Annotated in this window: 47 protein-coding genes and 1 pseudogene; 21 read left to right on the top strand and 27 right to left on the bottom strand. The window is 71.6% G+C overall.

Annotated elements, in window-relative coordinates:
- The first annotated feature begins 412 nt into the window (after positions 1–412).
- The gene (locus A6F73_RS31250; RefSeq protein WP_063351746.1) at positions 413–607 is read left to right on the top strand and encodes a hypothetical protein; all 195 of its coding nucleotides are present in this window, start codon (positions 413–415) and stop codon (positions 605–607) included.
- On the top strand, positions 604–798 hold the full coding sequence (locus A6F73_RS31245; RefSeq protein WP_063351745.1) for a hypothetical protein: 195 nt from the start codon (positions 604–606) through the stop codon (positions 796–798). Before A6F73_RS31250 ends, A6F73_RS31245 begins: the two co-directional genes overlap by 4 nt.
- On the opposite strand, the gene A6F73_RS31240 is transcribed toward A6F73_RS31245, so the two are convergent.
- The 3 genes from A6F73_RS31240 to A6F73_RS31230 all read right to left on the bottom strand — a co-directional run bounded on the left by A6F73_RS31240 (position 792) and on the right by A6F73_RS31230 (position 2,156).
- Positions 792–1,028 (bottom strand): hypothetical protein, encoded by a 237-nt coding sequence (locus A6F73_RS31240; protein WP_063351744.1) that lies wholly within the window; start codon positions 1,026–1,028, stop codon positions 792–794. The two genes, A6F73_RS31245 and A6F73_RS31240, sit on opposite strands and share 7 nt — an antisense overlap.
- A 314-nt stretch (positions 1,029–1,342) precedes the next feature.
- Positions 1,343–1,600: a hypothetical protein gene (locus A6F73_RS31235; protein ID WP_063351743.1), complete on the bottom strand. Its 258-nt coding sequence runs from the start codon at positions 1,598–1,600 to the stop codon at positions 1,343–1,345.
- An 82-nt stretch (positions 1,601–1,682) separates the two neighbouring features.
- Complete coding sequence (locus A6F73_RS31230) at positions 1,683–2,156, bottom strand: hypothetical protein (RefSeq protein ID WP_159398609.1); 474 nt, start codon at positions 2,154–2,156, stop codon at positions 1,683–1,685.
- Between the two features lie 337 nt (positions 2,157–2,493).
- Between A6F73_RS31230 and A6F73_RS31225 the strand changes: the two genes are divergently transcribed.
- Positions 2,494–2,748, top strand: coding sequence for a hypothetical protein (locus tag A6F73_RS31225; protein WP_159398608.1), 255 nt, complete (start codon positions 2,494–2,496; stop codon positions 2,746–2,748).
- A gap of 286 nt (positions 2,749–3,034) precedes the next feature.
- Here A6F73_RS31225 and A6F73_RS31220 read toward each other — a convergent pair whose 3' ends face one another.
- A complete protein-coding gene (locus tag A6F73_RS31220) occupies positions 3,035–3,544 on the bottom strand; it encodes a hypothetical protein (RefSeq protein WP_063351740.1) in 510 nt (169 codons plus the stop codon).
- A gap of 634 nt (positions 3,545–4,178) precedes the next feature.
- Positions 4,179–5,609, bottom strand: a complete 1,431-nt coding sequence (locus tag A6F73_RS31215) for an alkaline phosphatase family protein (RefSeq protein WP_063351739.1) — start codon at positions 5,607–5,609, stop codon at positions 4,179–4,181.
- A 507-nt stretch (positions 5,610–6,116) separates the two neighbouring features.
- Between A6F73_RS31215 and A6F73_RS31210 the strand changes: the two genes are divergently transcribed.
- Positions 6,117–6,557, top strand: a complete 441-nt coding sequence (locus A6F73_RS31210) for a hypothetical protein (protein WP_063351738.1) — start codon at positions 6,117–6,119, stop codon at positions 6,555–6,557.
- A gap of 412 nt (positions 6,558–6,969) precedes the next feature.
- Positions 6,970–8,481, top strand: coding sequence for an HNH endonuclease (locus A6F73_RS39705; RefSeq protein ID WP_244293767.1), 1,512 nt, complete (start codon positions 6,970–6,972; stop codon positions 8,479–8,481).
- A 370-nt stretch (positions 8,482–8,851) separates the two neighbouring features.
- Here the strand turns inward: A6F73_RS39705 and A6F73_RS31195 are convergent, their stop codons facing one another.
- The 7 genes from A6F73_RS31195 to A6F73_RS41745 form a co-directional block, all read right to left on the bottom strand.
- Positions 8,852–9,322, bottom strand: a complete 471-nt coding sequence (locus A6F73_RS31195; RefSeq protein WP_063351736.1) for a hypothetical protein — start codon at positions 9,320–9,322, stop codon at positions 8,852–8,854.
- A 150-nt stretch (positions 9,323–9,472) separates the two neighbouring features.
- The gene (locus tag A6F73_RS31190; RefSeq protein ID WP_244293765.1) at positions 9,473–16,042 is read right to left on the bottom strand and encodes an RHS repeat-associated core domain-containing protein; all 6,570 of its coding nucleotides are present in this window, start codon (positions 16,040–16,042) and stop codon (positions 9,473–9,475) included.
- A 310-nt stretch (positions 16,043–16,352) separates the two neighbouring features.
- A complete protein-coding gene (locus tag A6F73_RS31185; protein ID WP_063351734.1) occupies positions 16,353–16,883 on the bottom strand; it encodes an RICIN domain-containing protein in 531 nt (176 codons plus the stop codon).
- A gap of 20 nt (positions 16,884–16,903) precedes the next feature.
- Positions 16,904–17,284, bottom strand: coding sequence for a hypothetical protein (locus A6F73_RS31180; RefSeq protein WP_063351733.1), 381 nt, complete (start codon positions 17,282–17,284; stop codon positions 16,904–16,906).
- 127 nt (positions 17,285–17,411) lie between these two features.
- Positions 17,412–17,876 (bottom strand): DUF2690 domain-containing protein, encoded by a 465-nt coding sequence (locus A6F73_RS41755; protein WP_063351732.1) that lies wholly within the window; start codon positions 17,874–17,876, stop codon positions 17,412–17,414.
- 354 nt (positions 17,877–18,230) lie between these two features.
- Positions 18,231–18,383, bottom strand: coding sequence for a hypothetical protein (locus A6F73_RS41750; protein WP_159398607.1), 153 nt, complete (start codon positions 18,381–18,383; stop codon positions 18,231–18,233).
- A complete protein-coding gene (locus A6F73_RS41745; protein WP_159398606.1) occupies positions 18,380–20,584 on the bottom strand; it encodes a hypothetical protein in 2,205 nt (734 codons plus the stop codon). The genes A6F73_RS41750 and A6F73_RS41745 overlap by 4 nt, the downstream gene beginning before the upstream one ends.
- A gap of 249 nt (positions 20,585–20,833) precedes the next feature.
- Here A6F73_RS41745 and A6F73_RS41740 point away from each other — a divergent pair, with 249 nt between their 5' ends.
- The 9 genes from A6F73_RS41740 to A6F73_RS31130 all read left to right on the top strand — a co-directional run bounded on the left by A6F73_RS41740 (position 20,834) and on the right by A6F73_RS31130 (position 35,146).
- Complete coding sequence (locus A6F73_RS41740; protein ID WP_159398605.1) at positions 20,834–21,079, top strand: hypothetical protein; 246 nt, start codon at positions 20,834–20,836, stop codon at positions 21,077–21,079.
- A 176-nt stretch (positions 21,080–21,255) separates the two neighbouring features.
- Positions 21,256–24,894, top strand: coding sequence for a hypothetical protein (locus tag A6F73_RS31165; RefSeq protein WP_063351730.1), 3,639 nt, complete (start codon positions 21,256–21,258; stop codon positions 24,892–24,894).
- Between the two features lie 3 nt (positions 24,895–24,897).
- Positions 24,898–28,719, top strand: coding sequence for a hypothetical protein (locus A6F73_RS31160; RefSeq protein ID WP_063351729.1), 3,822 nt, complete (start codon positions 24,898–24,900; stop codon positions 28,717–28,719).
- A 37-nt stretch (positions 28,720–28,756) separates the two neighbouring features.
- Positions 28,757–29,731, top strand: a complete 975-nt coding sequence (locus tag A6F73_RS31155) for a hypothetical protein (protein WP_063351728.1) — start codon at positions 28,757–28,759, stop codon at positions 29,729–29,731.
- 7 nt (positions 29,732–29,738) lie between these two features.
- Positions 29,739–30,515: a hypothetical protein gene (locus tag A6F73_RS31150; protein ID WP_063351727.1), complete on the top strand. Its 777-nt coding sequence runs from the start codon at positions 29,739–29,741 to the stop codon at positions 30,513–30,515.
- Positions 30,512–31,426 (top strand): ATP-grasp domain-containing protein, encoded by a 915-nt coding sequence (locus A6F73_RS31145; RefSeq protein ID WP_063351726.1) that lies wholly within the window; start codon positions 30,512–30,514, stop codon positions 31,424–31,426. The genes A6F73_RS31150 and A6F73_RS31145 overlap by 4 nt, the downstream gene beginning before the upstream one ends.
- A 16-nt stretch (positions 31,427–31,442) precedes the next feature.
- Positions 31,443–32,945, top strand: coding sequence for a hypothetical protein (locus tag A6F73_RS31140; protein ID WP_063351725.1), 1,503 nt, complete (start codon positions 31,443–31,445; stop codon positions 32,943–32,945).
- 760 nt (positions 32,946–33,705) lie between these two features.
- On the top strand, positions 33,706–34,131 hold the full coding sequence (locus tag A6F73_RS31135) for a hypothetical protein (RefSeq protein ID WP_063351724.1): 426 nt from the start codon (positions 33,706–33,708) through the stop codon (positions 34,129–34,131).
- Positions 34,132–34,327: 196 nt separating this feature from the next.
- Positions 34,328–35,146 carry an SAM-dependent methyltransferase gene (locus A6F73_RS31130; protein ID WP_063351723.1) on the top strand — a complete coding sequence of 273 codons (819 nt, stop codon included), beginning with the start codon at positions 34,328–34,330 and terminating at the stop codon, positions 35,144–35,146.
- Here the strand turns inward: A6F73_RS31130 and A6F73_RS31125 are convergent.
- The 9 genes from A6F73_RS31125 to A6F73_RS31085 form a co-directional block, all read right to left on the bottom strand.
- The gene (locus A6F73_RS31125) at positions 35,143–36,240 is read right to left on the bottom strand and encodes a helix-turn-helix transcriptional regulator (protein ID WP_063351722.1); all 1,098 of its coding nucleotides are present in this window, start codon (positions 36,238–36,240) and stop codon (positions 35,143–35,145) included. The genes A6F73_RS31130 and A6F73_RS31125 overlap by 4 nt on opposite strands.
- Positions 36,241–36,379: 139 nt before the next feature.
- On the bottom strand, positions 36,380–36,619 hold the full coding sequence (locus A6F73_RS31120) for a DUF397 domain-containing protein (RefSeq protein ID WP_063351721.1): 240 nt from the start codon (positions 36,617–36,619) through the stop codon (positions 36,380–36,382).
- Positions 36,620–36,850: 231 nt separating this feature from the next.
- Positions 36,851–37,651, bottom strand: a complete 801-nt coding sequence (locus A6F73_RS31115) for a PIG-L family deacetylase (protein WP_079136594.1) — start codon at positions 37,649–37,651, stop codon at positions 36,851–36,853.
- Between the two features lie 406 nt (positions 37,652–38,057).
- On the bottom strand, positions 38,058–40,103 hold the full coding sequence (locus tag A6F73_RS31110; protein WP_244293763.1) for an ABC transporter ATP-binding protein: 2,046 nt from the start codon (positions 40,101–40,103) through the stop codon (positions 38,058–38,060).
- Positions 40,104–40,143: 40 nt separating this feature from the next.
- Positions 40,144–40,656 carry an NUDIX hydrolase gene (locus tag A6F73_RS31105; RefSeq protein ID WP_159398604.1) on the bottom strand — a complete coding sequence of 171 codons (513 nt, stop codon included), beginning with the start codon at positions 40,654–40,656 and terminating at the stop codon, positions 40,144–40,146.
- Positions 40,657–40,658: 2 nt separating this feature from the next.
- Entirely contained in the window at positions 40,659–41,171 is a 513-nt protein-coding gene (locus A6F73_RS31100) for an HIT family protein (RefSeq protein ID WP_244293761.1), read from the bottom strand.
- Entirely contained in the window at positions 41,168–41,644 is a 477-nt protein-coding gene (locus A6F73_RS31095; protein ID WP_063351719.1) for a GNAT family N-acetyltransferase, read from the bottom strand. Before A6F73_RS31095 ends, A6F73_RS31100 begins: the two co-directional genes overlap by 4 nt.
- A gap of 171 nt (positions 41,645–41,815) precedes the next feature.
- On the bottom strand, positions 41,816–42,298 hold the full coding sequence (locus A6F73_RS31090) for an NUDIX domain-containing protein (protein ID WP_063351718.1): 483 nt from the start codon (positions 42,296–42,298) through the stop codon (positions 41,816–41,818).
- A gap of 157 nt (positions 42,299–42,455) precedes the next feature.
- Complete coding sequence (locus A6F73_RS31085) at positions 42,456–43,829, bottom strand: NUDIX domain-containing protein (RefSeq protein WP_063351717.1); 1,374 nt, start codon at positions 43,827–43,829, stop codon at positions 42,456–42,458.
- Between the two features lie 687 nt (positions 43,830–44,516).
- Here A6F73_RS31085 and A6F73_RS31080 point away from each other — a divergent pair.
- Complete coding sequence (locus A6F73_RS31080) at positions 44,517–45,101, top strand: DinB family protein (RefSeq protein WP_079136591.1); 585 nt, start codon at positions 44,517–44,519, stop codon at positions 45,099–45,101.
- Between the two features lie 182 nt (positions 45,102–45,283).
- Here the strand turns inward: A6F73_RS31080 and A6F73_RS31075 are convergent, their stop codons facing one another.
- Positions 45,284–45,856 (bottom strand): 3'-5' exonuclease, encoded by a 573-nt coding sequence (locus tag A6F73_RS31075; protein WP_063351715.1) that lies wholly within the window; start codon positions 45,854–45,856, stop codon positions 45,284–45,286.
- Positions 45,857–46,588: 732 nt separating this feature from the next.
- Between A6F73_RS31075 and A6F73_RS31065 the strand changes: the two genes are divergently transcribed.
- Together A6F73_RS31065 and A6F73_RS31060 are read left to right on the top strand one after the other, a co-directional pair.
- Positions 46,589–47,164: a hypothetical protein gene (locus A6F73_RS31065; protein WP_063351713.1), complete on the top strand. Its 576-nt coding sequence runs from the start codon at positions 46,589–46,591 to the stop codon at positions 47,162–47,164.
- Positions 47,161–50,115 carry a M48 family metalloprotease gene (locus A6F73_RS31060; protein ID WP_063351712.1) on the top strand — a complete coding sequence of 985 codons (2,955 nt, stop codon included), beginning with the start codon at positions 47,161–47,163 and terminating at the stop codon, positions 50,113–50,115. The genes A6F73_RS31065 and A6F73_RS31060 overlap by 4 nt, the downstream gene beginning before the upstream one ends.
- A 333-nt stretch (positions 50,116–50,448) precedes the next feature.
- Here the strand turns inward: A6F73_RS31060 and A6F73_RS31055 are convergent, their stop codons facing one another.
- Positions 50,449–50,799, bottom strand: coding sequence for a hypothetical protein (locus A6F73_RS31055; RefSeq protein ID WP_159398603.1), 351 nt, complete (start codon positions 50,797–50,799; stop codon positions 50,449–50,451).
- Between the two features lie 745 nt (positions 50,800–51,544).
- On the bottom strand, positions 51,545–52,189 hold the full coding sequence (locus tag A6F73_RS31050; protein WP_063351710.1) for a TetR/AcrR family transcriptional regulator: 645 nt from the start codon (positions 52,187–52,189) through the stop codon (positions 51,545–51,547).
- Between the two features lie 167 nt (positions 52,190–52,356).
- On the opposite strand from A6F73_RS31050, the gene A6F73_RS31045 reads away from it, so the two are divergent.
- The 3 genes from A6F73_RS31045 (at position 52,357) to A6F73_RS31035 (ending at position 55,206) form a co-directional block, all read left to right on the top strand.
- The gene (locus A6F73_RS31045) at positions 52,357–53,319 is read left to right on the top strand and encodes a zinc-dependent alcohol dehydrogenase family protein (protein WP_063351709.1); all 963 of its coding nucleotides are present in this window, start codon (positions 52,357–52,359) and stop codon (positions 53,317–53,319) included.
- Between the two features lie 399 nt (positions 53,320–53,718).
- Positions 53,719–54,045 carry a DUF6299 family protein gene (locus tag A6F73_RS31040; RefSeq protein ID WP_159398602.1) on the top strand — a complete coding sequence of 109 codons (327 nt, stop codon included), beginning with the start codon at positions 53,719–53,721 and terminating at the stop codon, positions 54,043–54,045.
- A gap of 582 nt (positions 54,046–54,627) precedes the next feature.
- Positions 54,628–55,206, top strand: coding sequence for a DUF4389 domain-containing protein (locus A6F73_RS31035; RefSeq protein ID WP_063351707.1), 579 nt, complete (start codon positions 54,628–54,630; stop codon positions 55,204–55,206).
- Between the two features lie 13 nt (positions 55,207–55,219).
- On the opposite strand, the gene A6F73_RS31030 is transcribed toward A6F73_RS31035, so the two are convergent.
- The gene (locus tag A6F73_RS31030; protein WP_063351706.1) at positions 55,220–55,570 is read right to left on the bottom strand and encodes a beta/gamma crystallin domain-containing protein; all 351 of its coding nucleotides are present in this window, start codon (positions 55,568–55,570) and stop codon (positions 55,220–55,222) included.
- Positions 55,571–55,836: 266 nt separating this feature from the next.
- On the opposite strand from A6F73_RS31030, the gene A6F73_RS41735 reads away from it, so the two are divergent.
- Positions 55,837–55,989 carry a hypothetical protein gene (locus A6F73_RS41735; protein ID WP_159398601.1) on the top strand — a complete coding sequence of 51 codons (153 nt, stop codon included), beginning with the start codon at positions 55,837–55,839 and terminating at the stop codon, positions 55,987–55,989.
- Positions 55,990–56,560: 571 nt separating this feature from the next.
- Here the strand turns inward: A6F73_RS41735 and A6F73_RS31020 are convergent.
- Complete coding sequence (locus tag A6F73_RS31020) at positions 56,561–57,379, bottom strand: glycosyl hydrolase (protein WP_244293759.1); 819 nt, start codon at positions 57,377–57,379, stop codon at positions 56,561–56,563.
- A gap of 88 nt (positions 57,380–57,467) precedes the next feature.
- Positions 57,468–57,671 (bottom strand): annotated as a pseudogene (locus tag A6F73_RS31015) (thaumatin family protein); the annotation flags it as partial.

The raw sequence follows: 57,671 nt of genomic DNA, 5'->3' as shown, positions 1-57,671 counted from the left end.
TGACCGGGCCGTGAGGGGCTGTCACCCTGGTGGGCGTCGGTCGTTGCTGGTCCTGCCACCAGAAACACGAGGAGTGCGACTCCGCCTCCAGCTCAAGCCGACGCTCAGCTTGTGATGTATCGTCCGGCTTCGAACAGGTGGGCCGGGTGATCACTCGTCCGGGTGTTCCCGGGACGGCGGTGCGGCCTTCGCGTGGTCCTGAACTCGACCAAGAGGAACGGGATTTGACGCGAAGACCGTGATGGTGAGTCTGGGTGAGTCTGGTGGAACAGGGCGGGCAGTGCGAGCCGTTCGCGGAACTGTCACGCTTCCGGGGGGTCTTCTGCGACTGCCTGAGTGGACCAATCCGGGCCGGCCGGAGCGCCACGCCTACCCCACTGCGCACTCAGCAGGAGAGGAGCTTCCGCTGGAGATGACGGTCTATCGCCGCTACCGCACGGTGCCCCGCTTCGCGATCGACCTGAGCGGCAACCGGGACGGCACCATCCTCACCGCCTACGCCGCAGAGCTGCCCGATGTGATGGACCTGATCGCCCGTTGGGCGCCGGCCGTGCAGGCCCTGGCCGCAGCCGCTCTCGGCCCCCACCCCCAGGACGGCGGTCGGTGAGCGCCCGCAAGCTCACCAGCGGTGGGTTGGTGCTGTCGGCCGTCGGCGACGGCCTGGGTGGCGATCCCGCCGACCGCCGCGGCCTCCAGTACGGTGCCGGTTCCCTGCTGGGCGTCGGCGAGGCGTTCAGTGATGATGGTGGGCCGCACGACCGGCGGCCCACCATCAAGTGCGTTCCGGCGGCTCAGTAGAGGACTACGGAGAGCCGTGCCGGGCCGGTCTCGGTGGTGGTGTCGCAGAAGTAGACGATGGCCTGGTGGCTGTTCACATACGCCTGGCCGGCCGCGTGGCAGGCGGCGGCGGTCGGGTATATGCCGATGTAGGTGTAGGTGGACGCCTGGGCGGTCGGGGCGGCGATCAGGGCGCCGCCGGCCACGACCCCGGCCACGGCCACAGCGGAGAATGCCTTGCGAAGAGACATGAGTGGTCTTCCTCCCAATGGTGAGCGCCGGGGCCCGTGCCCCTGCGCTTCGCCGAGGAGCCTCCTCCGAATGTGAAGGCGAGGCAATGGTCGAGACCAATTTCGACCGGAAGCGGTGTGGTGTTTCTGTGACGGCGCAGGTCATGGGCACGCCTGACGGACTGGCGATCGTCTTCCGGACAGTTCTTGCACTGTCCGGAACCTGACAGTCCGCTTTGCCTGATTCGCCAGTATGGTCCCAGGCCGTTTCCCTGGTAGGAGCGCTTTCACGCCCGGGCTGGGACAGTGTTGGGACCTCCGGCCCGGTCGGCTGGCTACCGGCCGGGTGCGGCGTCCTCGATGGCGGTGAGCAGGCGGACGAGGACGGCGCCGGCGGCTTCGCGGGTGGCCGGGTCGGGGTCGTCCAGCTGCGGGGCGATCAGCTCGACGGCTGCGGCGAGCACCGGCACGGGGACGGTCGCCTCGCGCAGGTGCAGGAGCTGGGGGGCGGCCCGCTCGCCGGGCGTGGCCTTGGCGCGGGCGTCGTGGATCAGGGCGCTGATCCCGCGGGGCAGGGGCTGGGTGTTGGTCACCCGGCTCATTCTCCCGTCAGCTGAGCGGTGGTGATCACCACGGTCGGTCGTCCGCGCCCAGGCTCCTCAGGCGAGGTCGGTGTCAGGTTTTGCTCGGCACTACCTGCGCGTTGTCGAGGTGCAGGCGCAGCGTGCCGTCGACCGGACATCGCAGGCCGACCGACACACGGCGGACTTGGCCGTCCGCGTCGAGGGCGAGTGCGACTGCGGCCTGGAACACGTCGTGCCCGGCTGGGCACGTGATGTCGGCTGGCTTGCGGAAGGCGTTGCTCAGTCGCGGGCGTGAAGGAGTGGATTCCGCGAGTTCCCAGGTGGATCCGTCTGCGTGAACATCTCCGTCCGCTATGCCGAGCGGCAGGCAGCAACCCTCACAGAAGCACTCGTCCGCGGTCACTTCGAACTGGTCCCAGTCGCACCACGGGCAGACGAGGGGCGTGATCACCATCTGCCCGTGCTGTTCCGGGACGGCGGCCTGGCTCAGCATCGACAGCAAGCCGCTGCCCGCCGCCATCGCCTCGCCTGCCGGTCCGGTGCTCCACGCGCCTCTGTCTTCCACCTTCGTGATCCTTGCATGGCCTGAGGTGGGGCAGTCCTGCGGGCCTGCCTTCCGTATCACCGATCAAGATCAAGTGATAGAAACCCACCGGCCGTCAAGATCATTTGGCAAACGGTCAAGATCACCTGCTACGGGACAGTGAGCGAGCGAGCTTTTGCGCTTGCCCCGCGCCAAATGATCTTGATCGACGGCGGGTTCCTCTGTTCGCGTCATGGCCAACCGGTACAACTTGCTGACCTTGCGGCTATGAAGCGATGTTTCGGTGGGGGACCCCAAGTGCCTAGATTCGTTTAGGAGTTCCGTTTGCAGGCGTTCCTGTGCGAGTACGGTGTGGGGGTTGGGGCGCCGCGGGGGCGACCAGTTCTTCTGGCTGATGCGGGGCCCGGATCCGGACCGATGGCCGGTCGCTGCCAAGTTCGACTCGATGCGGCAGTGGGATCTGTTCGAGGGTGGCTTCGTGGAGTTCCTGCTGGCGGCGGTGACGAAACAGCATCCGTACCACGGGGACATTGTCCCCGGCGGGATGAAGGAGGTCGATGACGGCCGCGCCTATCGCTTCGGGGGTGACTGGTCGAAGCAGCTTCTGGAGTGAGCCCACGAACATGGTCAACGGCCAGGTCGGGGTGCTGCTGAAAGTCCTCGGACGGCCGGGGAACTGTACGACGTGGAGTCCCCCCGAGGGCTGGACGGTAGATCACCTGCCCGCGCGCCACACCACCGGCGTTGCCTGCCCACCGCCGTCTCGCCAGCACCGTGGCCGAAGCGCTGTACACAGCCCTGAAACGCGTCGGCCTGCCGCCGTGCTGACGGCGCCGGCAGCGGGTGGAAGCCGATCCTCCCGCCCGCTGACTCCGCTCACCCGGAAGGGGGAGGCGCCGTCAACCTCGCTCGCCAGGATCGGCGGCGAGGCGGCCGAGCATCGCCATCACGGTGATCCGCGCGTCCTTGTCGTTCGTCACCGTGCAGTGGGCATCGACGCCTCGCGCGTCCGGTGCTTCATTCGGATCGGTCAGGCCGATCCGGATCAGGTCGACGGCATACTCGCGGCACTGGGAGTAGTCCTCTGCGGCGCGGACCGCCTCGACGTGGTCGATGTGGCCGGGGTCCGCAGCGCGCAGCAGCGCGGGGGTGGGCAGCGGGCCCAGTGCCTCTTCGATCCATTCCGAGACGGTCTCCCGGGGGCAGCCCTGTTCCAGCCGCGAAGTGCTCGCCGCGGTGAGCGCCAGGTGGATGAGGAGTGTCCCGAACCAGTTGGCGGCCTCGGCCGGGGGCGTGTCCGTGCCCGTCGGCGGCATCACGGCGCGGTACAGCGCAGCGGGGTCATCGGTGTGTGCGGCGGCGGCGACCGCCTTCACGGCGCTACCGAGGGCAGCCTGGTCGATGGTCACGTCGGTGCTTCTTTCCCTAGTCGGCAGCCGTCAACTTACCGCTCCGGCGCGGTCGAAGGACCCGTTAACGGACATTCTGTGGAATCAGCTCTGTCGAGCAGTGGTCGTCATCCGGTGGCTGTCGCGATCTGCTGTCCGGCTGCTGTGGCTGCTGCTCGTGCAGCGGCCTCTTCAACCTGGCGTCGGCCGGATTCACCTCGGCTCTAGATGAATGCGCGCCAACGACGTGGCGCGTCGCTGCTCCCGGAAATCGGTGGAGGGCCGGGGATCCTGTGGATCATCGCGCCGGCCGGTTCGTTCAAGCAGAGTCTTTGCACGAGAGGAAAGACCGGTGAGGTCATCCAGTATGTGCATCCTGCACTTCTTTTCCCAAGACAAGGGTATGGATTCGCAGGACCGCACGGTACCCGGTCGAAGTGCTTCGATGCAGTTCGAACCCCCAGCGGCCGTGGCCGTCGCGGGTTCAACATGGGCCTCCCGGACGGCACTCTCGGGGGCGGGCGGCCACGTTGACGATCGGCAATAGCGTCGCGGTGGCTGGGTCGCCGCTCCGGCCCGAGACACGGCCGGGCCGGCGGTGCGCAGCGGCCTTCGGCCCGGGCCCTGGGCGAAGGCCGCCGAGTGCTACTGAGTGTTATCGGGGCAGGTGCGGCCGGTCGCCGGGCTCCTGGGTGGGGAACCGTTGGCCCGCGCCCGGAAGGGCGGGCGCCGGATAGTTCGCCACCTCGTACTTGGCCAGTTCGAGCTGCTCGGCGGTCGGGGGCAGCGCCGGGGCCCTGCACGCGCCGCCGTTGAACTGGAAGGCGGAGGTCAGGTCCCCGAAGGCGTTGCGACGCCAGTCGGTGACGGTGGCCGACCGGACTCCGGTGAACCGCTCCAGGAACTGCAGCACCGAGGTGTGGTCGAAGGCCTCGCCGGCGACCCAGCCGCCCACCGTCCAGGGCGAGATGATGATGCACGGCACTCGGAAGCCGCCGCCGATCGGCAGGCCGCCGACGAACTCGCCCGGCGTCGCGGCCGGGGGCGCCGGCGGCGGCACGTGGTCGAACAGCCCATCGTTCTCGTCGTAGTTGAGGATGAACACCGTCTTCGCCCAGACCTCGGGGTTCGACGCGACCGCCTCGATCTTGGAGGCGACGTAGTCGGCACCGGCGGCGGGCAGGTAGTCCGGGTGCTCGGACTGGTAGCTGGTCGGCAGGATCCAGGAGACGGCGGGAAGCCGGTTGTTGCGCGCGTCGTCCTCGAAGGTGCCGGCCGGCCGGGCGGTCATGCCCTTGCGGTGCAGTGCGCTGCCGGGCGAGGCCTGCTGGAAGCTCTTGAAGAGCGAGAGCATGTTGGTGCCGTAGTTGTCGGCTTCCTGGTAGACCTGCCAGCTGACGCCGGCCGCCTCCAGCTGTTCGGGGTAGGTCTTCCAGGTCAGCGGCTCGGGCGCCGAGTTCTTGATGATCGGGCCGCCCTGGCCGCCGTCGGCTCCGATCGAACCCGTCATCCAGTACAGCCGGTTGGGCCAGGTCGGTCCCTGGACCGAGCAGAAGTAGTTGTCGCAGATGGTGAACGACTCGGCCAGGGCGAACTGGAAGGGGATGTCCTCCCGGGTGTAGTACCCCATCACGTACGGGCCGTTGACGCCGTCGGCGGACCGGTGCGCGGGCAGCCACCGGTCCATCTTCCCGCCGTTCCAGGCCCGGTGCTGCACCGACCAGGAGTGGCTGGTGGACGGGATCGCCTGGGCGCTCGTGGTGCGGGTGTCCAGGTGGAACGGCAGCAGGTAGCCGTCCGGGTTGACGCTGTCGGGCTGGTAGAACACCGAGCGCCCGTTGTCCAGCCGCAGCGCGTTCGGGTCCGCGAAGCCGCGAACACCGGCCAGCGTGCCGAAGTAGTGGTCGAAGGACCGGTTCTCCTGCATCAGCAGGACCACGTGCTCGACGTCCCGCAGCGAACCGGCCTTCGGCACCCCCGCCGCTACCGCCCGCTGGACACTCGGTGGCAGCAGGCTCATCGCCGCTGCCGCTCCCATCGCGCCGGCCGCCGATCCCAGCAGCCTCCGTCGGGTTATTCCGGACATCAGCCCTACCCTCTCCGTCGCGCCGGTGCGCGTGCGGGATGTCACCGCACCGGACTACCTGTGGCTTTCCCCCAGGAGCTCCGAGGCAGTGGAGATGACGGATGAACAGCCAAGGAATGTCAGGTACCCGCCAGGCGCTGTAGCCGCCCCCGCACCCCACTGCTGGCAGCTCCCAAGGAATGTCCGAACGCCGGGCGGGGGCGGCCCGTACGGCGATGGCCAGGCGGTGCATCACCCGGTCCGAGCGGGGCCGGCCGAGGACCATCGCCCTTCTCCCATCTCCCACTGCCCGGTCGCGATCAATCTGACGACCACGTTGGTGCCGCCCAGACCCGAAGACAAGCGACGTCACTACTGCCCGATAGACCCGGAAACGACAAGTTCGCGGAAGCGTTCAGCGAACGGAGCTCCTGGAACGCATGGGACAGGTGGGCCTCCGGGGCACGGTCACCTGGTTGCCGAGGCCCTGGTGCGCGGGGTGGCGGCCGGGCAGGCTAGTTTGTCCGGGTGAGTCTCCTCGATGATGTGGCCAAGCGCGACGGCTGGCGATGCTGGGTGTGCGACGAACCGGTCGACCCCGACAAGTCGGTGAACGATCCCAGGGGGCCCAGCGTTGACAGCCGGACCGCCGACCGGAAGGCCAAGGTCGCCGAGCGGCTCGCGCACCGCGCGTGCAACAGCCGCAAGGGCGCGGTCAAGGTGGTCATCGCCTGGCCGGACCGCCTGTACGTGGCCGAACCCGCGCCGCTGATCACCGTTGCCGCGAGGCTGGAGCGCAAGGGCGGCCGCGAGATGGTGGGCCGTTGTCCGACCAGGCAGGACGCCCAGGAAGCGGCGGATTGGCTGGTGGACCGGTTCTCCCGACTGGCGCCGGGGCTGCCGGTGACCGCCGACATCGAGGCGGGCGGCGGCCAGTTCCTCGTCATCCTGGCCACCGGCCGCCGCTGACCGGGGACCACCAGCGCACACTCGCGCCGAGCTGAACCGTCGGCCCACATCGACCCGCCCTGACGAAGGCTCACCCACGACAGCGACCCTGCGGTGCGAGTAGCGGCTCAGGATCTGCTGGCCGCGATCGACAGCCACCTGGGCGAGTCCTGCTGCCGGGCCTGACACAAGAGCCTTCCTTGGCACTCCGGTGTCGGCCGTCGGCCTGGTGGTGCTTCTCGCTGCCCGTCTGGGATCTCCGGGGATCGCTCGACGCCGGCCTTGTCCCGGGCCCGATGCGTCCCCGGCTGCGGTCGCCGTCCGGGACCACGGGGGCCTCCGGACGAGAGGCAGCCACCGGACGGCTTCTGTCGGTGACGGGTGATAGATGTTCACCAGGGCCGGGTGACATGGCAGACAGGGGGAGGGCGCAGTGTCGGATGTGGTGATGTGCGGTCCGTTGGGAGATATCGCGCGGCAGGCAGGGCTGCAGGACGGTATCCACACCGAGGACGTCTATGCGGCGGCCCTGTGCTGGTGGGCAGCCGCCGTGGCCCCCTCGGCGGTCCTGCCGGTCGGCCACATGGAATGGCCTTGTCTGGTGTGGGGAGCCTTCCTGACCGACGACGCCCGGCCTCCACTGGTCACGGCCCTGGCCGCGGCCGGTATGGACTCCAGCCGTTTTCGCCGGCTCACCAGCCACCACGACATCACCACAACGGACAGGCTGCGGGCCGCTTGGCGCCGGTCCGCCCGGAGTACCCGGCCCGGCACCGGCTTCTCTCTGCTGCTCACCGGCAGCCCTGTCAAGCACCGCCCATCGAGGACGTTTTCCGATGACTCCCTCGCGTACGCGTTGCGTACGGCCTGGGACGGCGACGAGTACCGCAACCTCGAACATCAGCGTCGTTCGCGCGCGGGCGGCCAGGCGGGGGAGGCCCCCAAGATCGGGGTGCTGTGGGAGATGCCAGCGGGCGACTGGAGGTACAGAGCACAGACGGAAGCGGCCTCCTCCAGCAGATTCCTGGTCTTCCGCCGGAAAGAGGTAATCCCCGGCGCCACGCTCCCCGGCCGCCGGATAGTGCCGGTGGCTTCCCAGGCCGTCGAGGGCCTCGCCCGGATCTACGACAGCCTGTCGCACCAACAGGTGCAGTTCACGATGACGGGTGAGGCCGCCGCGAAGTTCTGGCCGGTCCAGCTCAGCGCTGCTCGCTTCGACGACCAGGAGTCCCTGCCGGAGGACCAGTTCGTCCGACTGGACGCCCACACCCACCGGATCGCGGCAGCGCTCGCCCTCGCCGAGGACACGGACGTGATCACCGGCGGCCACATCGAGGCGGCATGGTCCCTGGTTGCTCGTTCCGGCCGGGATCGGGCCCGATTGCTCTGCCCTGATGCCCTGGACCTCGTCGGCGGCATTCTCGACGAGATCGGCGGGCAGGTCCGGACCGCGACCGGCTCGTCGCAGGCCCTGCCGCTGGGAGAACTGTTCCCGCCGGGTGGTCCCCATGCCGTCAGCGCGCCCGCCGCGGTGCCCGCCAGCGGGGTAAGGGACAGGAAGGGCCGGGTCAGGCGTGACGGGGCGGTCGTTCAGGACGTCAAGGACTGGTACGGCAACCAGTGCCAGATGTGCGGCAGCGTCCTGGGAATCCCGGGACCACGCCAGACGATCAGCGAAGGTGCTCATATCCGCCCGCTGAGCCAAGGCGGACCCGACTACACTGGCAACGTCCTGTGCCTGTGCCCGAACTGCCACACGCAGTTCGACCAGGGCGGCCTCTACCTGACCGACGACCTGCGCGTCGTGGAAACGGTGACCGGCACAGTGCGGCAGCGTCTGGAAACGGAGCCCGGCCATGACGTCGGCCTGGAGTACGTTCGCTGGCACCGTGCGCGATGGGCACGGTACATCCAGCCCGTCAGGCAGACGCGCGGAGGGCGCTGACGGACGCTATGCCATTGCGGAGAGGCGGAGTTCGCGGGCTATGGCCGCGCAGCTGTCCGTTGCCAGCGACCGGCTGGGCTCGTTTGATGCGGGGCCGGCTGCACGGCCAGAACCGGGCGGCTCGCCCACACGGCTACGGGGCTGCCGAACGGTGACGGTCGTCGACCTCCAGTACCACCCGGATCACGGTGTGCCGGCGCTGCTGATGGAGCTGGAGGACCCAATCACCTGCCCCGAACTCCTACGGCTGCTGCGGCTACTCGTCCTGCCACCGCCCGCCTCGACGGCCGGATCACGCGGCAGCCGGGGCGTCGGCGTTGGTCAGCCCGAGAGTCGGACCCGCTGGAGGAGCCACTGCGTATCCTCGCTGTCAGCCCGGGAGGCCCAGCAGGTCGCGTAGGGCCTGGTCCTCTCGGACGGCGCCGGGTGGAGCCGTCCGTTCGAGGGCGGCCACGAGTCGCTGCCGGTCCCGCCGCCGCACGGCCAGTAGCGGGATCCGGCAGTGTGCCCCGGTGTGGCTCTCGAGCCGGAGGGTGTGCGGCCCCCGGCCGGCGTCCGCCTCGGCCGTCACCGAGCGCAGCTCCGCCAGCGGGACGGAGGTGCGGTGCAGGCCTCGGCGGACGGTGATCCGGCCGCGGCCGACGGTGACGGAAAGGAGGAGCACCAGCGCGGGCGCGAGGGCGCTCACGACCGCCGCGGCGGCGTACACCGGGGCCGTGGGGCCGCCGTCGAGCGCCTTGGGCAGGGAGATCAGCAGGCCGCCCGCCGTGAGGGGCATTCCGAGGAGCGGGTTCGGCCGCACGGAGATCGGCGCGGACGGGGGTAACGCCTTGTCGGTCATGTGCCGTTCCTGTCGTCGAGAGGTACGGAGCGCGAGCCACCGCGAGCGGCGGGCCGCCCCCGCGAGGGGAGGCGGCCCGCCGTGGTGTCGTCGAAGGGACAGTATCGAGTCGGCCGTAGCCGGTGTGCGCCGGCCGGGAACCGGGGCCGGTCAGCCCTCGCAGATCTTGCGCCAGACGTCCAGGCTCTTGTCCGTCCGGGCCGGGAGGATGCCCCTCAGAGCGCCCAGCCCCTTCAGTCCGAGGGGTGACGCCGCGACGTCCGCCGTCAGGTAGCCGGCCGCCTCCCCGCAGTCCCAGGCGGACGTTCCGCTGCTGCACTTGTCGGCCACCAGGCCAACCTGGGTGACGGTGGTCACCAACCAGGCTGCCCCGGAGATTCCCCCGGCGACGGCCGCGCAGGGCAGCGCGCCCACGACGGCGCAGCCCACCGCCACCGTGCCGGAGACGGCCCAGACAGCTGTGGCGACAGAGTTGATGTGCGAGATCACGTCGGAGTGGTCATGGGCGAACTTCTTGACGCTGCTCCAGCCCCAGAGCCCCGCCGGGTCCGTCTGGTTGAGCGGATCGGCGTTGGCGTAGCCGTATGCGCTGAGGGTCTGTTCGACCACCGGGTCGACGCTGAGGAACTGAGCCGTGGCCGGGTCGTAGGAGCGGGCCCGGAGGTACACCAGGCCGCTCTCGTCGTCGCTGTACTGGCCCGCGTACCGCAGCGCGGTCGACGCGGAGCCCGTGTGGGAACTGACGGCGCCGTAGGGCGTGTAGGCGTACGCTCCGGCCACGGAGCCCGAGGCGTCGGTCAGGGCCCGGGTGGAGCCCAGCTGGTCGTGGAAGAACCAGAGGGTGCCCGTGCCGGTGATCTGCTCGACCGGCAGGTCGTCCGGTCCGTAGACGTACGAGGACGAGCCGTCGGAGAGCAGGTTGGGGATCTGCTGCGCGTCCCAGGTGTAGGAGACGGTGGTCGTCCCGGTGGTCTTCCGCGTCCGCAGGCCGGTGCCGTTGTACGTGTAGGCGCTGGTGGTCCCGCCGCTGCTCACACCGGTCAGGCGGTTCGCCTGGTCGTACGTGTGGGTGACAGCGGTGCTCCCGGTGGTGGCCTTCGTGCGGTTGCCCTGCGGGTCCCAGGTGTACGCGGTCGCGCCACTGGGCGGGGCGGTGCAGGACGGCATGGCCGGCACCGGGCCCGGCGTGCTCCAGCAGAGCTGGTTGGCCGTGTCGAAGGCCTGGCCGGCGGCTCCGGTCCGGACGGGGTTGTCGGCGGCGTCGTACGTGTAGTCGGTCGTGGCCGACCCCGAGGTGGTGGACTTGAGCTGGTTCAGCGCCGTGTACTGGTAGGTCTGGGCGCTGCCCGGCACACCGCTCGGGGTGTCCGAGTTGACGCGGCCCGTGTTGTCCCGGGTGTAGGTGAGCGAGACCAGTGTCGAGGTGCCGCTGGTCAGCCGGTCGGCCAGCGGCTGCCCGGCGTCGTCGAGCGTCGTGGTGACAGCGGTTCCGTTCGGGACGGCCGTGGACGTCCAGTGACCAGCCTGGTCGTACCCGAACCCGGTGGTCTTTCCGTTCCAGTCCTTGACCGCGGTCAGGCGGTTGGCCTTGTCGAAGGTGCGGGTGACCGTCTGGGCGCTGGCACCGGGGTAGGTGATCGAGGTTTCGTTGCCGTTCTCGTCATAGCCGTAGCCGGTGACCGCTCCGGCGCCGTCGGTCAGCGAGACCAGCTCGCCGAAGGCGTCGTAGGCGCGCCGGGAGGTGCCGGTGCCGTCGGTCATCGAGCTCTGTCGACCGGCCGCGTCGTAGCCGATCGCGGTGACTGGCGGGGTGGCGGTGTCCGAGTAGGCCACCGAGGTGGGCTGGTTGTTCGCGTCGTAGCCGAAGGCGGTGGCGCGTCCGCTCGGATCGGTCGATGCCGTGCGTCGTCCGGCCGCGTCGTAGGCGTTCGCGGTGGCGCGGCCCAGCGGGTCGGTGCGCAGGGTCTGCCGCTTCTGGGCGTCGTACGCGTAGACGGTGGCCGCGCCGAGTCCGTCGACCGTCCTGGCGACCGTGCCGTCGGGGTTGTGGTCGGTGGTCAGCACCGTCCCGTCGGGCCGCGTCACCTTGGTCTGGTTCCCGAGGGCGTCGTACGTGTAGTGGGTGGTGTTGCCGTTCGGGTCGGTCGTCGAGGTGCGGTGCCCGTCGGCGTCGAAGGCGGAGGTGCTGGTGTGGCCGAGCGGGTCGACGGCGCCGGTCCGGTTGCCCCATGCGTCGTAGGAGTAAGTCGTGCAGCCCTTGGCAGGTGCGGTGCAGCCTGGTGACGTACCGGCGGCGACACCGTCCGGGGCCACCTCGGAGGTCAGCAGGCCTCGGGCGGTGTCGTACCCGTACTTGGTGGCATTGCCCAGTTCGTCGGTCGCGCTGATGACGGCGCCGGCCGGGTCGTAGGTCTTGCGGCTCGCGTTGCCGCGCGGATCGACCGCGCGGGTCGCGTCGCCCGGGTGGGCCGCGTCCTCGTAGTACACCGCGGTGGTCCGGGCCGGCAGCGATTCGTCGACCGGCTGGCGGATGACGCCGGTGAGCAGTCCGAAGCCCTCGCTGCCGGTGTTGGTGCCGCTGCCGGTCGCGATGTGGCCGGCCTCGTCGTAGGCGTAGGAGGTCCGGAGTCCGCTCGGGTCGATGACGGTGCGGAGGTTGTCCGCGCTGTCGTAGGACTTGACGGTGGTGAACCCGCGGGCGTCGCCGGCCGACGTCTCGTTGCCGTGGTCGTCGTAGGTGTAGGTGCGCAGGTTGCCGACGGGGTCGGTCTGTGCCGTGACGCCGAGGCTGACCGGGTCGTAGGTGTAGCTCCAGGTGCCCGCGTCGGCGGTGCCGTAGCCCTTGGTCTCGGACTGCAGGAGTCCGTTCTGGTAGGTGTCGAGGGTCTTGTGGCCGGCCGGGTCGGCGACCAGGGTCTGGCCTGCGACCAGGTTGCCGCCGCTGTCGGGCCCGTAGGTGAAGGTCGTGGTGCCGCCGACCTGATCGGTCTGCACGAGGACGCGGCCGGCGGTGTCGTACGTCATGGAGACGACTGGCGTCGGCGTGGCGGTGGACCCGTACTGGGACGGCTGGCGCATGGAGTTGAGCAGGTGGTTGCCGGTGTAGCCGTACTGGAAGTGGTCGTCGTCCTTGAGGACGGGGCTGCGGGTGGTGCCGGCGCCGTAGACGTCGGTGAGGTTGCCGTTGGCGTCGTAGCCGTAGCTCACCTGGCGGCCCGCGCTGTCGGCGAGGCCGGTGACGTGGTTGCCGGTCCAGGTGAGGGTGTAGCTGCGCCCGCCCGGGTCGGTGATGGTGGCCAGGTGGTCGGCGGCGTCGTAGCCCAGGGTGGTGGCGTAGGGCGGGGAGGCCTTGCTGCCGGCGAGGTCGGTCTCGCTGAGCAGGTGCCCGGTGCCGGCGTCGAAGGTGAAGATCTCCTTGGACTTGCGGGCGAAGGTGTAGGCGGTGCCGTTCTTGGCGAGGGTCGCGTTGAAGCGGGGCGCCGACGGTGCGTAGCTTCCGGAGGTGTTGACGAAGGCGACCTGGGAGCCGTCTTCCTGGCGGATCGTGACGTTGCCGGTGGCCGGGTCGGTGACGGCGCTCAGGTTGTAGGAGTGGGTCCAGCCCCAGCCGAACGGTCCGTCCGCGGCCAGGGCGCCGCCCGGGCCGGCCGGGTCGGCGACGGCGGAGGCGTAGGTGCGGGTGAAGGCGAGTGGCTTGCCGCGGCCCGGGGTGGTGAGGTCGGTGAAGGTCTCACCGAAGTAGCCGGTGCTGGTGTCGACCGGGTCACCGGCGGTGCGGCGTACGCAGCCGCACTGCACCCACGAGGGGTTGCTGCCCTTGGGGGCGTCCTGGATGCCGGGCGGTCCGCCGATGGGCTGGCCGGGGGTGCCGCCCATCGGGATGAAGGCGACCGCGTCGTAGGCGACGTCGTAGTCGGCGAAGTTGATGTTGCCGGCGCCGGTGATCTCGCTCTTGTTGGTGAGCTGGAGGTTGCCGCCGTTTCGCATCGCGAAGGTGCCGATGGTGACCCATTCCTCGGTGCCCCAGTTCTGGTTCACCCGGATCTTCCACGGTGCCACCCCGCCGCCGGGGTTGATGGTGTAGACGACGTTGGAGGCGGTGGCGGCCGTGGAGGGGAGATGGATCTTGATCTTGTAGTACTGGAGCTTGGGCAGGTTCGGCGTCCAGGTCCCGGTGTTGATCAGGTCCGGGTTGGCGCCGTCCTCGGTGTGGGTGAACAGGACGCGCCCGCCGAAGCCGACACCGAGCTGGTGGGTGTCGATCGCGCCGATCTTGTCACCGGCGGCGTTGGTCCCGTACGCGTACGTGAAGGTGCCGCCCTGGGACCAGTTGGCGGGCGTGCCGCAGCCGACCAGGTTGAGCGGTGGCTGGGGCTGCGACTCGTCGACGACGATCGGGGCTCCGTATCCGGCGTTGCCGACCTTGGCGGAGTCCAGGGCACAGGTCGGCGGGTGCGGGTGCGGTTTGACGACGGCCGGTTCGGTCGAGCCGGCGGCCGCCGTGTAGGCACTGGTGGCGCAGGTGGCGGAGCAGTCGGGTACGAAGGTGACGGCCTGGTGCCACCAGCACTGGAAGCTGGCCAGGGTGCAGTACTTGGCGTTGGCGGCGCCGGTCGGGTCGCACTTGTTGTCGGCGGTGCAGAAGGCGGTGACCGGCGGGATCTGCAGCCAGGTCTTGCCGCCGTGGTAGTCGGGCTTGGTGTAGGCGGGCTGGTTGAACCGGAGGATCGGCTGGCCCATCCAGCCCGTGATCCGCTCCTGGTAGGGCCAGCTGCCGGGGTGCGCGGCGTCGCCGTAGCTGTTCTTCAGATACGGCGCGCGGGTCGGCGGGTAGTCCGGGTTGCGCGGGTTGTTGGCCCAGCCCAGGCCCCAGTTGCCCTCGGCGCTGGTGCAGGTGGGGCTCGGCACGCAGCCGGTGGTGTTGCCGAACTTGGCGGTGGGCTGGATTCCGGAGTTGTAGGCCCAGGCGGCCAGGTACCAGTTCTCCAGGTAGCGCGGGTTTCCACCGTTGACGGTGATGCCGGCGTCGTAGAGCTGGTTCCAGGTCCGCTCCAGGATCTGCAGACCGGCGGAGACGTTCTCCTGGTAGTCGACGGCGATCTTGGTCTGGCCGTTGACCGAGTAGACCGTGTCGCCCTTCGACATGCCGTTGGTGATCTGGCCGAGGCCGTAGCCGCAGTCGGCCTTGGTGTAGTCCATCTTGGAGATGGAGCCGCCGGCGCCGTAGTAGTCGCCGACCAGCGCACCGCCCGCGATGCCGGGCAGGGCGTGCCAGGACGCCTGGCTGTAGTTGCTCTCCTGGGCCACGATCGCCTGGTAGACCGAGCGCGGCACCGAGTCGAAGGTGTCGCCCGCCGGGTGTTTGAGCGGCAGCCTGGGGAAGTCTCCGTTCGGTGCGAAGGCGGCCAGGCCCAGGTTCGCGAACCCGGCCGGCCGGGTGTAGGGGGAACCGGTCAACAGGCCCTGCTCGGCCATCTCGATGGCCCAGGACACCTGTGCGGTGCCCGGCTGCATCACCTGCCGGTTCTCGGCCAGCCGGTCCACCGCGCACTTCGGCGCCGCGGCGGCAGCCGTGGCCGGGGAGTCGTCGGTGCTTCGCGCGTCCGTCTCCCCGGGGGCGGGCGCGGGCGCCGCGGCGGCGCCCTGCTCCGACACGATGCCGCCGGCTCCAGCCGGAACCGGCGCGAGGGGCGGAACCGCGGTCGACACGGACACCGTGCCGGGGGCAGCGTCTCGCTTCAGGAGCGTGTCACCCGCGGTCGTGACCACCAGCGGGGCCGACACGGCGGTGTCCGGCCCCAGGCCCAGCAGGGCGGCGCCGTCCAGGGACACACCGACGGCGCCCGAGGGCAGTTTGCCGGTGGAGACGTTGCGGATGCCGGATTTCTCGGCCAGCTTGGTGGCTCCCAGGGCGACGGACTCGCCACCCCGGCCCTGCATCAGCCGTAGCGCCTCCCTGGGGCCCTCGCCGAGGGGGGAGAGCCTGCCGTCCCGTTCACGCATCAGGAAGGAGGTCGGCCCGCCGTCCTTCTGCACGACGAAGTCGACCCCGCCGGCGGTCGGACGCAGGTCGTAGGCGAGGCCGTCGACCTGCGCGATCCTCACCGGCTCGGCGGGTGTCTCGGCCGAGGATGCGGGAACGCGGACCAGGGAGGCGCCCTGGGCGCCCACCGGGCCGTCGGGGGTCGGGACGACCGATGTCACCTGGCCGGCCACCGTGGTGGACGCCTTGATCTCGCCGGTCGGCAGATCGACTGTCAGGATCTGGGTGAGCCGCTGGTCGCTTCCGGGGTTGACCGTGAACATCGCGGTCTGTCCGGTACCGCAGCCGGGCGAGTGGTATTTGAGCGCCACTCCGGCGGCCACGGGCTTCACCGCGCCGCTGGACAAGTCCACCGAGTACGCGACGGCACCGTGGTCACGCGCCTCGGCCCGGTTGACGGCGCCGGCGGGCAGCACCGTGACGGCAGCGAACCTGCCGTCGCCGGACACACACTGGTAGCCCGTCCAGGACGCGTCGTCGATACCCGCGGGGCGCAGCAGCGCCGTCTCGCGCCACCGGTAGCCGCCGGCGCCGGTGGCGATGTCGAGGTGGTAGCCCGAGCCGTCGCCCCAGCCGTTGACCAGGACGTCCTCGGCGGGGCCGAGGGCACCCTCGGGCGCGGTGGCCGACGGCTGTTCCGGAGGGGCCGCCGCCCGGGCGGGGCTGGTCGCGGACATCACTCCCGCGATCAGGGCCATGCTGAGAAGAGCCGTCCCGGGTAATCCCAGGACCGGCGATTTTCGTGAGGACACGTGTTCTCGTACCTCTCGGAGTGTTCGGGTGACGGAACAGCTGCCCCCTGGAGGGGGAGGGCTCGACGATTCCCCCGTTCCGGCGGACCTGCCGGGGTGACGCCGAGCGACCGTGCGGGTGCGACCGGGGGCGACGTGTCCGTGGTCGCCGGCGCAGTGCTTCGACGGGTTCGATGGTGATCCGCGTGCACGTCCGTCGGCGCCGTACGGCGCCGACGGACGTTCGGGGCCAGGTTTAGACGTGGAACCACTTCTGCCACGAACTGCCGTTGCAGTCCCAGAGGTAGACGCGTTGAACGCTCCAGTCCTTCTGCCCGGGGTCGGCGTCCAGGCACTTTCCGTTCCAGGCGCTCCTGATCTCACCGGCGCTGGTCCAGATCCACTGCTGGTTCCTCGGCTGGTGCTCCCATTCCAGCCAGCGGTAGCGGGTGATGCGGCTGCCGTTGGCGTTCTCCAGCACCGCGTCGATGACCTTCCCGTCGTAGACGGATGTGAAGACCAACCGGCCATCACCGAATGCCCCCTGCATCCAGCGCTGCCCGCCGTTGTTGTCGCACCGCGTCAGATTGACGGTGCCGCCGTCCCAGGGTTCCGAGCCGTCCCAGTCCAGGCAGTTCCCGGAGTACCTGTTGGCTATGTTGCTCCAGCCGACCGCGGCCGCGTGGGCCTCCGTCTTCTCCGGTGTGCTGTTCGCGGACGCCGCGCCGGCCGGGGCGAGTGCGACCACGATCGCGGCACAGGCCGTGAGGGCTTTCCTGCTGATCACTGTTTACTCCTTCTTCGATGTCACCGGCACTTGACCTTGCTTCCGTGGTCGGTGAGCAGGTCGTTGCGGATCCACCCCTGGACGCCGGTGCTCACGTTCCGCGCGTACGTCCAGCTGAAGTCGTCGTCGGCCAGGGGGGTGGAATAGCAGTGGTAGTCGAGGGCCTGGCCCTGGTAGGCGACGCCGTTGGCGGGGCACCCGGTGCTGGCACCGGAGCGCATGTTGACGGCCCCGTCGGCGGTGGCGTACCACCCGCCGCCGTCGATGTCCTCGGGCACCCATCCGCACCCGGCGAACACGGTGGCGGATACGGCGGATGCGGGGCTGGCGAGGGCTTGCGGGGCAGCGAGTGCGCACAGGGCTGCACTGGACAGGAGCAGCGCGACGATGCGTCCACGCATGGTTGACCTCCGTTTGGTGGGGTGAGGAAGACCTGCAGCCACGGGGACGGGGTGGGGGAGGAGGCACGCGGCCGACGCCGGTGGCTCACCCGCCGAGGCTGCCGGCAAGGAAGCCGACGGCCGGCTGTCAGTCGTGGTACACCACAGGGCTGCAGTCCAGGGTGCTGTCGGGGAACCCGAAGTACGTGCCGCAGACCCGGTAGTAGGAGCCGTAGCTGGTGCCCACCATGTTGGACCAGTCCAGCTCGCCCTTGTTCACCGCGACGGCGCGTTCCTCCTGGACGTCGACACCGCCGCCGCCGTCGAGGAGGACACGCTGGATCACCGCGCTGGCGCCTGCGGCGCCGGCGCCGGAGGCACGTATCCAGCCGGCGTGGCACGCGTTGGACCACCGCAGCTCGTAGTACCCGGCCTTCAGCGTGTAGGCCCGCAGGTTGAAGGCGTCGGCGTCGCAACCGGTGCCCTTCGGCCCCTTGTTGGAGCACGTACCGCCGTAGCAGGAAGCCGCGTAGGCCGCCGGTGAGGCGGCGACGGAGAACCCGATGAGGGCTGCGGCCGCGAGGGTGAGAGAAACGAGCCTGTTCTTGAGCACATTCACTCCGATCGGATCGAAAGAGCGGCTGATACCGGGGAAAGCGGTGGCCGGTCCCCCTTCGGGGCAGGACCGGGCCCCCGCTTCCCCGCCGGTGGCTGTCCCCCGGCAGTCAGCGGCCACCTCATGCTGGTTCGGAGCTGATTGTCCGTCAATCAATCTCTGGGAAAGCCAAGTTCGAGCACGGAAAAATATCGTTGTCCGCGGACAAGTGGATTTCCGTGGACCGGTGGAGGACGGGCGGGCGCCTGCAGCTGCCCAGGGGTGCCGTGGGGCCGCCCGAGGCACCTGTCCACGGCGAGTGAGCGGGTGGGGCCCCTGGTGCGTCTTCTTGTGCTGGACCTGCGGGTGCGGTCATGTGAGTCGGCGTCGGGGCAGGGCGGGGCGGTTGCCGCTGAGGCAGGGCATGACGAGCGCGATGACGGTGTCCGCGCTGCGGGAGCGGAAGCCCCGGCGGACGATCGGGCGGGTCCTGGTGTTCGTGGACTCGATCAGCCTGCCTGTCACCTGCTGGTGATCAGGGTGGCGGCCGGTCCGCTGATTTTCGTCCAGGTGGCGGCGCCGTTGCTGGGTGCCTGGTAGATAGCGCTGTGGTCGGGCGCCAGGCGGTAGATGTGGTCGGCGGTGACGGCGAATTCGGCTCCCGCCTCGCTGACCGGATCCCAGAACTGGGGAGTGCGGGCGTAACGCAGGAAGGTGCCGTGATCGGGACTGGTGGCGAACAGGTCGGCCGGCCCGGCGTAGAGGTCCTGGGCGTGGCCGCCGATGAGGGTCCAGTCGCTGCCCGTACCGTCCCATTGGAACACCTGGCTGCGGTCCGGTGAGAGTCCGTAGAGGCGGGTGTCGCTGACGGCGAAGGTCGCCCCGTCGGTGCCCACGTAGGTCCAGATTTCCCTGGCGGTGTCGTAGCGGAAGATGCGGCCGTCGCGCGGGTCGGTCGCGAACAGGCCGGCCCCGCCGCCGTACAGGCGTCCGGCCGGGCCTCCTATCTTGGTCCAGCTCGTTCCGGTGCCGTTCCAGCGGTAGACGCCGGTGTGGTCCTGGGCGAGGCGGTAGAGGCGGGTGCCGCTGATGGCGAAGTCGGCACCGGGTTCGCTGACGGGTGTCCAGTTGCCCGGGGTCCCGCTGTAGCCGAGCAGCCGTTTGTCGTCGGCGCTGACGGCGAACACACCGGCGCCTCCCGCGAGGATCCTTTCGGTGGGACCGCCGATGGGTGTCCAGGCCATGTCCCGGCCCTGCCACTGGTAGACGGCGCGGTGGTCCGGGGCGATGGAGTACAGCGTGCCCGGAGCGGAGGCGACGACCACGGGTTGTCCCGGCTGCTGGGGGGCCGTGTCAGGCGGAACGCCCTGGGTGTCGCGGTTCCGTGGGGTGCTCGATGCCTCGGGGGCGGGCGTCGCGTCGGCCGGGGTCGGCGCCGACCCGGGGGTGGGCGTCACCTCGACCGGAAGCGGGGCCGAAGGCGAGGCCGTAGCCTGCTGCGGCCCGGGGGGAGCAGTTGCGTCTGCCGAGGCCGGGGCTGAGGCCGTAGCCGACGCGATGCCGGCGGCCGGCCGGTACGTGTCCGCGGACGTGCCGGCCGCGGACGGGGACGGGGACGGACCGTGGGCCTCGGTGACCGCCGGCACACGGTAGGAATCCGCCAGGTACGGCATCGGGATGCCCGGTGCCGGTGCGCTGAAGTGCATACCGAGCAGCACTCCGACCAGTAGCAGGGCGAGGGCCGCGAACAGGATGGTGCCGGTCCTGCGACGGGTGCCCGCGGCGCTGGGGGCGTTCGCGGCGTTACGCGCCCGGCCGAATGGGGCGATGAGGCCGGTCAGGCGATTGTCCGGGGCGTCGACGACCTCGCCGCGGACAATCCGGGGTGCCGGTGAGCGCGGTACGACGGAGGTCACCCCGAGCACCTCGCGGCGCCGGTCGGCCAAGGCCTCCCGCACCGCCACGAGGTCGGCGTCCAGGCGCCACAGCACCGGCAGACGCGCCCGCACCCCGTCGGCCACCACTAGCTCGGACCCCGGCTCCCGGCTCTCGTCCGCCCGGCTCTCGTCCGCCCGGGCGTGCGTACGCTCCTGATCGGCCAGGAGCCCGACGGCGTCCTGCTCCCGCTGCGCCGCCTGTTGCGCCTCACGTGCGCTCTGCCTGATGCGCCGCACCTCGGCCAGGCAGCGCGTCGCCTCCCGCAGCCGGGCCCGCCGCAGCTGCGCCGCGCCCCCGCCGGGCGCCTGCTGCGAAGCGGGGCCGGTGTCGTCCTCCGCGTCGTCGCCCAGTTCACCCCGCAGCTCGGCCACGACCTCCACCAGCACACGGATCAGTTCATCCGCCTCCGCGACCCCCTCCTCGGCCTGTCGCTGCGCCTGGCGGGCCAGGTCCAGCGCCTGCTGGGCGGCGAAACGTCCCGCCTCGGGCGGCCGCAGTCCCCGGGCCGCCAGGGTGGCTTGTTCGTGCAGGCGGGCAGCACGTTCCAGCAGCACCGTCCGGGCCCGCGGGTCGGTCACGCGGTCGTGGACCAGCCGCTGGAGCAGGTGCCACGGGATGTCCTTCTCCCCGGAGCGGTACTCGCTCCAACTGGTCTTGCCTGCGGGGTAACGCCGGGCGAGCTCGCGGACGGTGACTCCCGACGTCACCTCCCGCACGAACCGGGCCAGGGCATCCGCCTGCTCGGTCTCCCCCTTGAGCCGCCCCTGCGGACGTCCAACACCAGCCACCCCGTGCCCCCTTGTCCTGTCCGGCGGCCGGACCTGATTGTCCGCCGCCCCCTGACCCTCAGTCGGCTTCTTGTAGATGAACAATCAAACAGGCTGCACTGTGGAGTCTCCACCGATTCCTCGAACAACGTGCCGGGGTCGGCGGGCCGCCGGGCCGGCGCCCCCGGGCCGGGCATCTGGCCGAATCGGAAACTGACGCTACATCAATTCTCTTGATCCAATGGATCATTGGCGAGAGGGGAGTTCCCGGTGGCTGGTTCACACACCCTTCGCCCGGCAGCAACCCTGGCCGCCGCCGCGACGGCCGCCACCGTGCTCCTCGGCCCGGCACCCGCCGCGGCCGGCCGACCCCGCCCCGCCGACCCCGAGCCTTCTGCCCACCCCCACCTTCGGTCGCTCCCGTCGAACGCCGCCGAGACCAGCACCGTGGCAGCCCTGAACACCGCGGGCGACGTCCTCGGGGGAGTGCTACCCGAAGGCGGCTACGCACAGTGAAACCGTCGCGGCCCGGAGGCGGGGGCCGCGACCAGGAATTGATACGTGCCCGAAGCGGGAATAGCCTGGAACCATTGAGAGTTGGCGGGTGCCCGATGCGTCGGCCCCGCTGAGCGGTACTGCGTCCAACCGGTACCGCGTCCACCGGTACCGCGTCCATCTGCTGGGGGCGCCCCATGCACACCCACCCGGCACGGGCCTTGGCCGTCTGTTCGCCAGGGCACGGCAGACTCCACCTCTTCGTCGGCGCGCACGACGGCGCCGTACGGTACCGGGTGTTCGACGGCCGCTGGCACGCCTGGCACGCGCTGGACCGCCCCTGGCCCTCGCCCGGCGCCCCCGCGTTCACCGGCGCCCCCGCGTTCAACTGGCTGAGCGCGACGGCGGCCGAGGGCCGCCCGGTCGAGGTGTTCGCCCTCAGTGTGGCGGGCGAGTTGTTACGGCTGCGCCCCGGCGCGGGGGAGCACCCGCACTGGACCTCGCTCGGCACGCTCGCCCGGGGCGGCTCGGCGACCGGTTTCACCGTCGTGTCGAGCCGCCCCGGCGATGTCCACCTCGTCCTGGACGCGGGCGCCCACGGCTGGGAGTTCCTGCGCGGACGCCCGACCAAGGGGCCAGTTGTGCTCCGCACGGGCGAGCGCGCACCCGGGCACCTGACGGCCGTGCCCGTCGCGCCCGGCCGGATCGACCTCCTCCTCGCCGACACCCGCGAACGACGTCTGCTCCGCGCACACCTGGAGAGCGACACCCCGCCGATGCGCGAGCCACCGGTGTGGGAGGAGCTCGGCCCGCTCCCCGACGGCGACGAACGCTCCTTCACCTGCCTCGCCGCGACGGAGCGTGACGTCTTCCTGGGCGGCGACCACGGCCTGCGGCACTCCGCCCTGGCACCCTGGCTCGGCTGGGAGCAGCTCGGCGGCGACCTCACCGCCCCCGACACGACCGGCCCCCGACTGGCCGCTGTCGCCTCCGGCGGCGGCCGCACCGACGTGCTCGCCGTCTGGGCCGGTGCCGCGCTGATGCACCGGCGCTTCGACCGCGGCTGGCAGGACTGGCAGCTCCTCGACCTGCCGGACGCGCCCACCGGCAGCTACCCCGTGCTCCGCGCGGACGACCTGGTCACCCTGACCGTCCGGAGCCAGGGCCTGCACGAACAGACCCGGCCCGACGGCACGGTCCAGCTGGTGGCCGACCCGGGCGGCGGCCACCTCCTGGTGGACGTCCCCCCGCAGCACCTGGCCGAGACCGTGGTGGAGTCCGGTCAGCCGCCCCAGGGCTTCCTGGCCGGCCCTTCCACCCTGTGCTTCGCCGTCGGCCCGGACCCGGTCACGCTCACCGTGGCCGGCCTGCTCGACGCGATGAACCGCCTGCCGCTGATCGTCACGACGGCCACCACCGCCGACCTGCTGGCCCGGCTCGAAGTCCCCTGGAACCTGCTGCTCACCCTGCAGCCGGACGCCCGGTGCAACCACCGCACCCTGCCCGCCACCGGCACGGCCGGCGGCACCGAGCTGTGGCACAGCCGCATCGCGGGCCCCGACGGACACCTGACGGCGCGGCCCCTCCGGTCCCTGGCCGACGGCACCGACCACGGCACCCCGCTGGACACCTGGTACGACCGGATCGTCGCGGCCGCCGCCGAGAACCCGGCCGTCCCCCTCACCGTCGACCGGCTGATCCTGAGCGCCTACGGCGCCCGGTTCTGCGCCGCCGCCCACTGGCCCCGGCTGGAGTGGGCCCAGGACGCCGCACTCGGCCGGGACTTCCACGTCAAGGTCTCCGCCCCCGGCGCCCTGTTCCCGTTCGGCCACCGGGCCGCCTACATCGAGGTCTCCGACCGCCGGTTCGACGGCACGGACCCCGCCGTGGCCGCCCTGCACCGCAAGGCCTTCCTGATCGTCACCGAGCCCGTCCGCGACGACTACGGCATCGGCGCGGGCGGCCCGCACGAACGCCGGTTCCCGTTCCAGAGCGTCGCGATCGACCCCGGACAGACCGACGGCCTCGACGACGCCTCCTGGATCCCGGTGGGCTCCTCGGCCGCCCCGCCGAGGTGCTTCTGGCCGACCCGGGCCAGCGCCCCCGTGGTGTTCACCCTCCGGGCCACGGCCGGGCAGGAGTACGTGGAGCTGGACCTGCCACTGCTGTTCGTCGAGGACGGCGCCACCGGCGCCGGCTACGGCGCGGCACTCGACAAAATCTACGGAAACGGTCCGAGCACCGGAGCCTTCGCGAGCCTCGGCCGCCCCCTCTGCGACATCGCCGCCCGCATCCCGCTCGTCATGACGTCCCCGACCCAGGCGGTGGAGGACGCCGTGCAGGAGGTGCAGTCGATGACCTTCGGCGGGATCGGGGCCGGGCTCTCCCCCAGCGGGGTCGGCTTCTACCCGCAGGTGACCCAGCTGGCCGTGGGGCTGCCGGCCGTCCGCCGGCTGCTCGGCCCGCTCCCGGCGCTCCCCGCCACGATCTCGCAGGCGCTCGTCGACACCCCCTGGGGCAGCCCGACACCCGACGCGCTGCTCGACCTCGTCACACCCCGGACGCTCGACTTCGGGGCCGCCGGGGCCCGGGTCGGCGGGCTGTCCGCCCCCAACATGACCGTGTCGCAGATCTCGCGCACGCTCGGGCCGGCCGTCAGCGACGCCTTCCAGACCGTGCCCTCGAAGCTGTTCGCCCCGGACGCCACCCTGTTCGGCGTGGTCCCGCTGAGCAGCCTCATCGACGTCGTCAGCGCACCGCCGAAGCTCCTCTGGGTCGGGCAGCAGACGCCCACCCCGTCCGCGGAGCTGACCTGGCACCAGGACCTGCAGAAGTCCTTCCCGCCGTTCACGCCCGACACCGGGTGCGCGCTGGACCTCGACGTCCGGGCCCTGTCGGTCGACGGGAAGCCCGAGATGCACGCCACCGGGACGATCAGCAACTTCAAGCTGATCGTCCCCGACGCCGGCGCCCCCGCGTACGTCGCCCTCAGCTTCGCGTCCGTGACCTTCACCGCCGAGCCCGGCAAGCGGCTCGACCTCTCCACCCACCTGACGAACGTCACACTCGGCGGGGATCTCGGGTTCCTCGCCACCCTGGAGCAGTACCTCCCGCTCGGGGGGAACGGCCCGAGGATCGACACCTCGGCGACCAGCATCACGGCCTCGTACACCGTCGCCGTCCCCAGCGTCGGCCTGCTGGTGTTCAGCGTGCAGAACCTCACCGTGCAGGCCGGCGTCACACTGTCGCTGACCGACCAGCCGATCGTCATGGACTTCGCGTTCGGCACCCGGGAACGGCCGTTCCTGGTCACCGTGTCGGGCTTCGGCGGCGGCGGGTACCTGGAACTCGGCCTGAGCGCCGGCGGCACCGACAGCGGCCTGCAGCGCTTCACCGGCGGGATCGAGTTCGGCGCCGCCATCGTCATGGACTTCGTCATCGTGTCCGCGGAGGTGCACGTCTTCGGCGGCGTCGTCTTCGCCAAGAACGGCACCGACACCGAGGTCACCGGCTATCTGCGGATCGGCGGCAGCGTCTCGCTGCTGGGGCTGATCAGCGTCTCGATCGAACTGACCCTCAGCCTGACGTACGACTCCACCTCCGGCTCGCTGAGCGGTTCGGCCCGGCTCGTGATCACCGTGGACCTGACCTTCTTCTCCAAGTCCTTCACGCTGGAGTGCCACAAGTGCTTCGGCAACTGCCCGCCCCCCGCCGGGCTGCGCCGCCCCCTGAGCGGTGCCTCGACCGCCTCGGACCCGTCGGTCGAGGCCGCGCTCGGGCCGCAGGGGCAGACCTTCCCGTGGCAGACCTACTGCCGGGCGTTCGCAGGGGAGTGAGCCATGTCATCGACCGGCCCGGAGAGCCTGACCGGCCCGGAGAGTTCGACCGGCCTGGAGCGGCAGTTCGTCTGGACGGTGCTCCCGGCGGGCCGGCTGGCGACCGTCCCCGGCCAGTCCGCGCCGATGGCGCTGCTGTCGGTGCTGCTGACACCGCGCCTGCTCGCCCCGGACGGAGCCGCGCTCACCATCGCGGACTTCGGGATGCAGGACTGGCCGCGGCGGCTCGCCGGGGTGGGCTTCGACGTCCGGCGCGGCGGGCGGACGCTGCCGTCCGTGCGCGTCCCGTACACCGCCCTCGACGGGAGCACCGTCCAGTTCCCCCCGGACCGGCAACTCTCCGTCTGGCAGACGCTGTTCACCGCCACGATGCCGGTGGAGCCGTACCGGGCCACCAGCTACGACGGGCGGGCCACCAAGGCCTTCCCGGCCGGCCGGGCCGGTACCGACGTCAAGGGCATCTACGCCGCCACCGCCCAGGCCCACGCCGCACACCGCGGCGCGGCGCCGGAGAGCCACCCCGGGCTGCGGGCCGCGCTGCGGGCGATCGGCGAGCAGTGGCAGCCCGGCCTGCTGGCACCCGCCGGCGCCACCCCGACCGGTGCCACGCCGCCCCACGCCACCCCGGCCGGCGCTGTCCCGACCGATGCGACGCCGGCGCTCGCCCAGGCGTACGCCTTCTACCGGCGCGGCGCGCCCGACACCACGCCACCGGACCGCCTGGCGGCGCCCCCGCCCGCAGGCGAGTTCCACCAGGGCATCGCGCACCTGGCCGACCACCCCGTCCTGCTGCGCGCGCTCGGCCTGCTGGTCGACCTCGCCGTACCCGCCTCCGCGCTCACCCCGGTGGACCAGACGCACCCGGCGGAGCTGAGGGTGGTGCCGCTGTGGCCCCAGCCCGACCCGAACCCGTCACCGGGCTGGAGCGCAGCCGCCCAGACCGACCTCTCGCCCGCCACCGCCTACACCGTCACCGGCACCCGCTTCGTGCCCTCCTCCGTCGACGGTCCGACCTCCACCGGCTTCAGCGGCGGCCTCCTGCCGCTGACCGGTGCCGGTCTCGCGCCCTCCGCGAACCCCCGGTTCGAGCTGCTGCCCTTCGACGTGGACGGCGCCGCCCTGCGGCTGGTCAGCACGGCCCGGTCGGACGGGTCGTCGCCCCCTCCCGGGGAGTCGTCCCCCGTTCCGGTCGGGGCACTGCCCGCGCTGCACTCGACGGGCTTCGCCCTGGTCGACCGGGCGCGGGAGGAGGAGCACGGCAAACAGCTCCAGCGGGCGCAGCAGCGCGGCACGCCGGCCGGCCTGCTCGCCTCCGCCCTGCTGGCGGACTCCCTGCTCGGCGGCTACCGGATGGACGTGTTCGACGACAGCCGCCAGACCTGGTACTCGCTGTGCCGACGGCGGGTGCACCACACCGTCGGCGGCGTGCCGCTGCTGCCCGACGGCCTGCTGGAGGAGGGCTACCTGCGGCCCGGCCCGGTCGTCACCGGCTTCGGCGACGCCGACGCGCTGTACCTGCACGAGATTGTGGCGCGCTGGGACGGCTGGAGCCAGGTGGCCCAGCGGCCCGAGCGGGTCACCGCCACCGGGGACACCCTGCCGGTACCGGTCACGTCGGGCCTCGACACGGTGGTGGAGTGCGACACCGGCTCGCTGCCACGGCTGCGGTTCGGCCGCAAGTACCGGATCCGGGTCAGGATCGCCGACCTCGCCGGCGGCGGGCTGCGCGTCGAGGAGGTCGGCGCCGCCGACGCCCAGTCGGACCTCGTCCCCTACTGGCGCTTCGAGCCGCTGCCGCCGCCGGAGCTGGTGCCGACCCGGGAGTGGGACGACGGCGACGGCCACGACCGGATGGTCATCCGCAGCGACCGCGGCACCTCGGCGGACGACTACGCGACCCTCCACGGCTACCGTGCCCACGACCTGCGGCACCTGCTGCCGCCGAAGTGCTCGCTGGCCCTGGCGCTGCAGTACGACGGCGCCTTCGACACCGCGCTGGGCCCCGCGGCGCCCGGCACCGAGGTGAGCCGGCTCTTCGCGGTCGCCGAACGGGCCGACCGCGAGCTCACCGACGTCCAGGGCGCGCGTACCGTCCCCGCCGGGCCGCCCTCGCCGTCCTCGTACGTCGTCCTGCCCGAGACCGACGCGGCCCTGCCCTGGCTGGCCGACCCGAGCGGCGTGTGCGCCGCCCTGAACGCCCGGCCCCGGCCCATCGACCCCGGCAACGGGCGGCCCGGTCAGATCGACCCGCCCGACGACGCCGTGATCGCCATCTGGCAAGGCGCCTGGCCCGACCTGCAGACCGCGTCCGTACGGCTGGAGGCGGCCGCGAGCGGCTGCACGGTGAGCCGGGCGGACCCACGCCACGTCACGGTCGCGCTCGGTCCGGCCGAGCAGGTGACCTTCGACATCCCGTCCTGCCTCACGTTCGACGACGTCGCGCTGTTCGGCATCGCGCTCTGGCAGGGCGTCGACCCGAACGTGCCGCACCTGCCGGCCTTCCAGGACATCGTCGCCGGCCGGAACCGCCTGATCACCCCACCGCGCACGGTCACCCTGGTGCACGCGGTGCAACACCCCCTCACCGACCCGAGCGGGCAGCTGACGCCCAGGCGGGGGCCCGGCGACCGCGACACCGTCCTCGGGACGGACGCCTTCGCGATCGACATCCCGAGCACCGGACGGATCGACCTGAACGCCGACTGGACCGACCAGGACGACAGCCCGTCGGCCGCACCGACCACCACCCGGCGGATGGCGCACGTCGGCTCGTACGAGGTCCAGCACCTGCCCCTGCTGGAGGCGCTCCCGGAGATCCGCCAGGAGTTCGGCGACACCCGCCACCACCACGTGAGCTACGCCGTGACGGCGGTGTCCCGCTTCGAGGACTGCTTCGCGCGCATCCTCGCCACCGACCCCGGTGCCTGCACCGCCGCCGGGCAACTCGGCGACATCGACGTGCCGAGCACCGTGCGCCCACCCGCCCCCCAACTGCTCGACTGCGTCCCGTCGTTCGGCTGGACCCGCACCACCGACGGGCAGCGGTCGCTCACCCGGCTGCGCCAGGGCGGCGGCCTGCGGGTCCTCCTCCAACGGCCCTGGTACGTCTCGGGCGACGACGAGGCCCTGGCCGTACTCACCTTCCCGCCCGGGCCGGTCCCCGCCGAAGCCCTGCGGTACGTCGCGGTCGCCGGACGCGACCCGATCCGGGACACCGGGGCACCACCCGCCGTCCTCACCGGAGCCCAGGTCAACGTGGCACAGCGGGCCCAGGTGACCCTCCCCGAGCTGCACCGCCTGCTGGACGCCGCCCTCTACCCGGTCGAGTTCGACGCCGAGGGCGACCGCTGGTTCGCCGACCTCGACCTGACGCCGGTCGTCTCCGCCTCCTACTTCCCGTTCGTCCGGCTCGCCCTGGCCCGCTACCAGCGGTACACCATCCCGGGTGTCCCCGACGTGTCACAGGTGGTGCTGACCGAGCCCGTCCAACTCGCGCCGCAGCGGCGCCTCACGGTCACCCGCAGCGCGGGGCAGGCGGGCGTCGTCCTGGAGGGCCTCGGGCCGGGCGGCGCCGGGAACACCGTCCGGACCGAACTCCAGGTCCAGGACCCGGGGGTGACGGCGCCGGACGGCGTCACCGGCTGGTCCACCGTCCTGACGGCCTCCGCCGTCCTCGGGCAGACCATCACGATCAGCGTTCCGGACACCGGGCAGCGGGCCCAGCGCCTGGTCGTCCGGGAGTTCGAGACCCGGCCCGTTCCCGCCGGCGCCGACACCACCGGTCGACCCGTGTTCGTCGACGTCGTAGCCCTCGGAACGTGGTGACGGACGTCACCGCGGCTCCACGACCGAAGAAGCGATCATGGCAGACATCTTTCCCGACACCGGCCAACTCCGGCTCGCGGACCAGGCCACCAGCGGCCTCCTGCCCCTCGTCGTGGACAAGGTGGCGACGTCCTGGTCCGTCCTGGTGGTGGCCATCGGCCCGAACTGCGCACCCCTGGGCGCGAGGCCACCGGACATCGAGCTGCGGGCGGGCTCCGGAGCGCTCACCACCGTCGCGCAGGCACCCGCCACGTCGTCGATCGTCGACGGGACCGGGAGCGCGGTCGGCACCGCGTCGTGGACCAGGGACGCCAACGACGTCTTCACGGTGCAGATCGACATCTCCAATCCGGGGGAACGCCCCTGGGGCCTGCGGATCACGAACACCGACCCGCAGGAACTCGGCTTCGTCTGGTCCACGGGGAAGACCCCGGCGAAGGCCCAGCAGCCGCGGATCATCCTGGACCGCACCCCCCTGCGGATGACGGTGGCCTTGGGCGAGACCGTCCCGGACATCACGATCCCGATCTCCAACATCGGCACCGGACCGCTGCACGTGAACGGTCCGGGCGACCAGCCCATGGGTGCGGGCTACGTGCTGAAGAACTTCCCGGCCAGCCTCCCGCCCAACGCCTGCGACCACCTCCAGATCGGGATCAGCCCCGTATCCGAACCGATCGTCACCAGCCTGCAGACCGCCGACTTCGTCCTGCCCTGCAACGATCCGGTGGCCCAGGAGGTCACCCTGCAGCTGTCACGTGACGAGAAGGGCAAGGACGTCAAGGACGTCAAGGACGTCGCCAAGGAGAACAAGGACGACAAGGACGACAAGGAGCGGAAGGAGGCCAAGGAGGACAAGGACGCATTCAAAGAACACCCCGCCGAGGGCATGCACCCGGCATCCGAAGTCAACCACCCGCCCGAGCACTTCATCCCCCCGGCGCAGCGCCCCGACCTCGCGGACAGCGCCCTGCGGGACGAACCCCCCGAGCCGGGACGGACCGAGAGGTAGGCGCCGCATGTGGCTGGTGCTCTGCGATCCGGCGGACCGGGCCGCCGTGTGGGCGTACGAGGGGCTGCGCGAGCGCGGGCTGGAACCCCTGGAACTGCTCTCCCCGCAGACCCTGCTCGGCTCCACCAGGTCGGTGCACCGCGTCGACCGCCTCGGCGCGAGCTTCGAGATCACCCTGCCCGACGGGCGCGTCCTGGACAGCCGTGACGTCGACGGCGTGCTCAACCGGGTGGCCTCCGCCCCCTTCGGGTACCTGCCGTTCACCACCCACGCCGACGCCGCCTACGCCGCCCAGGAGCTGGACGCACTCCTGCTCAGCCTGCTCACCTGCCTGGCCCCGGTCTCGGTCAACCGGCCTGCCGGGTACGGACTGTGCGGCGCCTGGCGCTCGACCGCCGAGTGGACCGCACTCGCGATCAGAGCGGGGCTCCCCACCCGGCCGGCCCGGATCTCCAGCAGCCCCGACGGCGAACCGCGAGCGGCCCCGACCGGGCGCGGCGACGTCCTGGTGCTCGGCGAGCACGTCTTCGGCGCACCCCCGGCCGAGGACGAGGAGCCGTACGTCCGGCTCGCCCGGCTCGCCGAGGTCGACCTGCTCGGGATCGACCTGCTCGGGGCCGACTCGCCCGGGGCCGACCTGCTTGGAGCCGGCCACCGCCGCGACGACGGTCGGTCGGCGGTCTTCGCGGGAGCGAGCCCCCTGCCCGACCTCCGCCCAGCCGGCGCCGCCTTCCTCGACCGCCTGTACGAACACCTCACCGGGCTCCCCCGGGGTGCGCCGTGATCGTCGTCTGCGGCATCGCCAGCGAGTCGCCGCTCGCCCGGGTCAGGGCCGAACTCGACAGCCTTGGCCTGCCGTACGCCATGCTCCACCAACGGCGCTTCGAGGAGCTGCCGTTCGAGGTGGAGGCCACCGGCACCGCCGTCCGGGGGCGCATCCCGTACGACGGCGGATCCATCGACTGCGCCACCGTCACCGGCATCTACCTCCGGCTGATGGAATGGCGCAGACTCCCCGAAGTCCGCGAGGCGGGCGAGGACACGGTACGCAGGTGCCGGTCCTGGCACACGGCCCTGAGCACCTGGGCGGAGCTCGCCCCCGGCTGCGTGATGAACCGGGAGAGCGCGATGGCGTCCAACACGTCGAAGCCCCACCAGGCTCAGCTGATCCAGCAGTCCGGCTTCCGCGCTCCGGAGACCCTGGTGACCAACGACCCGGACCTCGTCCACGAGTTCCACGCGCGGCACGGCGAACTGGTCTACAAGTCGATCAGCGGGGTCCGCTCGATCGTCCGGACGCTCGACCGGGAGGCCCTCGACCGGCTGCCGCTCATCCGCTACTGCCCGGTGCAGTTCCAGCGCTACGTCACCGGCACCAACGTCCGGGTGCACACGGTCGCCGGCGAGGTGTTCGCCACCCGGATCGAGACCGACCGGGTCGACTACCGCTACGCCCGGAGCGACGGCGGCCGGGCCGAACTCTCGCCCTGGCAGCCCCCCGACGACCTCGCCGAGCGCTGCCTGCACCTGGCGGCACGACTGGGGCTCGCACTCGCCGGCATCGACCTGATGCTGGCCGACGACGGCGAGGTCTACTGCTTCGAGGTCAACCCCTGCCCGGCCTTCAACTACTACGAGGCCAACACCGGCCAGCCGATCGCCCACGCCATCGCGCTCGCGCTCGCGCGGCACTGAGGAGAAGGAGACTCCGATGGCCCAGCTCGTCCTCACCGGCCAGATCCACGGCCAGACCACCACCCAGTGCAACTTCACCATCGCCGTGAACGGCGGTGACCAGGTCGGGCCGGACAGCGTGGTCCTGGACCAGTCGATCTTCAACATCCCGGACACCGACGCGTCGATCGACATCCAGGCGGCCGCCCTCGACCAGACCAAGTACGGCACGCCCACCGCCCACCTCGACATCGACTCCTCCGGCACCGTCCAGGCCACCTTCCCGCCCGACGGCAACTGGCCGCCACCCGCCGTCACGTCCTCCGACTCCGGCCAGACGATCCAGCTGACGGTCCACTTCTCGCCGCTGCGCGACGTCACCGAACAGGCACGCGTCAGCCTGGCCCAGACCGGCAGCGACTACCCGGGCAGCCCGCCCGCCCCACCACCCGGCGACATGAGCTTCCGCACCCCCGGCGTGGCGCTGCCGCCGGGGGCCTACTCCCCGCCCCCGGGCGTAACGGACAGCACCTTCATCGCCTCGCCGTCGATCACCGGCGGCGCGATCCAGGTCGAGACCCGCAGCGTGACCCCCGGCGGCGAGGCCGTCGTCCTCCGACTCCCCGGCATCGATGCACCGCAACTCGTCGCCGTCTACTGGCCCTCCGGCGTGTCCAGGGACCCAGGCGGACCGCCCGCGCCCTTCCTCGTCTACTTCCACCCGGGCATGGCCCAGAACTCCCCGGCCTTCTACAACGAACCCCGGGACCGCCACGACCCGACCACCGGCAGCACCTACCCCTTCGGCTGGGACTACCAGTTCTTCGGCCTGCTCAACTACCTCCAGTACATCGGCGACCCGTTCCTCACCAACCCCTTCGCCAAGGGCCTCCCGCTCCAGATCGACGGCGCCGCCCGGAACGTCGTGCTCGTGCTCCCGCTGATGCGGGTCGCCGGCAACCCCTGCGACGAGATCTCGTCGTTCGCGGACGCCACCGTCCTCCAGGAGTACCTTCCGGAGATCCAGGCCCTCATGTTCCGGCGCAGCGGCAACTTCCAGTTCGGACCGATCGGCCGCCTCGGCATGGCCTCCTTCAGCAGCGGCCACGCGGCCCTCACCTGCTTCCTCGGCAACACCGCCAACCAGGCCCACCCGCTCTACCTGGACACCCTCCAGGAGGTCTACCTGTTCGACCCGCACGCCGACCTGGTCTCCGAGACCCTCGCCCCGCTGACCCAGGTCACCGCCTGGGCCCGGCGCGGCACCTCCGGCACCAAGACCGCCCGCCTCTACACCCAGAACGACCCCGCCCAACTCTCCCCGCTGCTCACCCAACTCGGCGTCACCGCCCCCGGCCCCGCCCCCTTCGACGCCGCCACCCCGGACGACCGCAACTCCCTCACCTCCCTCCCCCTCGCGGCCTGGAACACCCTCGCCACCCAGCAGGGCAGCGCCGTCCCGTACGCCAACACGGGCCAGGTGCACCAGGTGCTGCCGGCCCTCATGCTCACCGACGCCCTGCGCCGCAGCCGGTTCTGACCCGCCCCCCGCTCCCCGAGCCCTCCGCCGGCACACTCCTCGACCACCTCGTCGAGTGGCCGACGGCTCCGGGAAGGTGTGCCGCTGGATGGCCCCATGTCCGGGACGGGAGTGAGGAGTTGTCCCGGTTGTCCGGAGTCGAGCGGAAACGTTCCCGGGGTGGCTTTTGCAGCAGTCGCCACAGCGGGTCTACCGGCCGGTACGGGGAGTAGCGTCTCGTGCTGGCTCCCTGGGTCCTCGCGGGAGCTGCCCTGGCCGACGGATCACGGCCGCCGGCCGGGGCTGGACGTCGATCACACGTAGGTTGAGTATGCCCAAGCCCGACCGTAGCCATGGAGCGCGCCCGAAGGCGCCCTCGATGGCGGTGAACGCTATCAGTCCCGTCCCGCCGTCCGCGGGAGCGCAGCAGCTGTGCGGGCGGGTCATCGGGGTGTGCGGGGCGCGCGTGCCCGTGGCCCTTCTCGCTCTGGACGGCGCCTAGCGGTACGTCGCCGCGCTCGCCCTCGGCGCGCTCTCGCACGGCAGCGTTGTCACCTGGTGGCGGCTGACGCTGCGTTGACATCGGCCGGTGCGGGGAACAGCCGCACCCCCGCATTCCGCGCACCCTCCCGCGCACCCCCCGCCCGGCTCGCACGCCGGACTTCGACGGCCATCCCAGGATCTGCATATGCCACAGGCATCATCTTCTGGGCCCGGTACCGCCCCGGGCCCGCCCCACCGAACCCGCCGAACCGAACCCGACGCCGGATTCCTGGCGTTCGTGGCCCTTGTATACGACCGCTACCTCGACTACGCCACGGCCCGGCTGAGGGACGGCGCGAGCGGCGCGGCCGCCGTCGAGGAGGCTCTCGCCCACGCCCACGCGCGCTGGGCGGTCCTGCTCGCCGGTCCCTCGCCCGCCGGTGACGCCTGGTGCGTGCTGCGCGCCGCGGTGACCGCGCACCGCCCCCGCCCCGGCGCCACCGCGTCGCGGCCAGGACCGGTCGACCTGCTGCACCGCCACCTGCCGGACCCGCTGGCCGACGCCGCCCTCCTCCACCACGGGCTCGGTCTGTCCGTCTTGGACGTGGCCCGCCTGATGGGCACGGACCCCGGCGCGGTGAGGGCGGGGCTCCGCAGCGCTGACCGGCTGATCGCCGCAGGCGGGGCCTTCTCCCTGATGGAAGGGAGGGTGCCCAGGGCCTGAACGACATCGCTGCCACCCGCCGCCACACGTTGTGCGCGGGCGGATGGCGGCGCACAGGACTGTCCAGCGCCGCGCCGCGCGCCACCCCCTTTGGGTGATGCACCGTCAGGCACGTGGCGCTTTCAGTCATGCGATCTTTACAATGGGCGCTCAACAGCCGTGCGGCCTGCGATGGTTGCCAGGAGCGAGGGGCGCTGTGGGGTCCAAACGTGAGATCGACGTCACCGTGCCCAGTTCGGCACGCATCTACGACGTGTTGGCGGGCGGGAGCCTGAACTTCGACGCCGACCGCGCCGCCGCCGAGTGCCTGCGCGAGCGGGTGCCGGACGTCGACGCACTCGCACTCGCCAACCGGTCGTTCCTGCACCGCGTGGTGCGGGCGCTGGCCGCCGAGTACGGCATCCGCCAGTTCCTCGACTGCGGTTCGGGCCAGCCGATGACGCTCAACGTCCACCAGATCGTCCAGGCCGTCGACCCTAGGTCGCGCGTCGTCTACGTCGACAACGACCCCATCGTGATCGCCTACGGTCGCGAATCCCTGGACGAGAACGACCGCACCGCCATGCTCAACGCCGACATGACGGACACCGAAGGCATCTTCGAGCACCCGGCCGTCAAGGAACTGCTGCGTCCGGACGAGCCGACCGCCGTCCTGTTCGTCGCCTCGCTGGAATGCCTTCCGGACTCCGCCCAGCCGCGCAGCGTAGTGCGACGCATCGTCGAGCGCCTGCCCTCGGGCAGTTTCGTGGTCATCAGCCACGCCGTCAGCGGCGACCCACAGCTGCGTGGCGACGTCACCAGGATCATGGCCGAGCAGACCGGCGAACTCTGGGGCCGGGTACGGGAACAGTGGGAGGTCGACGCCTACTTCGACGGCCTGGCCCTCGAACAGCCCGGCCTGGTCGACGTCGCCGACTGGCGCCCCGAGTCAGCCCTTCAGCAGGCCCTGCGCTCCAGCCAGTGGCAGCAGTACGGGGGCATCGCCCGCGTTCCGCATCCTCAGTCGGCCGACTAACGTCCCTCGAACCGCTTCAAGGCCTGCGTCAGGATGTCCATGCTGCGCCGCCGGTGGGCCGCGCCCTGGCTGATCTTCAACATCAGCTGTACGTAGGATTCCATGTCCGCGCTGGCGTTCTTGCCCTTGCGCACCTTCTTGCGCGCGCTGGGCTCCCCGGTGTCGGCGGGGTGGTAGGTGGACGAGCTGAGGCCTTCGATGTAGACCATCTCGGGCGGTCCCTCGGGCTGGAACATCAGGTGGGTGAGACCGCTGACGGGCGTTGCGATGGTCTGGTCGAGTGGCACGACGCGTACCTTCACGCTCGGCATGTCCGCCACGTGCAGCAGGTGACGCACCTGCGCCGCCATGACGGCGGGACCGCCGATCGTCAGCTGCAGCGCGAGCTCGTTGATCATGAGGACCGTTCGCGCGGGCGGCGAAGCGAAGAAGCGCCGCTGCCGCTCCATCCTGGCGCGGACCCTGTGCTCCGCGCGCTTCTCGTCGACGGCCAGGTGGTGGCCGGCGATGATGCCGCAGGCGTAGTCCGGTGTCTGCAGGAGCCCGGGGATGATCGTGGTCTGGTAGGAACGCAGCTCCCGGGCGACCGGCTCCAGCCCCAGGTAGGTGCTGCAGTGCGCGGCGACAGCACCCTCCCACTCCGGGGCCTCGAACCATTCGAGTTGCCGGCCCCGCTCGACCAGGTCCTGTAGCTCCCGCAGTTCCCTGGAGTCGATTCCGTAGACCTCGGCGAGGGTGGCGACGATCTCGCCGGAGACCGGCGTCTTGGCGGACTCGATGCGCGACAGCGTCGAGTACGACAGTTTGGATTCCGGCAGCAGGATCTTGCCGTGCGCGGCCGCCCGCTCCTGGGACAGGCCTCGCCGGTCACGGGCCCGGCGCAGGCGTTCTCCCAGGACCACCCGGTCCGCCGTGGGAGTGCCCCGCACCGGCGGCGCCGGCTTCTCGGCGCGAGGGTTCAGCGGCAGGACGGCGGCGAGGCCGTGGTCGCTGGAGCCTTCCGCGGGCTGGAGCGGGCTCTCGCCTTCGGCCGCGCGAGCGCCGATGGGGCGCTCGTCGGCGGGAAATTCGGCAGATTTGGAAATGGACGACACGCGGACTCCGTAGGCGATTCGGGTGGCCTGACACCAATGGCCCACATCCTCCCACACGCCGTGCCCGCGTGCCGTCACGCGGCAGAATCCCGGTCAGAATATGAAGCTAATCTGACTTATCTGATTCTTGAATCTCCCTTTAGGCGATCAAGTGGTCGAACTCGTTCCGCTTGGCGCCGTCGAGGAACGCCCTGATCTCACCGCGCGTGACGATCAGGGCGGCACCCTCTGGGTCGCGGGAGTTGCGGATGGCCACGTCGCCGGTCGGCAGCCCGGCCAGCTCGACGCACTCGCCACCGTCTCCGTAGCTCGCCTGCGCCTTGACCCAGGCGACATCCTCGATCAGCGCGGCCGACATTCCATTGGTGAAGCCCTGCATGTGACCTCCCGCATTCGACGTACTCGACTGGCGGCCTTCGGGTATGACCGGAGCCCGATCCGGACATCCCTCGGACAGCCTGGGGTGCTGCAATTGCAGCACCCCGTGAGCCATGAATGCTAGCCATTTATTTTCGAACACCGCACCGGCCGAATGGGGGATCTGAATAGCGATTATCTGCTTAAATTCGGCTGCTGATCGGCGCGGCATGGTCGGGGGCGGGGAGGGCGGTTACCGGCATCGGGGGCTGCATCCTGGTGCCTGTCGGTCCGTCAGGCCGATCCCGCCCGGAGTCGGGGAGTGCCGGGACGGCGCGGTGAGCGACGTGTAGTGCTCGGTTCCGAGGATCCGATACCTGACGTCCTCGGGCAGGCGGGCCAGGATTCCGGGGAGCGGGCGCTCTCCCTCGACTTGGCTGCGGTGGGCCGTGATCGCGGCCCACTTCTGGTCCAGCCACTGGCGTACATCGCATGTCACGTCGGCCAAGGTGTCCGGGACGCTCAGCACGGATTTGCCGACCCGGTTCAGGAGGGGCCCGAGGTCGGCGATCGCCGAGTGGGGGTGGGTGGCCAGGTGGACGGCGGCGGGCTGCCAGGGTTCCCCGGCGTCCGGGTAGAGGTGTTCGAGTCCGGAGGCGGCGACGGCCAGCAGGGTCGCCCGGTGGGTCTGCCGGTGGTCCGGGTGGCCGGTCAGTTGCCCGTAGGCGTCGTGGGTCAGCACGATGTCGGGCCGAACCGCTCGGATGTGCCGCACGATGTCCTCGACCACGCGGTCGACGGGAGCGTCGCACAGCCGCGGCCGGCCGGGAGCGGACTGCGGGACGCGGGCGTCGGCGTAGCCGAGCATCCTCGGTCCGCCGGCGCCCAGGATGTCCAGGGCCTCGGCGAGTTCGGCGGCGCGGTGGCTGCCCTCGGCCCACGTGACGGTGACGACAGCCGTCCGGGCCCCGGACGCGGCGTGCTGGGCGAGGGCGCCGCCGACGAGCAGCGATTCGTCGTCCGGGTGCGCGAGCACGGCGAGCAGGGACGGCAGGGGTGGCACGGCAGGTCTTCCCTGTTCGGCCGGCGCCGGGCGAGCGGCTGGTGACGGCTGCCCGGGGCGAAGACGGGCGGCGAGGGCGGCCATGTCGGTGGTGAACCGGTCTGCGAGGTCGACGCCGGTCTCCTGGGCGATGACCATGAGCGAGAACAGGCAATCGGACAGCTCGTGGCCGATCGCCCCGGCACTCGCGGCCACGTCGGCGCGGTGGCCCTGGTGGGCCATGACCAGCTTCGCGAGGTCGCCGACGTCGCCGGTGAAACCGAGGACGAAGTCCGACAGGCCCCAGGTGCGGCCCAGCTTGCGCCGGTTGATCTCGTCGTAGAGGTCGCGGACTTCGCCTGCGGCGGCGCACATCTCGTCCCAGGTGGGCATCGGCTGCTCCGTTTCGGGTGCGTGGTCAGGCGGGATCGGCGGCGGGTGCGGTCCTGTCCCGCTGGTCGGGGATCTCGGTGGCGTACTGGCGGGCCTGGAGGAGGTAGGAGGAGCGGTAGCCGCTGTTCGGGTCGGCCATCAGCTGCGCGTGGGTGCCCTGTTCGGTGAGCCGGCCCTCGCGCAGGACGTAGATGAGATCGGCGCCTGCGGTGGCGGCGAGGCGGTGGGTGATCAGGATGACGGTCAGGCCCTGGTCGGCGAGTTCGCGGATGCGGGTGAACGCGGCGATCTCGGACTTCGCGTCGAGGGCGGAGGTGGGCTCGTCGGCGATCACGAGGTGGGTGGGGCGTCCGCCGGGCCCGGTGGTGGTGGCCCGGTGGTGGGTGCGGGCCATGCCGACGCGCTGCCACTGACCGCCGGACAGCTGGACGCCGCCCTTGAAGCCGCGGGCGGCGAGGGTGTCCCAGCCGTTGTCCTGGGCGTCGATGATCGGGTGCAGGTCGGCGTAGTCGGCCGCGCGCTTGAGCAGGGCCGGGTCGTCGCCGTGTTCGGGTCGGCCGATCAGGACGTTGGCCCGCAGGGTGAGCGGCCACTGCTGGAAGCCCTGTTCGAGGACGGCGGAGGAGGCGAACAGCTGGTCCCGGTCGGCGGTCGCGGCATCGACGCCGTCCCACAGCATCCGGCCGGCATCGGGCAGGTAGAGGCCGGTGAGGATCTTGACGAGCGTCGACTTGCCGGAGCCGTTGTCGCCGACCAGGGCGACGACCTGCCCGCGCGGGATCCGCAGGGTGATGTCGGACAGGGCCGGGCTCGTGCGGCCGGGGTAGGTGAAGGTCACTCCCTCCAGGGTGATGGCCGCGGGGCGGCGCGGGAGGTCGGTGCCGCCGGCGGGGATGGCGCGCCGGTCGGCCTCGCGCTGGAGGCGGTCGAGGTCGGTGACGAACAGGGCCTCCTCGTACAGGTTGTTGACGGTGCCGACGAGGGAGGTGATGTCGGCGGCGCCGGTGCGGATGCCGACGACGGCGGTGCCCGCGACGGCGAGCGCCATCTGCCCGTCGTGGACGAGCCAGCCCAGGACGGCGAAGGTCGCGGCGGCGGCCAGCCCGGAGAGGACGGAGGCGAGCAGGGAGGTGGTCGCGGTGGCGCGGGCGAGGCGGTTCTGCTCCTGCTCGGACGCCTCGGCCATCGCGATGTAGTGGCCCAGGATGAACGGGCCGATGGCGTGGACGCGGACCTCGGGCGCGGAGTGCGGCTGGGTGAGCAGTTGGGCGAGCAGACTGGCGGCCCGGTGGTGCTGGAGCCAGGCCATCACGGAGCCGTAGCGGCGCCGGGCGGAGCGGACCGCGCCCCACCCCTTCGGCGCGGCGATGAGCACCAGCATGGGCAGCAGCACCGGGTCGAGGGTGAGCAGGACGCCGCCGGCGGCCACCATGCCGAGCAGGGCGGTGAGGACGGCGATGCTCTGGCCGATCAGGCGCCGCACGGCCGCCGTGCCGTACCTGGCGGATTCCAGCAGTCTGCTGAACTCGGGGTCCTCCACCGCGGCCAGCTCCACGCGGGCCGCGCGGCGCAGGTAGGCGACGGTCGCGGCCCGCTCGGTCTTGGGCTCCAGCCGGCCTCCCGCCCAGGAGGAGACCACGCCCAGCACCGCGGACAGCGCGGAGGCGCCGCCGATGGCGAGGGCGGCCGGCAGGGCCGCGCGCAGCAGTTGGTCGGTGCTGCCGGAGGCGAACAGGGAGGCGAGGGCGCGGTTGGTGGCGAGCAGGCCGAAGGCGGAGGCCAGCGCCCGTCCGGTTTCGGCGACGGCGATGGACACCAGGGCCACCCGGTCGGCCTGCCAGGCCAGGCGCAGGGCGGTGCGGAGCATGCCGGGGATCTGGCGGGCGACCGTGAGGAAGCTGATCCTGAGCATGGTCTGCTCATGGGAGGTGAACCCCCAGTCGGGGAGCAGCCGTCCGCCGAACAGGAACTGCTCACTGTCGGAGACGTGGTCGGCCGGCGGGGGTTCGGCCGGCGGCGGTTCGAACGGCGCGGGTTCGGCCGGCGGGGGTTCGGACGGACGGGACTTCAAGCGCTCTCCTCCACAGTGCGGTTGAGGCGGGGCAGGGGCGTCATCCGGGTTCGCCCGGCCGGCGGGGTTCGGAGACGAGGTACTCGGCGACGCCGGTGCGGCGGGCGGTGAGCGAGGCGCGGAGCGTGCGCAGTCGGCGCGGGGTGACGATGCGCCCCCACTCCCCGACGGTGCGGACGGCGTGACCGCTGTGCTCGGCGGGGTCGGGGGTGATGCGTTCGAGCTCCTTGTCGGTGAGCCGGCCGCCGTCGAAGGTCACGCCGATCTTCCAGGGCCACGGCGGCTCCGGCGGGGTGAAGGAGAGCATCAGGAGGCGAGGGGCGTCGTCGAGGGCGGCGGGGACGAAGCCGATCTCCTCGGCGGTCTCGCGCAGCGCGCACGTCCACGGGTCCTCGCCGTCGTCGAGGAGGCCGCCGGGGTACTGGTATTCGCCCGGGTGGTGGACGGAGGTGAGCAGCAGCGGCCGGTCGTGGCGGTCGGTCAGGAAGACGCCGGCATAGGAGATGCCGTGCGGCAGGGTGGGGACGAACCGCTCGGGCGGGACGAAGACCACGGTCAGGCTCCTCGCTGGTCGTGACGGCAGGGGTGGCCGAGCCGGGTGCGCAGGTCGGCGGCGAGGCGTTCGGCCCGGCCGGGGTCGTCGGGCAGGATGCCCGAGCCCTCGGCCATCAGCGCGTGGAACTGCTGCTGCTCGTACGGGATGCCGGGCGGTAGGGCGGCGATGTGCCAGTGGACGTGGGCGTTGCCCTGCATGCTGCCCAGGCTCAGCACGTAGAGGCGCTCGGTGGGGACGGTCGCGGCGAGCGCGGTCGCCACCCGGTGCACGACCAACTGCAGGGCGAGGTACTGGTCCTCGGTGAAGCCGCTGATGGTGTCCTCGACGTGGGTGCGCGGGGCGACCAGGAGCTTGCCGGGCAGGGTGGGATAGCGGTCGAGGAAGGCGACGTGCACGCCGTCGTCCAGGACGATCCGGTGTTCGTACCCGGGCTCACCGGCGAGCATCGAGCAGATGAAGCAGGGGCCGTTGCGGGCCCGCTCGTTGTAGGCGTCGAGGTCGAAGGCGGTCACCGCGTCCAGCCTTCTGCACCGGGGCGCAGCGCCATGTAGCCGTCGACGGGGTCGAATCCGAGGGTGCGGTAGAGCGGGGCTCCGGTTTCGGTGGCGCGCAGCTCGATCGATCCGCAGCCGCTGTGCCGCAGTGCCTGGACCAGGGCGGTGGTGACGGCGCGGGCGTGCCCGCGCCGTCGGTGGGCCGGGTCGGTGGCCACGGTGTGGATCCGGGCCCACCGGCCGGTGGGGTGGGTGGGGCCGCGGTAGCCGCGGTAGACGATGCCGATGGCGCAGGAGGCCAGCGTGCCGTCGTCGGCGGGGACGACATAGGCGAGCAGGTTCGGGTCGGTGCCGAGCCGCTCGCGCATGTCGTCGCGGAAGGTGGTGCGCCAGTCGTCGGTGAGCCGGGCGCCGTCGAGCACCGCGACGCGCAGGCGCAGCAGTTCGTCGGCGTCCTCGGGGCCGGCGGGGCGTACGGGGGATCCGGTCATGCGGGACTGCCTCCGGGGTTCGGTGGGTCACTCGGGTGGTTGTCGGGGGAGGCCGAGGCGGACGAGGCGGACGAGGCGGACGAGGTGTCGGTCGGTGCCGCCGTCGGGCCGCTGCACGGCGTGGTAGGCGTACGGGATCCGGCTGGGGTGGGGAAGGTGACGGTGCCTTCCTCAGTCCTGGACCAGGTCGCGGGGGTCGGCCCCCTCGGCCCAGCCGTGGGTGGAGAACCCGCGGCCACCGGACAGGTACGCGGACAGGGCGGCGTGGGAGGACGGGAACATCGGCAGCGGCAGCTCGCCCGCGGGCGACCACACCACGGCGAGGTGCTTGCCGGGTTCGGTGTTCGTCAACTCGCCCTGCCAGGCGGTGGCGAGGAACACCGACAGCAGGAAGGGACCCTTGCCGTCCCAGCCCTGGCGGACCTGGATCGTGTGGACCAGCCGCAGGTCGCGCGGGTCGACTTCCAGCCCCGTCTCCTCCGCCAGTTCACGGGCGGCGGCCTCGTCCAGGCGCTCGCCGACCTCGACCTTGCCGCCGGGGATCGTCCACACCGGCGTCGTGCTCCAACTGTTCGTCGCGTAGTTGATCGTCGCGACCCGGCCGCCACTCCGGTCGTGGACGATGACGGCCACCGCCTGTCGCAGGCTCTCCACAGCACTACCTCCAAGGGCGCTCGATCAAAGGGGACTTGGGGACTTCACGGGGCCGACGCCGGTCCGTGCAGCGGCTCCAGGGCGGTGCGGGGTGAGCTGGAGCATCACGCGCACGGGTCGGCTGGGCGGCCGACGGGGCCGACGGGGCTGGGCCGGGTCACGAGGCCTCCCCGGTGGGCTGGTCGGCCGCTGCGGCGAGCAGCGGCAGGTAGTGGTGCAGGTAGGGCGGGACCTTCAGATCGAGCACCTCGTCGAAGGGCACCATGCGCACGGCCAGGCCCTCGTCACCGAGCCGCAGGTCGCTCTCGGGGCCGTCCCGGACGGCGTGCAGGACGCGGGTGAGCGGGAGGCCGAGGTCCTGGTGCGGGCCGGGGAGGGTCCGCAGCCCGGTGATCTCGACGCCGGCCTCCTCGCGGACCTCGCGCACCGCGCTCTCCTCGGCGTTCTCGTCCCCCTCGCGCCAGCCGCCGATCGGAGTCCAGTAGCCGGGCCAGGCCATGCCCGGCCTGTCTTCGCGCAGGTGCATCAGCAGTCGACCCGCGCGGTCGGTGACGAAGACCAGGACGCCCTCGAAGTCGTCGCCATCCGGGGCGGGGCGCTCCAGGTAGAGCGGGACGCCGCAGCGGTGGGCGCGCAGCACCTGCCGGAGCCGCTGGTAGTGGACGGGGGTCATCCGGGAGCGCCAGTCGTGGGCCGTCTCGAACCGGAACTCGGTGTGCTCGGCCGGATCGAGCCGGATCCGGGCCTGCTGCTCCACGGTCAGCGTGCCGCCGTCGAACACGTAGCCGGCGACCGGGACCGGGTAGTCGGCGTCGGCCTGCGTGTGGATCACGGCGACCAGGCGCCGCCGGAGCACCTGCGGGTTCTCCGCGGCCAGGTCCAGGCCCAGCTCCTCCCGGGCTTCGCGCAGCGCGGCGTCGAAGGGGCTCTCGCCGTGCTCGACGTTGCCGCCGGGCATGTTCCACACGCTCGGGTCGACGGTCGAGCGCATCCCGAGGACGCGGCCGGCGGGGTCGGTGACCAGGAAGGAGCCGTAGGCGCTGGGCCGGGCGATGGTGGTCAGGTAGCCGCCGACCGGCCGCCAGCCCGGGATCGCCAGGCGGCCGGTCAGCCACTCGATCACCGCGCGTTGGCCGTCGCTGGTCGTGGGCAGCCGGTCCGCTGGAGCCCACTGGTGGGAGTCGTGGTCGCCGGAGAGGACGACCGGGGTGCCCTCCGGAACGACGGTGGCGAAGACGAACTGCCGCACGCGCCGGCCGTTCGGGTCGGTGAGGTGCAGGCTCCGCGCGTACTCCAGCGGCAGCCCGGCAAGCCCGGTCTGCTCGGCCAGTTCCCGCGCCGCGCCCGCCGCCACGGGCTCGCCGTCCTCGTGGCCGCCGCCCGGGTACTCCCACAGGCCGGGCAGGACGTCGTGCGCGGCCCGGCGGATCATCAGGATCCGGCCGCAGGTGTCGCGGACCACCACGCCGACGCCGATCCGTTCGGCGCCCTCGCGGAAGGCGAGGCCGGTCAGCATGTCGAAGTCGATCACCGGGTGGGCTCCTCGGTCTCTCGGGCGGGTGTGTTCCGCCGGTCGGTGCCGGTCTTCGCCGCAGCTCCTCCGAACACCGTCGGCGCGCGGGCGCGCAAGTGTGCTGGAAGAAGGCGATCCGACGTCCAAGTTTCTTTCTGCGGAGCTGAGTTAAGGAACCTCCTAGAGGTTGGCGGTCTCCGATGATGGTGCTGTTCGAGCGCGGCGTTCAAGCGGATTACCTCCGGGCGAGCCCGGGTCGAACGGGGAGGTTTCGAGCACCTCCGGGCGCGGCCGAGGGCGTCCTCCAACTGGCCACGGACGGGCTCGTACAGGTGCGGAGCCCAGCGCGCAGGCGGCGAGAGCCTGTTCGAGCCCGGCTGTCAGACCGGGTTCGAGGCGGTCACGGACGCCCGGGCAGCCGAGGAGGTCAGGCAGCGCGTAGCCGTCGCCGGATTCACCCGTTCGGATGATCGTCGAGCGCCGGCCGTCCACCTCCGCACCGTGGCGCAGTGCAAGGGGCAAGCAGGGCGAGGGGGCCGGCGATGCCGTGTGCTTCCCTGTCGAGTTCTTCTGTTCATTCATCAGGGCCCCGGACCAACGGATGCGGAGCGATCGGTCCCGGCTTCCCGCAGTGCCGGTTCCTCGTCGTCTGCCTGTCGGGCCCGGGGCCGGTCTCACGGACCGTGCATGGCAGACTGCGTCCCCGTGATCGATGAATTCGCCAAGGAGTACTTGCACAGTGATCTGCGCGATGTCCGGGAGGCGCTGGTCTGGAAGCTCGACGGGCTGTCCGAATACGACGTCCGCCGACCTCTGACCGGCTCGGGCACGAGCCTCCTCGGACTGGTCAAGCACCTCACGAACATCGAGTACCGGTACTTCGGCAACGTCCTCGGCCGCCCGTGCCCGGAGCCGCTGGGTCGGTGGGACGACGAGCGGCTCTGGGCCGAGGCGATGTGGGTGACCGAGCACGAGACCCGCGAGGAGATCGTCGGCCGGTACCGCCGGGTCGCGGAGCACTCCGACGCGACGATCGACGCCCTCACCGTCGAGGCACCGGGCTACGTGCCCTGGTGGCCCCGTCCGAACGTCACATTGTTCAGCGTCCTGGTGCACGTGCTCACCGAGACCAACCGGCACGCCGGGCACGCCGACATCCTGCGCGAGCACCTCGACGGCGCCACCGGGACCGAGGCGAGCCACGCGAATTCGCAGCCCGACGCCGCGTTCCGGCAGTCCCGGTTCGCCGAGGTCGAGCGGGCCGCCAGGGCGGCGGTGGGCACACCCTGACGAGCCTAAGCGGGCGTTTGGAGAGCTCTACTCCTGTGACGACATCCACGAAGCCTTCCTCACTCGCGGATGCGCACTCATCTGCTGGCGGCGGCTTGTCTCCCTACCTTGACAGCATCGGAACCCAGTGATCCATCACCTGGCACAGGCACAGGCGCTGACGATGGTCGGCAATCCAGTGGTCAGCACGGATCCGGCCAGACGCCCCGCTCGGACAGGTGGAGCACGAGGGCGGCGATGTTCCAGGCGTCGTCCTCGCCGCTGTGGTGACGGCCTTCGAGTCGCCGTCCGGCGAGCTCCAGGGCCTTCGCCATGCCGGGGCGTTTGCGCAGGCCGTATGCCTCGGTGAAGGTCGTTTTGGCGTTGGTGTGGTGCCGGCCGAAGGGATACGGCGTCCCGGTGGCCTGGCACTGCCGGGTGAACTGGTTGCGGTCGTAGTCGCCCCAACTGGCCCACGGGCGTGCCCCGGCGTGGTGTTCGGCCGCCAGGAGCCGGCACGCTTCGGCGAAGCCGACCCCTGTGTCGACCTCGTGCTGGGTGAGGCCGGTCAGTTCCGTGCAGAACTCGCTGACCGTGGATCGGGCGGGCCGCACCAGGATCCGGTGGCGGGCGAGGCGTTCGCCGGCGTCCAGATCGACGACGGTCAGTCCGATCTCGATGATCTCGCTGACCGCTCCCCGCGGTTGGCCGCCGGCCCAGCAGGTTGCTTCGACGTCCACGACGTTCAGGAGGCGCTCGGCCCCGGTGCTGTCCATGGCGGGAAGCGTAGGGAGGAGCGGCGGCCGCGGCACCTGGTTTTGCCTGCCGGGGCGCGGATGCGCCGCGGCCCCGCACCCCCGGGTACGGACGGCGGTTGCGGCAGGTCGAGACCAGCCGGGACGGTGGTTCAGTCAAGACGAGCGTTGAGGACTGGCCGTTCAATGCGCCGTTCGATCTTCATGATCCGCAATACGTGGCCAGGGAGATCGGCCGTGATGACTTCGAGGGAGCATGGCGGCGAGCGCGTCCTGAGTCCGAGGGTTGATCAACGGGGCCAACTCCCGCATATCAAGCAGACGTTCGAGAACGACGGCAACCCGTGCCTTGCTTCCTTCGAACAGGGCGTCCGAACTGTTCGTGACTCCCGCAGCCGTAGCCGTAGCCGCAGCCGTCGGCTCGTAGGCAACGCCCTCCTGCTCTTTGTCGCGCCAGTGCGCGAGGCCATGTCCCGCGCCTCCCGGGACGCGCCCACCTCGACCGAAGAGTCGCCGAACTCGACTCGGGTACACCCCTACTGGCGGGAGCATCAGGTCAAGATCTGGGCGGCCCATGACCGGGCCACCCGGTTCGTGGCGGAAGTGACCAGGGCCGCTGCCCTCTTCGACAGTGCCTTCGGGTTCGACCGCTCGCGCGACCGAGTCGCGTCGAGGTCGTTCGCAACAGACCGAGAGTCCGCCGCGGAGTAGTGGAGCAGTGGAGTAAACGCGTTTCCTTCGACGGGAGGACAGTTGAATTCGCCATCTGAGCAGGCGGTCGGGGTCCGGGTCCGTGACCTGGTACGGGACGTGGTCGCCGTCTGCGCGCCCGAGGAGGCGGTCATGGTCGACGGCCTGCTGCGACGGAGCGACGCCGAGGTGCTCGCCCGGCTGCGACGGCTGCGACGGCGGCGCGGCGACCGTGATCCGCTCGGTTTCGGTCTCGCCGAGATCGCTCCGCTGGTGGCCCCGCTGCTGTGGCTGACCCTGGACCGGGCCCGCGAGAAGCTCGCCGAGAACCTGGTGGAGGTCGCCTCGCGCGGATCGTCGGCGCTGTGGCGGCGGGTACGGCGGCGGGTGCGGCGGCGCCGGTCGGCTCCCGAGGTCATCCCGCCACTGACCCGCGATCAGCAGCGCTTGGTCCACCGCATGGTGCTCGACGCGGCCGGGGAAGCCGGGCTCTCCCCGGACCTGGGACTGCGGATCGCCGACGGCGTGGTGGCCGGTCTCGCACTGGCCGACCCGGACGAACAGCCGGACGAACAACCGGACGAACGGCCGGACGAGGCGGCGGAGGGCGGCCCGGGCCACGTGCCGGGGGAACGATGACCGGTGCCGGGCCGCGCCCGGCCGCCCTCGACGAACGGGTCCTGGGCGCGGGCACCAGCGCCCGCTTCGGCCTCCTGCTGGTGCTGATCGTGGCGTCCAGCGGATCGATGTTGCTGCCGGTCCTGATGTACTTCCGTCCGGGCAGTTCGACCGGTTGCCTACTGGCGGCCGGGGTCGACGTCGACCGGCTCGGCACGTGGGGCGGGACGCTCCGAACGACGGGGCAGGCCCTCGCCTACCTGCCGTGTATCGCCCTCGACGACCCGCCGCTGCCGTGGTGGCAGATCCTGCTCGGACCGGCCGCCGTGCTGGTGCTCGCGGCGGCCGTCGCGTCCGTGCTGCCGCGCTGGAAGCAGAGGCCCGGGCTCTGTGTTGAGCTGGCCGGGGTCGACCGCACCGGCGCGGTGGGCACGCGGGTCCGGGAGCTGGCGGCCGACCGGGTCGACCGGGTGCCGGCCCTGTTCGTGGCCCCCGCCGCGCTCACCCGGGGCGGCGCGGTGTTCGGCAGCAACCGCCGTCCCCGGCTGCGGCTGAACGGCGCCCTGGTCGCCTGCCGCGACACCGACCCGGACACCTTCGACGCCGTCGTGCTGCACGAGCTCGCCCATGTCGCCAACCGAGACCTGACGGTCACCTACGCCACTGTCGCGCTGTGGCGCTCCTTCCTCGTCCTGGTGCTGTGCCCGTACGTGCTGGTGACGCTCTGGGTGAGCGTCCGGCTGGTGGCGGCGGGCGCCCCGCTGTTCACCGCGATGAACTCGCGTCAGCTGGTCCTGCCGGTGCTGACCGTACTGGTGATCTCCGTCGTCCGCGCGGACGTGCTGCGCAGCCGCGAGCTGCACGCCGATCTCACGGCGCGCCGGTGGGGCGCGCCGCTGGAGCATGTGTGGGCCACCATGCCCGTGCGGGAGAGCCTGCGCGGGGTGCGGAGGTGGGCGGACGCCGCGATGGAGACGGTGCGGATCCATCCGCGTTGGGAGGTCCGCCGCGACGCGCTCGCGGACCCGGCTCCGCTGTTCGAGGTCAGGGCGCTGCTGATGTTCCTGATCGGCATGATCGCCTCCCTGACGAACTACCACCTGATGTGGCACTTCGTGCCGCACATGGCGATGATGAACGGCTGGCTCTACCAGGCCGTCGGGGCCCTCCCGGCGGCGGTGGTGTCGACGTCCACGGCGCTGCTGCTGTGGCGGGCGGTGGTCCGGGCCACCGTGCTCGGCCTGCGCTGCCCTACCGGTGTGCGAGGCGGGCTCTGGCTGGGTGCGGGGATGGCCGCCGGATCGGTGCTCAACGGGCAGTCCACCGGAGGGCTGTGGCTGCCGGTCGGCTGGTGGGCGCTGGGCCTGGTGGTGGCCGCCGCCGTCGGCTTCACCTGCTGGACCGCCCAGTGCGCCCGGCTGGCGGCCACTGTCCGGCCGGGGCGGTCACTGCGCTTCCCGCTGGCGCTGGGTTTGGTGGCGGGGTGGCTGGTGCTGTCGGCCTGGCTCACCTGGTGGGACTACTACGGTGCGTCCTTCGCTCACGGCTCCTGGTTCGACCGCGGGGGCGCCCAGCAGGCCGTCGTCCGCTGGTTCCCTGGCACCGGGACGGTCCGCCCGGACACCACCGCCCTGATGGCACAGGTGCTCCCGGTGTTGCGCGACGTGGTCCGGGTGCCGCTGGTCCCGCTCGCCGCCGTCGCAGCGTGGGCTGTCCCGCTCGCCCTGTGGGCGGCCGGCAGGCCGGGGGCAGCCCCGGACGCCGCGCCCGGCCCGCGCCCGCCGTCCCCGCGCCCGCCGTCCCTGCGCCGCGCCCTGGGCGCCGCGCTCGGTGGTGGGGCGCTCGCCGTCCTCGGCGTCGGCGCCGTCCACCTCTGGCTGCACCACCTCCACGTGGGCGCGGACCGGCGCGGCGGCCTGTACGCCTTCAGCTACGCGATCTGGTGCCTGGCGGCGATCGTTCTCGGCGCGGCCGCCGCCGCCGTGGTCGCGGCCCGCGCACCGACCTTCCGGCTGCCCGCGGCCCTGGTCGCCTCCGGCACTGCCACCCTGCTCGGCCTCGGCTGCACAGTGCTGCTGATGTCCACCGACGGGTGCCTGGGACCGCTCGCCGTCCTGAACGGCGGCTGCGGCTGGCGGCCCGCCTGGCGGCAGCTGCAGGGCGGCCTGACGTTCCATCTGGTCATTCACACGGCGCTGCTGCTGGCCCCGGTCACCGCCCTGCTGGTCACCGCCCTCGCCGCGCTCGGCCGCCGGGTGACCCGCCGGGTGACCCGCAGGGGGACACCGCGCCGCGTCGGCTCCGACCCGGTCGTCGACCTCCGGTCCGGCCGGCGGCCCGGCGTCCTGCCGACGATCGGCCACGGCACCTGCGCCGTGGCACTCGCCACCGCGACCGTCCTCGTCGTCGCCGACATCCACGACCAACTCCTGACGCCCGCAGAGACGGTGACGCCCGCCACGCAGGCCGCGTTCCAGCAGTCGATGGGGCTGCCGACGCTCGCGGTGACGCCGGACATGCGCCGCCGCCAGGTCCGCGCCTGGTACCGCGTCGGCGGCCGATACCTGCTCGAACACGCGATGGCCGACAACACCGCGCTGCTGAAGGCCCTCACCGAGGCCCAGCACGACCGACGCATCGACGTCACCCCCGCCCTGCTGGCCACAGTGCGCCCGCTCTGCGCGGACCTGCGGAACGTCGCCAGCTGGGAGCCCTACTATTTCCAGGTCCCGGACCCGACCGCGCAGGCATCGTGGCACCGGTTCGGCACAACTGCCCTCGCCGCCGGCCCGAGCTGCACCGAGGCCGTCGACCGCGCCGACACCGACACCTTCCTCACCTCTATGACGGACCTGCTGGAGGCCGCCAGGGCCGTTCTCGATGCTTCCGCCCGCGTCAAGCAGATCGTCGACGACCCGAAGGACCCCGTCTTCACCCGCCCTCCCCTCGCCCCGCCCCAACCACGTATCTGACGCCACGTCACCCATCCTGGGGGCGGAGGGGAACGACGCGCTCGACGTCCTGCCGTTGGACGCGAAGGGCGTCGCCCGTCCCGCTCGTGCACCAAGGAGATCCTGGAGTTGCGGGGTGTGGGCGTGGCCGGTTTCCCGGGCGACGTCCCGCCCCTGGGAATCGGCCGGCTCCCACCGGGTTGCACCGCTGACCCGTGAGAACACCCGTGATCCGGGCCGGAAGGAGCGTCCGGACCACCTGGCACGAGCCCGCTTGCCGGCCCTGGGCCCGGCGATCGGCCACCACGGCCCCGCGCCCTCGTGAGTGCGGGGCCGGCTGTTGCGCGGCGGTCCTCAGTGCATGAGGAGGGCCTTGACGCCCGAGAGCACCGGGATCAGCTGGTACCGCCCGTCGCCGGGGCCGCAGGAGGGCTTGGTGTCGGGGGTGTTGGAGATGTTCGTCCCGGCCTTGAAGCGTCCGTCTCCGCTCGGGGCGAAGGTCGTGAGGTGGTCGCGGTAACCGTCGAAGTAGTACATGCACTGGTGCAGGTTCAGGTACCGCCCGGCGGTCAGGTCCAGGGCTGTGGCGCTCGACAGCAGGGGGATGGGGTGGTCGGTGCCTCCGCCGCCGCAGCTGACGGTGGTGTCAGGGGAGTTGGAGATGTTGGTGCCGGCGACGAACTTGACCTCGGTGGTTCCCACCACCGAGGTGAGGTGGTCCTGGTCGAAGTCGCTCCAGAAGATGCACTGGTGCAGGTTCAGGTAGTGCCCGGACGTCAGGTCGTAGGGTTCGGCGGCCGTGTAGACGTTGGGCTCGTAGCGCCCGTCCCCGGGGCCGCAGGCGGCGGCGGGGACCGGGGGTGTCGGAGACGTCCGTTCCGGCCCTGAACCGCCCGTCCAGGCTCGGGACCAGGGTTGTCATGAGGTCGAAGTTGCTCGCCCCGAGCGGGCTGTTGTAGACGCACTGGTGCAGGTTGAGGTACCGGCCGGCCGGGGGCTGCGAAGCGATGGGGGTGGGGCCGGCTGCGGCGGGAGCCGGACCGGCCAGTGCAGCGACGGACTGGGCGGCGGCTACGAGCGCAGCGGAGCGCGGGGCGAGGCTCATGGGGATTCTCCGTGACGGGGCGCGGCCACTTCGGGCGAGCAGCCGTCACGCAGGAGGCTTCCCGGGGCGCAGCGGCCCGGGGCGCCACGCTTGTGGAACTTCACCTGAAACGACCGGGCGGCGGGGGGCGGTGAATCTCGTCCCGGGCCGCTGGTGAGTTTCGCCTCGGATCCGGTGAGTTTCGGGTGTTGCCGCAGGTCAGGGGCTGGTGAGAACCCTTCACGCTACGCCGTCCGGGTGATGGCGGGATTCGGCACCTCGGCGCGGTGGGCAGAGCCCGCGGCATGACGACACCTTCGCGGTGCCGCCCGGCCGCTCCCCATGACGGACCTCGTCGTGGCGGGTCTACTGCGTGCTGGGCGAGTATGCGAGCCGCAGGCGTGGTGCTGGCGGCAGCGGTGTAGGCGCTCCCGTCTCCGGTGCGGCGCGGAACGCCTCGATCACGTAGGCAGCGAAGCGGCGAGAGGACGTGAGCCGGGCGGCACGCGGCGCGTCTTGGAGGCCCCGGTGGGCCATGAGCATGAGGATCAGGTCGTCGACGACGAAGCCGGGGCGGAGCTGGCCGGTGTCCTGGGCGCGGCGTGTCAGTTCGGCAACCCTGCGCGAGGTCCGTTCTCGGTCGGCGGCGAAGTCCATGGCCTCGGGGAAGGCTGTCATGAAGGCGTCGGCGAATCCCCGGCTGTGTGCGTGGAGTTCGCAGATGCGCTCGACCAGGCTCCGGAATCCGTGCCACGGGTCCGGGTCTGCGAGGGCGTCGCGGACGGTGGCGTGGCAGGCTCGCCGCTGCTCGGCGAAGGTCTCCACGATCAGTGCCTGCTTGGTCGGGAAGTGCCGGTACAGCGTGGCGGGGCCGATGCCTGCCTGTCGGGCGACCTCGCGCATGGGCGCGTTCAGGCCCTCCTCGCTGAACACCGCGCGGGCGGCGTCCAGGATGCGGGCCCGGTTGTCGCGGGCGTCGGAGCGCGCGATGTGAGGCAAACGGTCGGTCATGGCCTCTCACTTTAGCCAATTGGACGGGGGCGTCCGTTACGGTCCGATGGCGGTGACGCCGCCCCGCCCCGCCACCCTGCTGGTGGTGCCTCGGGCTGGGGAGCCGGGCTCGCCGCTCACGGTCGCAGCAGTTGTGGCCCGTTCGTTCACCGGCCTAAGGAGCAGAGATGAAAGCCGTCGTGATCAGGGAGTTCGGAAACCCTGACGGTCTGGAGGTCGTCGACTTGCCCGTGCCCGTCCCTGCCCCGGGGCAGGTGCGGATCACCACGGAGGCCATCGGGGTAGGCGGCGTGGACGCCGTGATCCGCCGGGGAACGCTCGCCGCGTACGGCTTCCGGGAGGGCCATCTCCTGGGCAGCGAGGTGGCGGGTAGCGTCACCGCGGTGGGAGAGGGCGTGGACGCTTCGTGGATGGGGCGGCGGGTGTGGGCGTTCACCGGCCTGTCCGGCGGGTATGCCGAGCAGGCCGTCGCCTCGGTCGAGGACGTCCTTCTGCTGCCTGACGGCCTGACCGGCGCGGACGCGGTGACTCTCGGCGGTTCCGGTGTGGTCGCCCACTTCGCCCTGGACCGCGCTCGTTTCGCGCCCGGCGAGACGGTGCTCGTGCGCGGTGCGGCGGGCAGCATCGGGATCACAGCGGTTCAGCTTGCAGCCAAGGGCGGTGCGGGCGCGGTGGCGGTCACCACCTCATCGGCGGAGCGTGGCACCCGCCTGCGGGACCTGGGCGCGACCCATGTCCTCGACCGCTCCGGCGAGGGCGGCTCGGACGCACCGGCGGGTTTCGACGTGGTGATCGATGTCGTGGGGGGTCCTCAGCTTTCCCTGTTTCTGGACCGGTTGAACCCGAACGGGAGGTATGTGGCTGTCGGCGTGGTCGGCGGGCAGCCGCCGGCGGACTTCGGCATGCGGCTGATGGACGCCTTCCGCAAGTCGCTGTCGTTCGCCACCTTCAGCTCCGACACCGTGCCCGGCTCCGACAGGCAGGCGGTGCGGTCGTCCCAGTTCGATGATGCCGTGCACGGGGACCTGCGCACGGTCGTGCACGAGGTGCTGCCGCTGGACCAGGCGGTGCTGGCTCACCGAGCAATGGACGCGGGCAAGGTATTCGGCAGGGTCGTGTTGGCGCCCTGAGCCGGGCAGGAACGGTGTTCGCGGCGCACTACCGCAGCAAGGCCGACCTGGTCCGCGCCGGCGGGTGACTCCCGTTGAGGGGCTGGTGTGCGGGGTCGGCCGTACCCGGGCGTTTCCGTCCGGGTGTTCGGGGTGTGCCGCCGTGTTGTGTCCCGACCTGGATGACCTGTGGGTGAAGAGTTATGAGTTCGTGTCGGATGGTTCCGGGCTGGGTGGTACGGTCCCGACCACAGGTCTAGACAAGTCAATGATCGTTCGGTCAGGGGAAGTTCGTTGCGTCGCTCTGCTTCTGCTGCTCTGTCCACAGTCGTATCCATCACGTTGCTCTCGGGGTTCTGGGCCGCTTCCCCGGCCCAGGCGGCCGTCTCGGGGACGGCACCCGCCGACTTCACCGGCACGGTGTCCCTCAACTCCACCGGTACGGTCGACAGCGAGGCGGTTGTGACCCTCTCGGGTACCTACCGCTGCTCAGGGCCTTCTTCCTACGCCGTCGTCAACAGCTCGGTGGGGGACAGGGTCGCCATCGGCACGTCTGTCATCTGTGACGGTGCCGAACACGTGTGGGTCAACCATGGCAGGCCCAACCCGGGGCCTCTTGTGAGGGTCGGTCAGGCCGAGGTCACTACGCGCTTGCAGCGGTGGGAAACAGGGAGCAATGGCTTCCCGCGCATTGTCACGCTCGCGGTCGATCGGAAGAGCGTCGATCTGCAGGCTGCTGCGCAGTGACGCAGGGCCCGTCGGCACGCGGGACGGACTCGTGCTCGTCGTGACGTGACCGCGGACGACCTGGTGGGGGAGCACCGGCGCGCGGAGGGCGGACATCGGCAGGCAGAGCCCGTTCTCCGCGGAGTCCCACGAGCCCGGCCCGAAACGCCTTGCCCAGCCGCCCCGATCCGCTCGTCTTCCGGGGAGCCGCCAGGACGATGGCCGAGTCCGTCCCGGCCGTGGTCGCCGCCGACCGCCTCCCGGAGATGACCGACGGGCAGAGCCGGGCGGTGGCCGAGGCCACCAGCGCCGGCAGCGCCCAGCCGATCCGCACCGTCGACACCCTGGGCTGCGCCCCGCGGCAATGGCCGGGTCCCCGCGCTCGTCGGCGTAGGGTACCCGGCCACCAGCGTATCGGCGGGTATCCGCTGCCCCTGGCCGGACGGCCGCACCCTGTGGTGCCCCACCGCCGCCGGACGCCGCGCCGCCGTCACCACGCTTCCGTCCGGAACCGAACTCGCCGCGCTGCGCCCGGACCAGCCGAGGACACCGGCGGCGTACTGCGAGCACGCGCTCGACGTCGCCGCCAGCGCCGGTCTCGTCATGGCGGACGACGGGCTGAGTCGGCTGCGGCCCGGGGCGCTCGACTTCCGCATCGTCCTGGTGATCCCGGCCTCGATCGTGCAGGGCCTTGCGTACGCGGGCTGGTGGACGGCGCCGTTCGTGGTCTGGCTCGTGGTCCTGGTCCTGGCCCTCGGCCGGATGCCGCAGCCGCTGTACGAGGCGACGGTCGCGGTCCTGCGCTACCGGATGCGCTACACCGCCTACCTGACGATGCTTTCGTCGGCCTGCCCCAAGCGCATGTTCGGCGAGGAGCCGGGCAGCGAACCGGAGGGCCCGGCGTCGGCCACCCGTCCGCTGGTCCTCGGCGGCGCCGGGCGCGGCCTGCTCGTCCTCTTCCTCCTCCTCGGCCTGGCCTCCTGGGCGATGGGGTCGGTCACCGCCTCGGTGAACTCGGACGACGACTTCGACAACGACGAGGTCACCAACCCCACCCAGAGCGTCCTCGGGCCCCTCGTCCCGGGCCTCGCCGACCGCGTGCCACAGGGCCCGCCCGCCGCCGGCTGCGCCGAGGGACGGCTCCCCGTGGGGGGCCGGTCCCAGGGGCGCGGCTCCCTGTGACCGGCCGGTGGGTTCAGTTGATGTGGAGCGTCGTGACGGTGCCGTAGTTCTTGGTGATGGCCTGGTTCTTGCCGAAGGTGTGGCGGTAGAGGGAGCCGTCTCCGGGCTCGTACTCGAAGTACCCGGCGTTGTTGCCGCTGCTGAAACTCGTGACCGACCTCTGGTCGATCCAGATGTCGCCGGCGTTCGCGAAGCACCTCCTGAAACCGGTGCCGTTGTCGTTGGTGATGCCGATGGTGAAGTAGTCGCTGGCAAACAGGCATTCGGCGAAGTTGACTTCGTTGGTCGCGTGGGCGGGCACGGTGCCGACGGCCAGAGCCATCATGGCGACCCCTGCGGCCACGGCGATTCGTCGCTTCAGCATGACGCAAACTCCCTGGTGTGTGAGGTGGGGCATGCGAGTCGAACTGAAGGGACACTAACAAGAGGTGTTGAGGTCGCAACCTGGTGTAACGATTTTCGGACATCATTCCAATTGCCGGGAATTTTGCGGGACTTTGCTGAGCCGAATTCCACACCTGTCACACCTGCCACACCTGTCACACGGACCCGCATGGCCGTCCGGGCCGGGCCGATTTGCTCCTCAAAGGAAGGCGACGGCGGGTCGTTTCGTCTACGGACCTGCTCGCCGTGCTGCGCCTGGGCGCCGCCGCCGCGGATGCCAACGGCGCCTTGGAGGTGTTCACTATCGGGTACCAGTCGTCGGTCCTGGCGCGGATCCACCAGGCGGGCCCGGACGGGCCGTGGTCGGCGCCCGAGCTCTTCGGCCCCGCCGGGGGCTGACCGCCGGCGGGCCCCGCGTGACGGAGCCGGGGAACGAGGCCCGGGGCCGGCCACCGCCACCGTTGCCGCCGTTCGGCCGTCTGGCCATCGCCTCCGATCTGTCGGGGCGCTGCTGGAAGGACACCGGGGAGTACGCCCGGCTGCGCCGTCTCGGTGTGGTCGACGACTGCGGGGGCTGTCAGGTCGGGCGGGCCCGGGGCCGGGCGTTCGGCATGCTGGAGGAGCGCATCGGTCCGTTCGCCGGCGGCTGGCCGGCCGGCTTGGGCGCCGGATCCGTCCTGGCTGTTGCCGACGTTGCCGCCTTGCGTCGATGGGGCGGCCTTGGCGGCGGCCCCGTACGGGCCGTGACGAGCGGCGCGCTCGTGGGCGGTGACGGCCTGGGGAATTCCCCGGACCGGCGCAGGGGCGGCCGACGGGCCGAGCCGATCGGCGACGAGCCGATCGGCCGCGAGCCGTCGCCCGGTGGGTGGACACGTCGGTCCACCCACCGGGCTCGCCGACACTCCTGGTTCTGCGCCGGTCCGGGCGTCGTGGTCGCCCGCGTCCGTGCGTGGACGGGGGTGGGGTGTGCTCAGCCGGCCGCGCGGTAGGCGGTCCCCACCCGGTTGGGGGTCGCCCGGTTGTAGAGGCCGGTGCCGCCACGGTCCGCGGAGAGGGTGAACCACGCGTAGCGCTCGACGAAGGGGAGTCCCTGGAGCATGGCGGTCGACTTCGTCACGAACGCGGCCTGTTGTTCCGGTGTCGGGTACCTCGGGGTGCCGCTGGAGAAGTCGATCAGGGCGTACTCGGTGAGCCAGATCGGCTTCTTGTAGCGGTTGTACACGGCTTGGAGGTAGCTGCGCAGTTGACCGGTCGCGGCGTCGGCGCGGAAGTCCGAGCCGTACCAGTGCAGGGGGATGAAGTCGACCTTGTCGTGGCGGGCGGCGGCGCCCTTCATGAACTGGTCGAGCCAGCCGCCCGCGGCGTCGCCGCCGCCCGCCACCGCGGGTGCGCCCAGGCGCATCCCGGTCGACTGGAGCCGGGGCCACAGGTCGAGGGCCCTGGTCACGCTCATGTTGGCCTGTGCCGGCAGGTCGGGTTCGTTGAATCCGAGCAGGGTCGTGCCTTCCTGCCTGGCTGTTCGCAGTTGTGCGTCGGTCACCGAGCCCGCGCCCCAGATCATGGGGACGAACTCGACGCCGGCGGGCGGTTTGATCTGTTGGCGGTCCGAGGCCCAGGTGAAGAACCAGCCGGCCCTGGAGTCGGCCAGAGCCTTGGTGACGTCGGTGAAGTTCCAGGCGCTCACGCCCTTCTTCTTCGCCGGGGCGGCGGTCGCGTCGGCCGCACTGCCGACGGTGAGGCAGGTGAGTACCGCGAGCAGGGCGGTGAACAGGCGCATTCGGCGTGGCAAGGCGTTCCTCTCTTCGGTCGCGCGGTCGCGGTCGTGACGGGGCCGCGGTGGCCCTGGAGTCTGGGGGCCGGGGTCCGGGGCGGGTGGCTCACGCGGTGGGGCCGAAGGTGACGGTGAAGCCGCTGCAGCGGCTGCACTGCTGCATCACCTTGTTGCCCGGCGTCTGGTCCTGCTTGGACCACGTGTAGGCCTTGGGACACTTCGCGCTGAGCGCGCGGCTGTAGCTGCTGGGGGTGTCCCGGCTGGGGTTGGTGCACAGCATCGGCTTGCCGTCCGGCCCGCGCGTCAGGTC

It is taken from the genome of Streptomyces sp. MJM8645 (assembly GCF_001625365.1).
Lineage (GTDB): Bacteria > Actinomycetota > Actinomycetes > Streptomycetales > Streptomycetaceae > Kitasatospora.
This window is presented reverse-complemented; position numbering and strand designations above follow the sequence as displayed.

Excerpts from the sequence above, each read along its gene's own strand:
- A6F73_RS31160 (WP_063351729.1), top strand. The coding sequence starts at position 24,898 with ATGTCATCGACCGGCCCGGAGAGCCTGACCGGCCCGGAGAGTTCGACC.
- A6F73_RS31045 (WP_063351709.1), top strand. The coding sequence starts at position 52,357 with ATGAAAGCCGTCGTGATCAGGGAGTTCGGAAACCCTGACGGTCTGGAG.
- A6F73_RS31240 (WP_063351744.1), bottom strand. The coding sequence starts at position 1,028 with ATGTCTCTTCGCAAGGCATTCTCCGCTGTGGCCGTGGCCGGGGTCGTG.
- A6F73_RS31050 (WP_063351710.1), bottom strand. The coding sequence starts at position 52,189 with ATGACCGACCGTTTGCCTCACATCGCGCGCTCCGACGCCCGCGACAAC.
- A6F73_RS31190 (WP_244293765.1), bottom strand. The coding sequence starts at position 16,042 with ATGTCCGCGACCAGCCCCGCCCGGGCGGCGGCCCCTCCGGAACAGCCG.
- A6F73_RS31075 (WP_063351715.1), bottom strand. The coding sequence starts at position 45,856 with ATGGACAGCACCGGGGCCGAGCGCCTCCTGAACGTCGTGGACGTCGAA.
- A6F73_RS31180 (WP_063351733.1), bottom strand. The coding sequence starts at position 17,284 with ATGCGTGGACGCATCGTCGCGCTGCTCCTGTCCAGTGCAGCCCTGTGC.
- A6F73_RS31195 (WP_063351736.1), bottom strand. The coding sequence starts at position 9,322 with ATGACCGACAAGGCGTTACCCCCGTCCGCGCCGATCTCCGTGCGGCCG.
- A6F73_RS31030 (WP_063351706.1), bottom strand. The coding sequence starts at position 55,570 with ATGCTGAAGCGACGAATCGCCGTGGCCGCAGGGGTCGCCATGATGGCT.
- A6F73_RS31215 (WP_063351739.1), bottom strand. The coding sequence starts at position 5,609 with ATGTCCGGAATAACCCGACGGAGGCTGCTGGGATCGGCGGCCGGCGCG.
- A6F73_RS31165 (WP_063351730.1), top strand. The coding sequence starts at position 21,256 with ATGCACACCCACCCGGCACGGGCCTTGGCCGTCTGTTCGCCAGGGCAC.
- A6F73_RS31250 (WP_063351746.1), top strand. The coding sequence starts at position 413 with ATGACGGTCTATCGCCGCTACCGCACGGTGCCCCGCTTCGCGATCGAC.
- A6F73_RS31140 (WP_063351725.1), top strand. The coding sequence starts at position 31,443 with ATGGCCCAGCTCGTCCTCACCGGCCAGATCCACGGCCAGACCACCACC.
- A6F73_RS31060 (WP_063351712.1), top strand. The coding sequence starts at position 47,161 with ATGACCGGTGCCGGGCCGCGCCCGGCCGCCCTCGACGAACGGGTCCTG.
- A6F73_RS31095 (WP_063351719.1), bottom strand. The coding sequence starts at position 41,644 with ATGACCGGATCCCCCGTACGCCCCGCCGGCCCCGAGGACGCCGACGAA.
- A6F73_RS31155 (WP_063351728.1), top strand. The coding sequence starts at position 28,757 with ATGGCAGACATCTTTCCCGACACCGGCCAACTCCGGCTCGCGGACCAG.
- A6F73_RS31035 (WP_063351707.1), top strand. The coding sequence starts at position 54,628 with ATGGCGGACGACGGGCTGAGTCGGCTGCGGCCCGGGGCGCTCGACTTC.
- A6F73_RS31120 (WP_063351721.1), bottom strand. The coding sequence starts at position 36,619 with ATGCAGGGCTTCACCAATGGAATGTCGGCCGCGCTGATCGAGGATGTC.
- A6F73_RS31150 (WP_063351727.1), top strand. The coding sequence starts at position 29,739 with ATGTGGCTGGTGCTCTGCGATCCGGCGGACCGGGCCGCCGTGTGGGCG.